Annotated in this window: 56 protein-coding genes and 1 tRNA gene (2 of these 57 only partly in view); 25 read left to right on the top strand and 32 right to left on the bottom strand. The window is 69.8% G+C overall.

Features of this window, described 5'->3' with window-relative positions:
- Positions 1–314 carry the 3' portion of a Dps family protein gene (locus BJ988_RS24755; protein WP_179660509.1) on the top strand. The gene continues 217 nt to the left of window position 1, outside the view, so 314 of the gene's 531 nt are visible here — the last part of the coding sequence; the start codon falls outside the window, past its left edge; its stop codon occupies positions 312–314.
- A gap of 111 nt (positions 315–425) precedes the next feature.
- Here the strand turns inward: BJ988_RS24755 and BJ988_RS30700 are convergent, their stop codons facing one another.
- The 3 genes from BJ988_RS30700 to BJ988_RS24740 all read right to left on the bottom strand — a co-directional run bounded on the left by BJ988_RS30700 (position 426) and on the right by BJ988_RS24740 (position 2,929).
- Positions 426–1,622: an FAD-dependent oxidoreductase gene (locus BJ988_RS30700; RefSeq protein WP_179660508.1), complete on the bottom strand. Its 1,197-nt coding sequence runs from the start codon at positions 1,620–1,622 to the stop codon at positions 426–428.
- On the bottom strand, positions 1,619–1,981 hold the full coding sequence (locus BJ988_RS24745) for a non-heme iron oxygenase ferredoxin subunit (protein ID WP_179660507.1): 363 nt from the start codon (positions 1,979–1,981) through the stop codon (positions 1,619–1,621). The genes BJ988_RS30700 and BJ988_RS24745 overlap by 4 nt, the downstream gene beginning before the upstream one ends.
- Positions 1,982–2,065: 84 nt before the next feature.
- Complete coding sequence (locus BJ988_RS24740) at positions 2,066–2,929, bottom strand: alpha/beta fold hydrolase (RefSeq protein ID WP_179660506.1); 864 nt, start codon at positions 2,927–2,929, stop codon at positions 2,066–2,068.
- Between the two features lie 234 nt (positions 2,930–3,163).
- Between BJ988_RS24740 and BJ988_RS24735 the strand changes: the two genes are divergently transcribed.
- A complete protein-coding gene (locus BJ988_RS24735; RefSeq protein ID WP_179660505.1) occupies positions 3,164–3,595 on the top strand; it encodes a hypothetical protein in 432 nt (143 codons plus the stop codon).
- Positions 3,592–5,205, top strand: a complete 1,614-nt coding sequence (locus BJ988_RS24730) for a multicopper oxidase family protein (RefSeq protein WP_179660504.1) — start codon at positions 3,592–3,594, stop codon at positions 5,203–5,205. Before BJ988_RS24735 ends, BJ988_RS24730 begins: the two co-directional genes overlap by 4 nt.
- Before the next feature lie 21 nt (positions 5,206–5,226).
- Here BJ988_RS24730 and BJ988_RS24725 read toward each other — a convergent pair whose 3' ends face one another.
- The 8 genes from BJ988_RS24725 to BJ988_RS24690 form a co-directional block, all read right to left on the bottom strand.
- Positions 5,227–5,613: a DoxX family protein gene (locus tag BJ988_RS24725; RefSeq protein WP_179660503.1), complete on the bottom strand. Its 387-nt coding sequence runs from the start codon at positions 5,611–5,613 to the stop codon at positions 5,227–5,229.
- An 88-nt stretch (positions 5,614–5,701) separates the two neighbouring features.
- Entirely contained in the window at positions 5,702–6,172 is a 471-nt protein-coding gene (locus BJ988_RS24720; protein ID WP_179660502.1) for a carboxymuconolactone decarboxylase family protein, read from the bottom strand.
- Between the two features lie 85 nt (positions 6,173–6,257).
- A complete protein-coding gene (locus BJ988_RS24715; protein ID WP_179660501.1) occupies positions 6,258–7,139 on the bottom strand; it encodes a sigma-70 family RNA polymerase sigma factor in 882 nt (293 codons plus the stop codon).
- Positions 7,140–7,224: 85 nt separating this feature from the next.
- The gene (locus tag BJ988_RS24710; protein WP_179660500.1) at positions 7,225–8,931 is read right to left on the bottom strand and encodes a cation:proton antiporter domain-containing protein; all 1,707 of its coding nucleotides are present in this window, start codon (positions 8,929–8,931) and stop codon (positions 7,225–7,227) included.
- 70 nt (positions 8,932–9,001) lie between these two features.
- The gene (locus BJ988_RS24705; RefSeq protein ID WP_179660499.1) at positions 9,002–9,361 is read right to left on the bottom strand and encodes a hypothetical protein; all 360 of its coding nucleotides are present in this window, start codon (positions 9,359–9,361) and stop codon (positions 9,002–9,004) included.
- 99 nt (positions 9,362–9,460) lie between these two features.
- Positions 9,461–11,728, bottom strand: a complete 2,268-nt coding sequence (locus BJ988_RS24700; RefSeq protein ID WP_179660498.1) for a heavy metal translocating P-type ATPase — start codon at positions 11,726–11,728, stop codon at positions 9,461–9,463.
- A 74-nt stretch (positions 11,729–11,802) separates the two neighbouring features.
- Positions 11,803–12,009, bottom strand: coding sequence for a heavy-metal-associated domain-containing protein (locus tag BJ988_RS24695; protein WP_179660497.1), 207 nt, complete (start codon positions 12,007–12,009; stop codon positions 11,803–11,805).
- A gap of 54 nt (positions 12,010–12,063) precedes the next feature.
- Positions 12,064–12,978, bottom strand: a complete 915-nt coding sequence (locus tag BJ988_RS24690; RefSeq protein WP_179660496.1) for a hypothetical protein — start codon at positions 12,976–12,978, stop codon at positions 12,064–12,066.
- Positions 12,979–13,122: 144 nt separating this feature from the next.
- Here BJ988_RS24690 and BJ988_RS24685 point away from each other — a divergent pair, with 144 nt between their 5' ends.
- The 3 genes from BJ988_RS24685 (at position 13,123) to BJ988_RS24675 (ending at position 17,980) form a co-directional block, all read left to right on the top strand.
- Positions 13,123–16,197, top strand: coding sequence for a BTAD domain-containing putative transcriptional regulator (locus tag BJ988_RS24685; RefSeq protein ID WP_179660495.1), 3,075 nt, complete (start codon positions 13,123–13,125; stop codon positions 16,195–16,197).
- 57 nt (positions 16,198–16,254) lie between these two features.
- Entirely contained in the window at positions 16,255–17,697 is a 1,443-nt protein-coding gene (locus BJ988_RS24680) for an MFS transporter (protein ID WP_179660494.1), read from the top strand.
- A 61-nt stretch (positions 17,698–17,758) separates the two neighbouring features.
- Positions 17,759–17,980 (top strand): heavy-metal-associated domain-containing protein, encoded by a 222-nt coding sequence (locus tag BJ988_RS24675; protein ID WP_179660493.1) that lies wholly within the window; start codon positions 17,759–17,761, stop codon positions 17,978–17,980.
- An 11-nt stretch (positions 17,981–17,991) separates the two neighbouring features.
- On the opposite strand, the gene BJ988_RS24670 is transcribed toward BJ988_RS24675, so the two are convergent.
- Positions 17,992–18,801, bottom strand: a complete 810-nt coding sequence (locus tag BJ988_RS24670) for an alpha/beta hydrolase (protein WP_179660492.1) — start codon at positions 18,799–18,801, stop codon at positions 17,992–17,994.
- A gap of 16 nt (positions 18,802–18,817) precedes the next feature.
- Here BJ988_RS24670 and BJ988_RS24665 point away from each other — a divergent pair, with 16 nt between their 5' ends.
- Positions 18,818–19,390: a PadR family transcriptional regulator gene (locus BJ988_RS24665; protein WP_179660491.1), complete on the top strand. Its 573-nt coding sequence runs from the start codon at positions 18,818–18,820 to the stop codon at positions 19,388–19,390.
- Here BJ988_RS24665 and BJ988_RS24660 read toward each other — a convergent pair whose 3' ends face one another.
- Genes BJ988_RS24660 through BJ988_RS24645 form a run of 4 tightly spaced genes read right to left on the bottom strand, consistent with a single transcriptional unit; the run spans position 19,391 to position 23,424 of the window.
- The gene (locus tag BJ988_RS24660) at positions 19,391–19,999 is read right to left on the bottom strand and encodes an MBL fold metallo-hydrolase (RefSeq protein ID WP_179660490.1); all 609 of its coding nucleotides are present in this window, start codon (positions 19,997–19,999) and stop codon (positions 19,391–19,393) included.
- Positions 19,999–21,099 carry an S-(hydroxymethyl)mycothiol dehydrogenase gene (locus BJ988_RS24655; protein ID WP_179660489.1) on the bottom strand — a complete coding sequence of 367 codons (1,101 nt, stop codon included), beginning with the start codon at positions 21,097–21,099 and terminating at the stop codon, positions 19,999–20,001. The genes BJ988_RS24660 and BJ988_RS24655 overlap by 1 nt, the downstream gene beginning before the upstream one ends.
- Before the next feature lie 36 nt (positions 21,100–21,135).
- Entirely contained in the window at positions 21,136–22,188 is a 1,053-nt protein-coding gene (locus BJ988_RS24650) for a 2Fe-2S iron-sulfur cluster-binding protein (RefSeq protein WP_179660488.1), read from the bottom strand.
- 3 nt (positions 22,189–22,191) lie between these two features.
- The gene (locus BJ988_RS24645; protein WP_179660487.1) at positions 22,192–23,424 is read right to left on the bottom strand and encodes a cytochrome P450; all 1,233 of its coding nucleotides are present in this window, start codon (positions 23,422–23,424) and stop codon (positions 22,192–22,194) included.
- A gap of 142 nt (positions 23,425–23,566) precedes the next feature.
- Between BJ988_RS24645 and BJ988_RS24640 the strand changes: the two genes are divergently transcribed.
- Positions 23,567–24,523 (top strand): AraC family transcriptional regulator, encoded by a 957-nt coding sequence (locus tag BJ988_RS24640; RefSeq protein WP_179660486.1) that lies wholly within the window; start codon positions 23,567–23,569, stop codon positions 24,521–24,523.
- Between the two features lie 35 nt (positions 24,524–24,558).
- On the opposite strand, the gene BJ988_RS24635 is transcribed toward BJ988_RS24640, so the two are convergent.
- From BJ988_RS24635 to BJ988_RS24615, 5 genes are all read right to left on the bottom strand, one after another.
- Positions 24,559–25,386 carry an SDR family oxidoreductase gene (locus BJ988_RS24635; protein WP_179660485.1) on the bottom strand — a complete coding sequence of 276 codons (828 nt, stop codon included), beginning with the start codon at positions 25,384–25,386 and terminating at the stop codon, positions 24,559–24,561.
- Positions 25,383–26,546, bottom strand: a complete 1,164-nt coding sequence (locus tag BJ988_RS24630) for an MBL fold metallo-hydrolase (RefSeq protein WP_179660484.1) — start codon at positions 26,544–26,546, stop codon at positions 25,383–25,385. Before BJ988_RS24630 ends, BJ988_RS24635 begins: the two co-directional genes overlap by 4 nt.
- A 66-nt stretch (positions 26,547–26,612) precedes the next feature.
- Positions 26,613–27,647, bottom strand: coding sequence for an AraC family transcriptional regulator (locus BJ988_RS24625; RefSeq protein WP_179660483.1), 1,035 nt, complete (start codon positions 27,645–27,647; stop codon positions 26,613–26,615).
- 150 nt (positions 27,648–27,797) lie between these two features.
- Positions 27,798–28,718: a diacylglycerol/lipid kinase family protein gene (locus BJ988_RS24620; protein WP_179660482.1), complete on the bottom strand. Its 921-nt coding sequence runs from the start codon at positions 28,716–28,718 to the stop codon at positions 27,798–27,800.
- Complete coding sequence (locus BJ988_RS24615; protein ID WP_246321565.1) at positions 28,715–30,283, bottom strand: FAD-binding oxidoreductase; 1,569 nt, start codon at positions 30,281–30,283, stop codon at positions 28,715–28,717. Before BJ988_RS24615 ends, BJ988_RS24620 begins: the two co-directional genes overlap by 4 nt.
- Before the next feature lie 17 nt (positions 30,284–30,300).
- On the opposite strand from BJ988_RS24615, the gene BJ988_RS24610 reads away from it, so the two are divergent.
- Genes BJ988_RS24610 through trhA form a run of 3 tightly spaced genes read left to right on the top strand, consistent with a single transcriptional unit; the run spans position 30,301 to position 33,127 of the window.
- A complete protein-coding gene (locus BJ988_RS24610) occupies positions 30,301–30,900 on the top strand; it encodes a TetR/AcrR family transcriptional regulator (RefSeq protein WP_179660481.1) in 600 nt (199 codons plus the stop codon).
- The gene (locus BJ988_RS24605; protein ID WP_179660480.1) at positions 30,897–32,414 is read left to right on the top strand and encodes a glycerol-3-phosphate dehydrogenase/oxidase; all 1,518 of its coding nucleotides are present in this window, start codon (positions 30,897–30,899) and stop codon (positions 32,412–32,414) included. The genes BJ988_RS24610 and BJ988_RS24605 overlap by 4 nt, the downstream gene beginning before the upstream one ends.
- Entirely contained in the window at positions 32,411–33,127 is a 717-nt protein-coding gene (trhA, locus tag BJ988_RS24600) for a PAQR family membrane homeostasis protein TrhA (RefSeq protein ID WP_343051778.1), read from the top strand. The genes BJ988_RS24605 and trhA overlap by 4 nt, the downstream gene beginning before the upstream one ends.
- Here the strand turns inward: trhA and BJ988_RS24595 are convergent.
- Positions 33,112–33,672, bottom strand: coding sequence for a TetR/AcrR family transcriptional regulator (locus tag BJ988_RS24595; RefSeq protein WP_179660479.1), 561 nt, complete (start codon positions 33,670–33,672; stop codon positions 33,112–33,114). The two genes, trhA and BJ988_RS24595, sit on opposite strands and share 16 nt — an antisense overlap.
- Positions 33,673–33,697: 25 nt before the next feature.
- Positions 33,698–34,891, bottom strand: a complete 1,194-nt coding sequence (locus BJ988_RS24590) for a cytochrome P450 (RefSeq protein ID WP_179660478.1) — start codon at positions 34,889–34,891, stop codon at positions 33,698–33,700.
- Between the two features lie 227 nt (positions 34,892–35,118).
- Between BJ988_RS24590 and BJ988_RS24585 the strand changes: the two genes are divergently transcribed.
- Entirely contained in the window at positions 35,119–36,672 is a 1,554-nt protein-coding gene (locus BJ988_RS24585; RefSeq protein ID WP_179660477.1) for a sodium-dependent transporter, read from the top strand.
- Positions 36,669–36,800: a methionine/alanine import family NSS transporter small subunit gene (locus BJ988_RS24580; protein WP_179660476.1), complete on the top strand. Its 132-nt coding sequence runs from the start codon at positions 36,669–36,671 to the stop codon at positions 36,798–36,800. The genes BJ988_RS24585 and BJ988_RS24580 overlap by 4 nt, the downstream gene beginning before the upstream one ends.
- A 100-nt stretch (positions 36,801–36,900) precedes the next feature.
- On the opposite strand, the gene BJ988_RS24575 is transcribed toward BJ988_RS24580, so the two are convergent.
- Positions 36,901–37,269, bottom strand: a complete 369-nt coding sequence (locus BJ988_RS24575) for a DoxX family protein (RefSeq protein WP_179660475.1) — start codon at positions 37,267–37,269, stop codon at positions 36,901–36,903.
- Between the two features lie 183 nt (positions 37,270–37,452).
- Here BJ988_RS24575 and BJ988_RS24570 point away from each other — a divergent pair, with 183 nt between their 5' ends.
- A complete protein-coding gene (locus BJ988_RS24570) occupies positions 37,453–38,700 on the top strand; it encodes an NAD(P)/FAD-dependent oxidoreductase (protein WP_179660474.1) in 1,248 nt (415 codons plus the stop codon).
- A 7-nt stretch (positions 38,701–38,707) separates the two neighbouring features.
- Here BJ988_RS24570 and BJ988_RS31460 read toward each other — a convergent pair whose 3' ends face one another.
- The 3 genes from BJ988_RS31460 to BJ988_RS24555 all read right to left on the bottom strand — a co-directional run bounded on the left by BJ988_RS31460 (position 38,708) and on the right by BJ988_RS24555 (position 41,712).
- Complete coding sequence (locus BJ988_RS31460) at positions 38,708–40,234, bottom strand: helix-turn-helix domain-containing protein (protein ID WP_179660473.1); 1,527 nt, start codon at positions 40,232–40,234, stop codon at positions 38,708–38,710.
- Positions 40,235–40,363: 129 nt separating this feature from the next.
- Complete coding sequence (locus tag BJ988_RS24560) at positions 40,364–41,014, bottom strand: NAD(P)H-binding protein (RefSeq protein ID WP_179660472.1); 651 nt, start codon at positions 41,012–41,014, stop codon at positions 40,364–40,366.
- Positions 41,011–41,712: a hemerythrin domain-containing protein gene (locus tag BJ988_RS24555; RefSeq protein ID WP_179660471.1), complete on the bottom strand. Its 702-nt coding sequence runs from the start codon at positions 41,710–41,712 to the stop codon at positions 41,011–41,013. The genes BJ988_RS24560 and BJ988_RS24555 overlap by 4 nt, the downstream gene beginning before the upstream one ends.
- 63 nt (positions 41,713–41,775) lie before the next feature.
- On the opposite strand from BJ988_RS24555, the gene BJ988_RS24550 reads away from it, so the two are divergent.
- The gene (locus BJ988_RS24550) at positions 41,776–42,681 is read left to right on the top strand and encodes a LysR family transcriptional regulator (RefSeq protein ID WP_179660470.1); all 906 of its coding nucleotides are present in this window, start codon (positions 41,776–41,778) and stop codon (positions 42,679–42,681) included.
- On the opposite strand, the gene BJ988_RS24545 is transcribed toward BJ988_RS24550, so the two are convergent.
- The gene (locus BJ988_RS24545; RefSeq protein ID WP_179660469.1) at positions 42,635–43,378 is read right to left on the bottom strand and encodes an SDR family oxidoreductase; all 744 of its coding nucleotides are present in this window, start codon (positions 43,376–43,378) and stop codon (positions 42,635–42,637) included. The genes BJ988_RS24550 and BJ988_RS24545 overlap by 47 nt on opposite strands.
- Before the next feature lie 83 nt (positions 43,379–43,461).
- Here BJ988_RS24545 and BJ988_RS24540 point away from each other — a divergent pair, with 83 nt between their 5' ends.
- Positions 43,462–43,941 carry an RrF2 family transcriptional regulator gene (locus tag BJ988_RS24540; RefSeq protein WP_179660468.1) on the top strand — a complete coding sequence of 160 codons (480 nt, stop codon included), beginning with the start codon at positions 43,462–43,464 and terminating at the stop codon, positions 43,939–43,941.
- A 22-nt stretch (positions 43,942–43,963) separates the two neighbouring features.
- Here BJ988_RS24540 and BJ988_RS24535 read toward each other — a convergent pair whose 3' ends face one another.
- Both BJ988_RS24535 and BJ988_RS24530 read right to left on the bottom strand, forming a co-directional pair.
- On the bottom strand, positions 43,964–45,151 hold the full coding sequence (locus BJ988_RS24535) for an MFS transporter (protein WP_179660467.1): 1,188 nt from the start codon (positions 45,149–45,151) through the stop codon (positions 43,964–43,966).
- Positions 45,148–45,279 carry an FAD-dependent oxidoreductase gene (locus tag BJ988_RS24530; protein ID WP_179660466.1) on the bottom strand — a complete coding sequence of 44 codons (132 nt, stop codon included), beginning with the start codon at positions 45,277–45,279 and terminating at the stop codon, positions 45,148–45,150. Before BJ988_RS24530 ends, BJ988_RS24535 begins: the two co-directional genes overlap by 4 nt.
- Positions 45,280–45,370: 91 nt before the next feature.
- Between BJ988_RS24530 and BJ988_RS24525 the strand changes: the two genes are divergently transcribed.
- On the top strand, positions 45,371–45,967 hold the full coding sequence (locus BJ988_RS24525; protein ID WP_179660465.1) for a helix-turn-helix domain-containing protein: 597 nt from the start codon (positions 45,371–45,373) through the stop codon (positions 45,965–45,967).
- A gap of 9 nt (positions 45,968–45,976) precedes the next feature.
- On the opposite strand, the gene BJ988_RS24520 is transcribed toward BJ988_RS24525, so the two are convergent.
- Positions 45,977–46,471: a DUF3995 domain-containing protein gene (locus tag BJ988_RS24520; RefSeq protein ID WP_179660464.1), complete on the bottom strand. Its 495-nt coding sequence runs from the start codon at positions 46,469–46,471 to the stop codon at positions 45,977–45,979.
- Positions 46,472–46,530: 59 nt separating this feature from the next.
- Between BJ988_RS24520 and BJ988_RS24515 the strand changes: the two genes are divergently transcribed.
- The gene (locus BJ988_RS24515; protein WP_179660463.1) at positions 46,531–47,166 is read left to right on the top strand and encodes a TetR/AcrR family transcriptional regulator; all 636 of its coding nucleotides are present in this window, start codon (positions 46,531–46,533) and stop codon (positions 47,164–47,166) included.
- 80 nt (positions 47,167–47,246) lie between these two features.
- Here BJ988_RS24515 and BJ988_RS24510 read toward each other — a convergent pair.
- Positions 47,247–47,330 (bottom strand) — tRNA-Leu (locus BJ988_RS24510).
- Positions 47,331–47,578: 248 nt separating this feature from the next.
- Between BJ988_RS24510 and BJ988_RS24505 the strand changes: the two genes are divergently transcribed.
- The 7 genes in view from BJ988_RS24505 to pknB are tightly spaced (each overlapping or abutting the next) and all read left to right on the top strand, a layout consistent with a single transcriptional unit that may run on beyond the window.
- Positions 47,579–48,286: an FhaA domain-containing protein gene (locus BJ988_RS24505; protein WP_179660462.1), complete on the top strand. Its 708-nt coding sequence runs from the start codon at positions 47,579–47,581 to the stop codon at positions 48,284–48,286.
- A complete protein-coding gene (locus tag BJ988_RS24500; protein WP_179660461.1) occupies positions 48,283–48,762 on the top strand; it encodes an FHA domain-containing protein FhaB/FipA in 480 nt (159 codons plus the stop codon). Before BJ988_RS24505 ends, BJ988_RS24500 begins: the two co-directional genes overlap by 4 nt.
- The gene (locus BJ988_RS24495; protein WP_179660460.1) at positions 48,759–50,093 is read left to right on the top strand and encodes a protein phosphatase 2C domain-containing protein; all 1,335 of its coding nucleotides are present in this window, start codon (positions 48,759–48,761) and stop codon (positions 50,091–50,093) included. Before BJ988_RS24500 ends, BJ988_RS24495 begins: the two co-directional genes overlap by 4 nt.
- Positions 50,090–51,520, top strand: a complete 1,431-nt coding sequence (locus BJ988_RS24490) for an FtsW/RodA/SpoVE family cell cycle protein (RefSeq protein ID WP_179660459.1) — start codon at positions 50,090–50,092, stop codon at positions 51,518–51,520. Before BJ988_RS24495 ends, BJ988_RS24490 begins: the two co-directional genes overlap by 4 nt.
- Positions 51,517–52,986, top strand: coding sequence for a peptidoglycan D,D-transpeptidase FtsI family protein (locus BJ988_RS24485; RefSeq protein WP_179660458.1), 1,470 nt, complete (start codon positions 51,517–51,519; stop codon positions 52,984–52,986). Before BJ988_RS24490 ends, BJ988_RS24485 begins: the two co-directional genes overlap by 4 nt.
- Positions 52,983–54,539: a serine/threonine-protein kinase gene (locus BJ988_RS24480; RefSeq protein ID WP_179660457.1), complete on the top strand. Its 1,557-nt coding sequence runs from the start codon at positions 52,983–52,985 to the stop codon at positions 54,537–54,539. Before BJ988_RS24485 ends, BJ988_RS24480 begins: the two co-directional genes overlap by 4 nt.
- On the top strand, positions 54,532–54,960 hold the 5' portion of the coding sequence (pknB, locus tag BJ988_RS24475) for a Stk1 family PASTA domain-containing Ser/Thr kinase (RefSeq protein WP_179660456.1). Its footprint extends 1,380 nt past the window's final position; the window shows 429 of its 1,809 coding nt (coding positions 1–429); it begins with the start codon at positions 54,532–54,534; the stop codon falls past the right edge of the window. The genes BJ988_RS24480 and pknB overlap by 8 nt, the downstream gene beginning before the upstream one ends.

Below are 54,960 nucleotides of genomic sequence, written 5' to 3'. Positions count from 1 at the left end.
ACGAGGTCGCCGAGCGGATGCGCGCGCTCTACATCCTCCCCGACGGCCGCACCGGCACCGTCTCCGAGGACACCACCCTCGCGCCCCTCCCGGCGGCCGAGGTCGACACCGCGACGGCCGCCGACCTCGCCGCCGCTGCGCTCTACGCCACCTCGAAGACGGCTCGTGAGATCCACGACGACATCGACTCCGAGGACCCGACCACGGCCGACCTGCTCCACGCGATCATCACGCGGGTCGAGCAGCTGGCCTGGTTCATCGACGCCGAGAACCGTGTCGCCAACCAGTCGAAGCCGGCTCAGCTGACCGTCTGACCCCGAGCAGACGCAACTGCCTCGCGGATTCCCACCGAGTCGGCGCATTTGTCCCGAGTTATCCACAGCACCCTGTGGATAACTCGGACATCTGCGCCGGCTCGGCGGCTTTTAGAGCAGCTTTCGGAGATTCTGGGCTGCGTCCGCCAGATCGGACGCCCGTACGCCGACCTGCCGGTCGATCAGCCGACGCGCTGCGCGCACGGCGTTGGGGTCGTCGACCGCCACCGCGCCGATGACGCGCTCGCCCCGCAGCGTGAACACAGAGAACGGCGGCTCGCCGAGCACACCGCGTACGACGTTCTCGTGCGCCGCGTCCGGTGAACGCATCTCACCGACCCCTTCGACGTGGAGGCCGTAGCGGTCCGACCACCACCAGGGCGCGGCGGCGGGCGGGGGCTCTGATCCGAGGATCGTGGCCGCCGCCCTGGCACCGTCCAGCCGGGCGGCCTCCCAGTGTTCGGCCCGATGGTGGTCCCGGAGCCGGGCACAGTCTCCGACCGCGAGCACCGACGGATGGCTGGTCACCTGGCCGGCGTCGACCAGGACGCCGCGAGACGTCTCCAAGCCGGCCGCATCGGCCAAACCGGTCTCGGGGACCAGGCCGACGGCCAAGAGCACTGCGTCGAACTCGCGTGAGTCCGGCTCGCCGCTCAGCTGCGCCGCGACCGCGGTCGGCGTCTCCAGCAACGTCTCGACCGTGGCAGTCACGGCCTCGACGCCGTGGTCGGCATGCAGGCCGTGCAACCACCGGGCCACCTCGATGCCGACCGCGGCGGCGAGAGGCGGATCGAGCGGATCGACCAGCACGACCTCAGCCCCCAGACCACGGGCGGTCGAGGCGACCTCCGCCCCGATCAGTCCTGCCCCGACGATCAGCAACCGCGCACCGGGCACGAGGGACGTACGCAGCCCGTCGGCGTCCGTGACGTCCCGCAGCACATGGCTCGGGGATCCGACCGCGGGCCGCGCTGCCCGACCACCTGTCGCGAGCACGATCTTGTCGGCAGTCAGCACGCGGCCGTCGTCGAGCTCGACCTCGCCGGTGTCCGGGCGGATCGCCACCGCGACGACTCCCCCGACCAGCGAGGTCTGTTGCTCGGCGTACCACTGCGACGGCTGCAGCGCGATCGACTCGAGGTCGCGGCTGCCGGCGAGATACTCCTTGGACAGCGGCGGGCGGTCGCAGGGAACAGCATCGGCCGAGACCAGCACCAGCTCACCGGCGTACCCAGCCTTCCGGAGCTCCGCGACCGTGGAGACACCGGCGATCCCGCCACCGACGACGACAACCGACGCGACCGTCACGGCCTCTCGCCGGGGAACAGGTAGACCTCTCCGTCACGCACCTCGACCCGGTGCGGCACGGTGTCCCGGGTGGCCGGGAGCCCGTCGACCTTGCCGGTCTTGAGGTTGAACCGTGATGAATGGAGGGGGCACTCGACGTCGCCGTCCTCGACCCAGCCCTCGGCCAGCGAGGCGGTCTCGTGGGTGCAGGTGTCGTTGAGGGCCCAGCAGGTGCCATCGTCGTCGCGCAGGATGGCGATGTCGTCCTCGGTCCCGGTGACGTCGGAGGAGATGGCGATCCCCTCGCCCTCCGGGATGTCGTCGACGGACGCGACGCGGATTCCTGGGCTGTTTCCGCCGTTTCCACTAATTCCGGTCATGCCCCCATCTTCCAACGTGGGGGTAGCAGAACCGGCCACCTCCCCCGAGGTGGCCGGTTCATTTCCTACGTCAGGACCGTCAGATCAGTCCGGGCAGGTGTTGCGGTAGTCGGACAGGTTGACCGACGTCGGCGCCGGGCAGAGGAACTGCGAGTAGCGCGTGTCGTCGTCGACGTACCTCTTCAGCCAGGTGACGAAGAGGCGTCCTTGCCAGTCGTCATCGGTGTTGGCGATGAAGTGGTCGCCGTTGTTGATCTCGCCGTACGCCTTCTCCGGGGCCCCGGTGGCCGAGTTGTAGAAGGGGATGGAGTGCGAGCTGACCGACGCGACGGAGTCGTTCTCCGCGCCGATGATCATGGTCGGGATCCGGATGCCGGGCCAGGTCTTGTCGGTGTGCCAGGGCTGCAGCGCGACCGCGGCCTTGATCGAGGAGTCCTGGTTGGCAGCGGCGAGGGTGCCACCGCCGCCCATGGAGTGGCCGGAGACCGCGATCCGGGACTCGTCCAGACGCGTGGCGACCGCGGAGGAGGCGCTGCTCTTCAGGTAGCTGACCGCGGCCAGGATCTGCGACCCGCGGCTGTTGGGCTGGTCGTAGCGGGAGTTCGTGTCGATGGCGAAGACCACGAAGCCGTGCGAGGCCACTCGGCGCGCGACGGCGGAGTAGGAGGACGAGGAGGCCGTGTAGCCGGGGGCGAGCACGACACCGCCGTACGTCCCTTGGGTGGTAGAGGTGGGGTAGTAGATCGTCCCGCCGCCGAAGCCGGTCACCAGCGAGGAGACCGAGGCCGTGGAGAGGGAGAACGTGCCGTTGTCGAGGACGCTGGCCGAGGTCGGGTTCGGCCCGCGCTCGTAGGGGCTCGCCGCATCGGATGGCGCGACCAGTCCGAAGAGGGGGAGAGTGACTGCCGCGGCGACCGCGGCGATTCGGAGTGAGAGTGATCTGAGCACCGAGCATGCTCCTTCGTCCGTCCGTCCCCGGGCTGTCCGGGGTTCCGGTTGCTACTCGACGGTAGGGGCGCGGCCGGGGATCGGACACCGGCACGGAGGCAGAACCTCATTGGGCGGATGTCACAAAACAGAAACATGGCGGCGTACGCAGGTCGTCCTCGACCCCGACAGCAGCCGGGCGATCTCAGGGGAAAGCCCGATGCCATACGTACCTCCGCTACCTATTGTCGAGGTGTGACCACCACAGAGACCCCCACCGATCGCCCATCACGCGAGCGTCGACCACGCATCAGCCTCTTCTGCTTCCGAGCCGTGGCTGTCGTGATTGCGCTCTTCGCGATCGGGCAACCGATCTTCATCGGCTCCTACTTCTCCGGAACCTTCGGGGCACTGGGCCTCCACGCCGCCGGTGCGGCAGCCCTGCAGGCCTTCGGCCTGCTGGTTCCCATCGCCGCGGTCGCCGTCGTCGCGATGGGCGGGCGCTGGTGGTTCCTCGTCTGGTCGGTCACGCTCTTCCTCCTCATCCACGTCCAGGCAGTTCTCGGCTACGTCCGAGCCCTCGAGCTCCACGTCCCGATCGGGGTGCTCACCGTCGGTGTGGCCGTCGGCCTGGCCATCGCCTCCCTGCGCCGCGGCGCCGGCCGCCCGCGGGAGACCCGGCGATGAGGCTCAACCGACGCACCCTCCTGGGCGCGAGCCTGGCCGCGCCGCTCGCTGGATCGCTGGCCGCCTGCGGCGAGGCTCCCGAGCAGACCGGACGGATCCTGCGCAGCGCGGCGAGACTGCCCGAGGCGTACGCGACGCCGTTGCCGTTGCCGCCGGTCAAGCGACCGTCCGGTGATCTCATCGAGATCGCGCAGCGCCCCGCGACGGTGGAGATCCTGCCCGGGCTGAAGACCGAGATGATGACGTACGACGGGGTCTTTCCCGGCCCCACGCTGGAGACCCGCCGGGGCCAGGCCGTGACCGTGCGCCACACCAACTCCCTCACGCTGCCGACCGCGACGCATCTCCACGGCGGACACACGCCCGCGGACAGCGACGGCTGGCCGACCGACCTGCTGTTGCCACCCGGGTTCGAGCAGCCCAGGCCCGCGCAGCCCGGTGCCGATCACTCCGGGCACGACGGCGGACACGGCGGGGATGGCGGCCACGGCGGCGGACACGAAGCCATGCACGACCCGAAAGCCCAGGTCACGACCGGAAGACGGGACTACCGCTATCCGCTCGAGCAGCCGGCCACGACGCTCTGGTACCACGACCACCGGATGGACTTCACCGCTCCGCAGGTGTGGCGTGGGCTGGCCGGATTCCACATCATCCGCGACGACGAGGAGGACGCGCTCTCGCTGCCGCGAGGGGAGCGGGAGATCCCGCTGATGATCGCCGACCGAGCCTTCGACGAGGACGGCGCGCTGCGCTACCCCGCCCTCGACCCGGAGCTGCTCGGTCAGCCCGGGGTCGAGGACCGCTACATGGCCGGTGTGCTCGGCGACGTCATCCTCGTCAACGGCGCCCCGTGGCCCGAGGCGGAGGTCGACGCGGCTCAGTACCGGCTGCGTCTGCTCAACGCCTCCAACGCCCGCCGCTATGCGCTGCGTCTGCGAACCGCCGACGGGAAGCCGGTGGCGTTCACCCAGATCGGCTCCGACGGTGGGTTGCTGGCCCGCCCTGTCGAGCACGACGTGGTCACGATGGCCTCGGGCGAACGGTTCGACGTCGTCGTCGACTTCCGTTCACTGGCGCCCGGGACGACCGTCGAGCTGCGCAACGACCTCGGCACCGGCCGCACCGCTCAGGTGATGCGGTTCCGCATCGCCCGCCGGGCGACCGACGATGTCCGGCTGGCCGATCGACTGGCCAAGAGGCTCGCGGACGTACCCGAGCCCGAGAAGCCCGACGGCGCGGTTGTCCGCAAGTGGCACTTCCGCCGCGAGGCCGTGCACGGCCGCATGGGCTGGGGGATCAACGGCAAGCCGTTCGAGCCTGCCGTGCCGCAGGCCAAGGTGCCACTCGACAACACCGAGATCTGGGAGTTCTTCACCGACGCCCACCACCCCGTCCACGTCCACCTCTCGCCCTTCCAGGTGCTCCGACGCGGCAACCGCGGCCCGGGGCCGATGGACCACGGCTGGAAGGACACCGTCGACGTACGTCCCTACGAGGCCGTCCGGGTGAGGGTGAGGTTCGAGAAGTACGCCGGCCGGTTCCTCATCCACTGCCACAACCTGGAGCACGAGGACATGGCGATGATGGCCGGCTTCGAGACGGTGTGACCCCGCCGGGAGTCGGCCTGATCACCCGGTGAAGGGGACCCATGCGAAGCGGCCGATCGCCACGAAAGCGGTCAAGGCGAGGTAGGTCGCGTCCACCAGCGCGGCTTTCGTCTCGCCACGGCGGATCCGCACGGTCACGGCACCGGCCATGATCAACGTCAGGCCGTATGCCGCCAGCGGCACCAGGATCGGCGCGATGTCGAGCAGCGCTGGCAGGATCAGGCCGATGACGCCGAGGATCTCGAGTGCGCCGATGATCTTGAGAGTGCTGGGCCGGAAGTCGAGAACCCAGCGCGAGGCGTCGCCCATCGCAGCCATCCTCTCTCTGGGGACGAACAGCTTCCCGAATCCGGAGAGCAGGTAGATGGCGGCCATCAGGCCGGCGACGATCCAAAGTGCGATGTTCATGAGTCTTCTCCTAGGCAGAATCGATGAGGTCTGTGGCCGCGGCGGACCCAGAGCCGGGTCCGCCGCGAGCCTGAAGCGAGTCGCGGTGTCAGGCGTACTGCCCGGGCTGGTACTCGCCGCCGGGAGTCCGCGTGATCACGTTGAGGCGGTTGAAGGCGTTGATCAGGCAGATCAGGCCGACCAGGGCCATCAGCTGGTCTTCGTCGAAGTGCTTCTCCGCGTTGGCCCACGCCTCATCGGTGACCCCGCTGGAGTCGGCGAGGCGAGTGCCCTGATCGGTGAGCTCCAGCGCCGCCCGCTCCGCTTCGGTGTAGACCGTCGTCTCCCGCCATGCTCCGACCAGGTTGATCCGCAGCGCGCTCTCACCGGCGGCTGCGGCGTCCTTGGTGTGCATGTCGAGGCAGCCGCCACAGCCGTTGATCTGGCTGGCGCGGATCTTCACCAGCTCCTGCACGGCCTTCGGCAGTGTCGAGCCGGCGATGATCTTGTTCGACGAGATGATGTGCTTCGCCCACGCGGCCCCGATCTCGTTGCCCATGGGGTTGATCCGGCTTTCCATCTTGATCTCCTTCGTCTTCGGATGCTTGCACCACTACGACGAAGCAGTTCTTCAAGAGGTAACAACCCAAGGCGACGAGGGCGCGCTACTCGGGTCGCGGGGGCAGACCCATGGCGTCGAGGCGCTTGCGGTCGCTCACGGTCAGCAGCTCGACGATCCGGCCTTCGACCACGGTGCACGCCGCCACGCCGAGCAACTTGCCGTTGGCGCCCCAGGCCACGAAACCGGGCTCGCCGTTGACCAGGACCGGGAGCACCGAGGTCATCGAGCGGGCGCCGCGCAGGACCGGTTCGGCCACCTCGGCCGCGCCGACCGTGGTCAGCACGCCCTTCGGGTGGTACGTCCGCCAGGTCACGTTCGGATCGAGCAGGGTGACGAGCCCTTCGAAGTCCCCGTTCCGTGCCGCGGCGAGAAATGCATCGACCACTGCGCGCTGGCGCCGCGGCTCCTCCTGCGGCTGCGGTGTGCCCTGCACCTTCCGGCGAGCCCGGCTGGCGAGCATCTTGGTCGCGTCGGTGGACCGGCCGATGATCTCGCCGATCTCGGCGAAGGGCACCGCGAACATGTCGTGCAGGACGAACGCCAGCCGTTCGTTGGGCGTGAGGGAGTCGAGCACCACGAGCAGTGCCAGCCCGACCGACTCGGCGAGCATCGCGTCGTCCTCGGGCTCCGCCCCGCCGTCGACGGCCACCACGAGCTCGGGCAGCCGGTCCTCGTACGACAGCTCCGGCCGGGTCTTACGCGAGCGGAGCACGTCGATGCAGACCCGCCCCACCACGGTGGTCAGCCAGCCGGCCAGGTTGTCGATCGAGGCCTCGTCCTGCCGGGCCAGCCGGATCCACGCCTCCTGCACCGCGTCCTCGGCGTCCGCCCTGGACCCGAGCATCCGGTAGGCGACCGCCGCCAGGCGCTCGCGCTGCTGCTCGAAGGCCTCCGCCGTTGCTTCGTGTGGCCCTGATCCGGTCATGTCGTCACCTTCCTCGCGCGCGCTCCGTCATGGTGATGACGGGCCCGCAGGCGCCAAGGTAACCGGCCGGCGCCCATTCACGGGCTCAGCTCGCGTCGAGCCGCTTCTCCATGTCGTCGAGCATCGCCTCGACCTTCCGGTAGGTGTGCGAGCTGTAGGCGCCGATGCCGCGCTCGGCGGAGAGCGCGTCGCGCATCGCCTCGAGGTAGCGCAGCTGCAGGATCACCGTCTGCTCCATCACGTCGGGCCTGATGCTGGGAGCGTCGCGTACGCCCGCGAGCACCCGCGGGAGGATCCGGTCCTTGAGCTTCGTCACCAGCTGGGGGTCGATCGGCTCTCCGTCGATGGTCTGCGACTCCAGCGGTCCGAGGTTGTCGATCGCATCCTCGCCGACCTGACGGAGCAGGGCCCGGAACGCGTCGTGCCGGTCCGCCGACGACTCACCCGGGAAGCGCATCCGGCGGATCACTGCCGGGAGCGTGAGGCCGAAGAGCACGAGCGTGATGAGCGCGACCAGGAAGGCGGCGAGCACCACCGTCGCGCGGTGGGAGGTGCCGACCGGGATGGTGTGGGCGGCGGCGACCGTGACGACGCCACGCATCCCGGCCCAGCCGATGATCAGGAAGCCACGCCTGGTGATCGGCTCGCGCTCCTCGAAGTCGATGTCCGCCCGGCCCCGCGCCAGCCGCCGCCGGGCCGAGGTGATCCGGGCGTCCTCCCGGTCGTCGGCGGGGGTCAGCGAGTCGAGCTTCTCCTCGAACTGGTCGAGGCGGGTGCGTACCTCTTCCTTGTTCTCCTCCCGGTCCCGCAGCGCGGGCCCGGCGAGCCCGATGAACCGCAGCAGGACCAGCAGGGCGAAGACGACGAGGACGAGGCCGGTCAGCTCGCCCGCAGTGGTCTCGCCGCGGGCGGCGTCGACGAGCGCGGGCAGCTGGTAGCCCATCGCCAGGAAGACGCCGCTCTCGAGGATGAAGTTGAAGGTCGTCCAGGTGGTGGCCTGGTTCTGCCGGTCGCGCGCGCTGAACCGGCGGCTGCCGAGCGCGCCCGTCACCAGACCGGCGACGACGACGGCGAGCACTCCGGACGCGTTCAGCTCCTCGGCCGGGAAGTAGGCGATGAACGGCACCGCGAAGGAGATCGTGGTGTTGAGCACCGGATCGTCCAGACGCTGGCGGAGCAGCACCGTGAGCCAACCGACGACACCGCCGATCACGAGCGCGCCGAGCACCGCCCACCCGAACTCCAGGGCTGTACGCCCCAGCGAGAACGAGCTGGTCGCGGCGATCCCAGCCACCGCCGTCCGGAGGACGACGAGCGCGGAGGCGTCGTTGACCAGGCTCTCCCCCTCCAGCACCGCCATCACCCGCGGCGGCAGCCCGACCCGGCGCCCGATCGCCGTCGCGGCCACCGCGTCGGTGGGACTGACGACCGCGCCGAGCGCGACCGCGAGCGGGAACGAGATCGCCGGGAACAGCCAGTGGACGACCGCGCCGATCACCACCGCGGAGACGATCACCATCACGACCGACAGCCAGCTGATCAGCCGGAAGTTCCGCCGGAAGTCGATCACCGGCAGGTTGACCGCGGAGGAGTAGAGCAACGGCGGCAGGACGCCGGCCAGGATCAGCTCCGGCCCGATCTCGATCTCCGGCGCCCCCGGCAGATAGCTCGCCCCGATCCCGAGGCCGACGAGCAGCAGCGGCGCCGCCACCCCGGTACGCCGCGAGAAGACCGAGGCCGCGATCATGATCGCCAGCGCCGCCCCGACGATCAGCAACACCTGATGCTCCACGTTCGGGAGTCTAGGTGTGCCCGGCTGTCAGATCGGGGAGCGGCGACCGGCGATCAGCCGATCATGGTCGTCACACGCACTTCGCCATGGCTTCCGTCAGCTTCTCGTCACCCATCAACGTGGAGACCGACGCAGGGTCGGTGATGGCGTCGAGGTCCACGTTGTCCATGAACGCCGCCGACATGCACGTCGCCTGGTCGTCGGTCATACCCGCCTTGACGTACATGTCGGTGAGGTAGTCCTCGAAGCCGTCGGGATCGTTCCTCGGGTCGGGGACGTCCCCAGCAGCCGGCACGGACGGCGCAGCCTCGGCACTGTTGGCGGCCTCGGCCTCCGCGACGGGCTTCGAGTCCGGCTCCTCGCTCTCAGAGCCGCCACAGGCGGTGGCCGTGGCCAGGAGCATCACAGGAACGGCAACGACAGACGCCATTCGGCGAACATTGATCTTCATGTTCGACATCATCGTCAGGCCGCTCGCCGACTGTCCACACAAGCGCGCAGAAGTGCGGAAACGTTGGGTTTCTCATCGTCAGCGAAAGCGACGCAGCCGAAGGCTGTTGCTCACCACGAACACCGATGAGAAGGCCATCGCGGCACCGGCGAGCATCGGGTTGAGCAGGCCGGCGACCGCGAGCGGGATGGCCGCGACGTTGTAGGCGAACGCCCAGAACAGGTTGCCCTTGATGGTCGCCAGCGTTCGCCGGGAGAGCCGGATCGCGTCGGCCGCGACCCGCAGGTCACCGCGTACCAGGGTCAGGTCGCTGGCCTGGATGGCGACGTCGGTGCCGGTGCCCATGGAGAGACCGAGATCGGCCTGGGCCAGCGCCGGGGCGTCGTTCACGCCGTCACCGACCATCGCGACGACCCGGCCCTCCTCCTGGAGTCGGCGGACCACGCCGACCTTGTCCTCGGGGAGCACCTCGGCGATGACGGTCTCAGAGGAGAGCGGGATGCCGACCTCGGCGGCGACCGTACGGGCCACCGTCTCGTTGTCCCCGGTGAGCAGGATCGGCGTCAGACCGAGACGCTGGAACTCCGCGATCGCCGCGGCCGAGGTCGGCTTGATGACGTCGTTGACGACCAGGACACCGCGCGCCGCGCCGTCCCACCCGACCGCGACAGCCGTACGGCCCTCGCTCTCGGCCTCGGCCATCGCCAGGGCGAGCTCACCGGGCAGGTACTGGCTCCACTCCTCGAGCAGGCGGACCCGGCCGACGAGGACGGCGTGACCGTCGACGATGCCCTGCACACCCAGGCCGGGGACGTTGGCGAAGTCCTCTGCCGTGGGCAAGGTGCCGACGCGGGTCTCGGCACCGGACGCGATCGCCCGGGCGATCGGGTGCTCGGAGGCGTACTCGAGGGCGCCGGCCAGCCGCGCGACCTCGTCGGCGTCCTCGCCGGGCGCGGCGATCACATCGGTCAGGGTCATGGTGCCGGTGGTGACCGTACCGGTCTTGTCGAGCACGATGGTGTCGATCGTGCGGGTGCTCTCGAGCACCTCCGGGCCCTTGATCAGGATGCCCAGCTGGGCGCCGCGGCCGGTCCCGACCATCAGCGCAGTCGGCGTCGCCAGGCCGAGCGCGCACGGGCACGCGATGATCAGCACCGCTACCGCCGCGGTGAAGGCGGTGGCGGCCCCGGCACCAGCGCCGAGCCAGAAGCCGAGGGTGATGGCGGAGAGGGCGATCACGATGGGTACGAAGACCCCGGAGATGCGGTCGGCGAGCCGTTGCGCCGCCGCCTTGCCGGTCTGGGCCTCCTCGACCAACCGTGCCATCTGGGCCAGCTGCGTGTCCGCACCCACCCGGGTCGCCCGGACGACGAGCCGACCACCGGCGTTGACGGTGGCACCGGTGACGGTGTCTCCCGGGCTCACCTCGACCGGCACCGACTCGCCGGTCAGCATCGCGGCGTCGATCGCCGAGGAGCCGTCCTCGACGACGCCGTCGGTGGCAATCTTCTCCCCGGGACGTACGACGAACAGGTCGCCGACGGCCAGGTCGTCGATCGGGATCCGGGTCTCGGTCCCGTCGCGGAGGACGGCGACCTCCTTCGCGCCGAGCTCGAGGAGCGCCGTGAGGGCGGCGCCGGCGCGGCGCTTCGAGCGGGCCTCGAAGTAGCGGCCGGCGAGGATGAACGTGGTGACGCCTGCTGCCGCCTCGAGGTAGATGTTGCCGAGCCCGTCGGTGCGTTCGATGGCGAAGCTGAACGGGTGGGTCATGCCGGGCTCGCCTGCGGTGCCGAGGAAGAGGGCGTACAGGGACCAGCCGAAGGCGGCCAGGGTGCCGATGGAGACCAGCGTGTCCATGGTCGCCGCGCCGTGACGCGCGTTGGTCCACGCCGCCCGGTGGAACGGCGCCGCGCCCCAGACGACCACCGGCGCGGCGAGGGTGAGCGAGAGCCACTGCCAGCTCTCGAGCTGCAGTGCCGGCACCATCGCCATGAGCACCACGGGGACGGTGAGCACGGCGCTGATCAGCAGCCGCCGCTTGAGGAGGGCGACCGGGTCCGCCGCCTCGGCATCGGAGGAGCCGCTCGACGGGCCCGCCTGAGGACGCGGCTCCTTCGCGCCGTACCCAGCGCTCTCGACGGTCGCGATCAGCACGCTCGTGTCGATGTCGGTCTGGTCCGCGGCGACGGAGATCTTGGCCTTCTCGGTCGCGTAGTTGACGGTGGCGGAGACACCGTCGAGCTTGTTGAGCTTGCGCTCGATCCGGTTCGCGCACGACGCGCAGGTCATGCCGTCGATCTCGAGCTCGAAGTCGGTCGTGGGCACAGAGGTTCCGGAGACGGTCATCACAGGTGTCCCTTCAGGTGGGTGGATCGAAGTTCGCGTCGGCTCCCCGCTCACGGGGAGCCGACGCCGGTGGCTCAGCCGGCCAGCTGGTAGCCGGCCTCCTCGACCGCGCGCTGAACCTGCACGGGGTCGAGCTCGTTCTCGGAGGTGACGGTCACCTGGCCGGTGGCCAGATCGACGTCGACGGAGGAGACGCCCGCGATCTGGGTGACCTCCTCCTTGACGGAGCCGACGCAGTGGCCGCAGGTCATCCCCGAAACGGTGTAGGTGGTGCTGCACATGGTGCTTTCCTTTCTCTGTGGTGGACCCTGCTCAGGCAGGGAGTCGATGGCTGGTCAGTGCGATTCGGCGACGGCGGTGAAGGCCGCGGTGCGCACCTGACCGGCGTGCTTGAAGTCGAGGAACAGGCGGTACGTCCCGGCCGAGGGCACCTCGGCGGAGAACGTGATCTCCGGGCCGGGCTCGGTGCGTCCGTCACCGGGCGCGCCTTCGGGATGGACGTGGAGGTAGGCCAGGTCACCGTCACGGAGCACGACCAGGTGTCCGTACGCCTCGAGGTACGGCTCGAGGTCGGTGACGGGCTCACCGTCCGTCGTCACCGTCAGGGTGAGGCGCGAGGTCTTCCCCGCGACCAGGTGACCGTCGAGGTCCACCTGGTAGGGGCTGACCGTGCTGGTGGCGGCGGCCGGCGGCAGCGGCTCGGGCTCGTAGGGGCCGGCTACGAAGAGGTCCTGACCGAGCGTGAGTCCCTCGGCCTCGGCTGCCGGCCGGAAGTCTGCGAAGACCCGGTATGTCCCGGCATCGGCCAGATCGGCGGTGACCGACCAGGTGCCGTCGGTCGCCATCACCGGGTGCAGGTGCTCGTAGGTCGCCAGGTCGCGGCGTACGACGATCAGGTGCAGCAACTTGCCGTGCGCGGTCTCGAACCGGGTGACGGGCTCGTGGTCGTCGCCGAGGATCCGGAACCGCAGCGTGGCGGAGGCCGAGCGCTGCCGGCGGTCCTCGACGAGGTCCAGCGTGTAACCGGCGTCGCTGACGTTGAGCCCGGTGGCCGCGGGCGCCTTTCCTGCCGCGCCGTGCCCGGCGTGACCGCCGTGGCCGGTGTTTCCGTCGCCGTTGGCTGCGTGCTCCTTGTGGGTCTGGCGTTCCGGTTCGCCGAGCGGGCCGACGGAGGCGCCCACGGCGGAACCCAGGCCGCCGAGGGCAACGACGGCTCCGGCGAACGCACCTACTTTGGCAATGGCGTTCATGTGATCTCTCCTGGCTCGAATCGATGACTTTCGATGACAGGACAGAGGCTGCTCGGCGGATCTGTCCGCGTACTGTCCCGGCGTTGTCGGGCCCAGGACAGGTGTCCGGGCGGCACCCGGCGCAGTTCTGACTACGATCTCGATGTGCTGCCGACCCCGACCTCGAGTGACATCCGATTCGGGCTGCTCGGCCCCTTCGAGGCGACGGTCGACGGCGACGCCCTCCGGATCCCCGGATCGGCGGAGCGGGCCCTGCTGGCCGTGCTGCTGCTGGCGCGCGGCCGGATCGTGCCGGCTTCGGCGCTGATCGACAGGCTGTGGGCCGACTCGTCGCTGCCTGCGGACCCCTTGAACGCCCTTCAGCTCCGCGTCTCCAAGCTGCGGCGCACGTTCAAGAACGCCGGGCTCGACCTGGTGCAACGCGACAGCGGCGGCTATCGGGCAGCCGTCGATCCGGCGACGATCGACGCCGAGGCCTTCGAGCGGCAGATCCGCCAGGTCCGGGCGTCGGTCGGAGGCGCCGGGACCCCGAGCGAGGCCGACCTCGGCGCCTACGACGCGGCGCTCGGACTCTGGCGCGGCGACGCGCTCGCCGACTTCGCCACCGAGTCCTGGGCGGTGCCGGAGTCCGTGCGACTGGAGGACCTCCGGCGGACGGCGTACGCCGAGCGTGCCCAGATCGCGCTGTCGCTGGGCCGGCACGCGGAGGTCGTCACCGACCTCGAGCCGCTCCTGCGGGCCGACCCGACCCATGAGGCCATGGCCGGCCTGCTGATGGTCGCGCTCTATCGCGCGGGCCGGCAGGTTGACGCACTCGAGGTCTTCACCCGCACCAGGACGACGTTGGACGTCGACCTCGGTCTCGAGCCGTCAGCCTCCCTGCGATCGCTCCACGAGCGCGTGCTGCGGCAGGACCCGTCGCTCGGCTCCTCCGGCGAGGTCACCCTGTCCACTCCAGCGATCAGGTCCAACCACCTCAGGTCCGGGCCACAGCTCTCCGGTCTTCCGACCGATCTGGCCCCGCTCGTCGGACGCGAAGATCTGCTCGTCTCGTTGAGCGACCGGGTCGGCGCGTCCAGGCTGACCACCCTCGTCGGCCCCGGCGGCTCCGGGAAGACCGCTCTCGGCCTGCATGCGGCCCAGCGTCTGGCCGACCGGTTCCCCGACGGCACCGTCCTCGTCCGTCTCGCCGCGATCCGGAGCAGGGAGCACATCGTGCCTGCGGTCGCCACCGCCGTCGGGATGCCGCAGGACGGCGCGGCGATCGACCTCCAGCAGCGCTTGGTCGACTTCCTCGCCGACAAGCACCTGTTCCTGGTCATCGACAACTGCGAGCACCTCGTCGACCCTGTCGCGACTCTCGTGGAGGAGCTGCTGACCCGCTGTCCGCGCCTCACCGTCATCGCGACCAGCCGCGAGCCCCTCGCCCTGCCGAGCGAGGTGCAGACTCTCGTCGGGCCGCTCCTGACACCGGTCGAGGACGATGGCGCCGAGGCGATCGCGGCGACCCCCTCCGTACAGCTTCTGATCCACCGGATCTCCACCGTCCTCCCCGGCTTCGAGGCCGACCAGCAGACGTACGCCGCCCTCGGCCGCATCGCCCGCGCCCTCGATGGCATGCCCCTGGCGCTGGAGCTGGCCGCCGCCCGCGCCGCCACGCTGTCCCCGAGCGATCTCGCCGACCGGCTCGATCAGCGGTTCACGCTCCTCACCTCGGGATCACGGACGGCGGAGGACCGGCAGCGCACGCTCCGCGCGACCGTGGACTGGAGCTACGACCTCCTCGACGACCTCGAGAAGCGCGTCTTCGTCGGTCTCGCCGTCTTCCACGGCGGCTGGACCCTGACCGCCGCCGAGCAGGTCCTCGCCGACGACGAGACCGATCCGAGCCAGGTCATCCATGCGGTGGGCCGGCTGGTCGAGCAGTCCCTGATCGTCGCCGAGCGGGGATCGGTCACGCGTTATCGCATGCTCGAGACCCTGCGTGAGTACGCCGCCGACCGGCTGTCCCAGTCGGGCCGGGCCGACACCTTGGCAGCCCGGCACGCGCACTACTTCGGCCAGGTCGCGGAGCGGTCGGCACAGGCGATGCGTGGTCAGGGGGACGCCCGGGCGAAGCACCTCCTGGTCGATGAGCAGGCCAACGTACGGTCGGCGATCGCCTGGCTCGAAGGACCGGCGGGCGACATCGACGCCGCCCTCCGGCTCGCCGGCCGGCTGGGCCTCTTCTGGCATCAGGGCCGTCATCTCGAGGGCCGCCGGATCCTGCGTCGCCTCCTCGAGCAGGACCGTGGGTCGGCCGCGGCACGGGCCGCCGCGCTTCAGGCGGTGTCGTTGGTCGAGCGTCCCCGGGCCTGCGTCGTCCACCCGCATCCACGATGCGCCGACGCGGCCCGCGAGAGCCTCGCGATCTTCCGTGAGTGCGGTGACGCCGACGGGACCGCGGTCTCGCAGGTGCTGCTCGCCGTCGAAGGCGTCAATGGGCAGGACCCGGAGTCGTCGGCGCTCCTGGACGCCGCCGAGAAGTCGTTCCGTGAGCGAGGCGATCGATGGGGGCTTGCCGTAGCCGACTTCGTCAGGCTGGAGACTGCGCTCAAGGCCAGGGACGAGCCGACGGCGATCCGCCTCGGGCGGGCCACCGCCGCCGCGTTCCGGCAGCTCGACGACCCGTGGGGTCACAGCGCGGTCCTGTACCACCTCGGCTACGGCCTCCGGCACTTCGGGCGCCTGCGGGAGTCGGCCCGGACTCTCGAGCAGGCGATCGACGTCGCGACGTCCGCCGGTATCCACAACACCGTGCAGTGGGCCCTCGCGGACCTCGGTATCACCCACCTCGGGCTGGGTGATGAGGAGTCGGCCCGGGACGCCTTCCGCCGGGCGGAGCTGGCCTCCCGTCATGTCGGGGACCGCGCCGGGTCGGTCCTCGCGGCGTACGGACGTGGCCGCCTCGCCGAACGTCAGCAGGACTGGTCGACAGCCATCTCGCTGTTGACGGAGTCCGTCCAGGGCTTCGATCTGCTCGAGACACCCGCGATGACGGCGCGGGCCACGCTCGCGCTGGCCCGCTGTCACGAGCAGGCGTACGAGCCGGAGGCGGCGGCAGAGCGCTATGCGGAGGCCCGCGCGCTCGGCCTCACCGCGGGTGAGCTCGCAGTGGCGGCGCAGGCGGAGGAGGCGCTGGCCCGGTTGGACGGTGGCCGGACAGACCAGGGACAGTGACCCGGGACAGGTTCTCTTCACGCGGCCGAACGGCCGTCCTGACGAAAAGAGAGAACCATGTCTTCCACAGCATCCCCGGCGGCGGGTGCCAACAGCCGCCGCTGGCTCGCCCTCGGCCTCATCGCCGCCGCCCAGTTCATGGTCATCATGGACACCTCCATCATCGGAGTCGCGCTCCCCGAGATCCAGCGCGATCTCGGGTTCGCTCCCCAGGACCTCAGCTGGGTGTTCAACGCCTACGTGGTGGCCTTCGGGGGCCTCCTTCTGCTGGGCGGGCGGCTCTCCGACCTGCTCGGCGCCCGACGGATCTTCGCCATCGGCTGGCTGGTCCTCGGAGTCGGCTCGCTCGTCGCCGGGCTCGCTGACGGCGTCGCCGTCGAGATCGCCGGCCGCGCCGTCCAGGGTGCGGGTTCAGCGCTCATCGCGCCCTCGGCGTTGACGCTCCTGTTCATGAACTTCGGGACGAACCCGAAGGAGCTGACGAAGGCGCTCGCGCTCTACGGTGCGGCCGCCCCGGCCGGCGGAACGGCCGGCGTGTTCCTCGGCGGCGTGCTGACCGAGTACCTGTCCTGGCCGTGGGTCTTCTTCATCAACATCCCGATCGCCATCGTCGTCCTCGCCCTGACGCCCGGCGTGATGCCGGCCGGAACGGCGCAGCGCGGTCGCATCGACCTGCTCGGCGCACTGACCGTCACCCTGGGACTCGCCGCGGTGGTGTTCGCGGTCGTACGCGTCCCCGAGGTGGGCTGGGGATCGTCCAGCACCCTCATCGCCGGTGGCATCGGCATCGCCCTGCTCGTTGCCTTCGTCGCCCTGCAGGCCGGCTCGTCGACGCCGCTCATGCGGCTGGGCATCTTCAAGGCGCCGAACCTGGCGGCCGCCAACGTCGCCCAGCTCCTGCTCGGCGCCGCCTGGATCCCGATGTTCTTCTTCATCAACCTCTACCTCCAGCAGGTCCTCGGACTCGGCGCCTTCGCGTCCGGCGCCGCCCTGCTCCCCATGACGGTGACGATCATGCTCGGCATGGTGGCCATCGCCCCGCGGCTGACGGCCGCGTTCGGACCGAAGGCGATGACCGTCGGCGGCCTCGTCGTCCTCGGCATCGGGCTGGTCTGGCTCTCCCGGATCGACGCCGACGGCAGCTTCGCGGTCGACGTGCTCCCGGCCACGCTGGTCACTGCGGCGGGCATGGCGCTGGCCTTCATCCCGTCGCTGAGCACGGCGCTCGGCGCGGCCGCCCCCGAAGAGGGCGGTCTCGCAGCCGGGATCGTCAACACCAGCTACCAGGTCGGCTCCGCACTCGGACTGGCGGCGATGACCGTCGTCGCCGCTGCGTACGGCTCCGACCAGCTCGGCGATCTGGCTGCCATGACCGACGGTTTCTCGGCCGGCTTCCTCGGCGCGGCCGGCATCGCCCTCGCCGGTGCCGTCATCACTGGGATCGGGTGGAGGTCGACGCACTCCGCGACCACCCCCGAGTCGGTCCCCGCCGGCAGGTAGCAGTCCATCCTCCTCGTGGCCCCGGATCCGTCCGGGGCCACGAATGCACCAGGAGACCGCCATGAAGACCATCCAGCTGTACGTCGAGGGCATGCGCTGCCCTCGATGCGTCCGTGAAGCCACGGCCCGGCTCCGGGACCTTCCCGGGGTCGCCACGCTCACCGCCGACCGGGCCACCGGCCGTATCAACGTCACCGGGGATGTCTCCGGCGCCGCGCTGCTCGACGCCCTGGCAGGCAGCAGCTTCACCGCCGAGATCCTCAGCGCGACCACGGACGCCTGACCGGGCCCAGATCACCTCACTGCGTACGCGACGACCTGCTGTCCGATCGTCGAGAGCCTGCCCTCCTCGACCACCAGGTCCCAACCGTGGCCTGCCTCGGCGGGCACGAACTTCGAGGACGTGGCCTCCGCCAGCGCGCGCGCCGCGGCGGCCTCCTCGGGCCCGTCGGTGTCCTCCGAGATGACGATCAGGCCAGGCGTCCGGACCCTGTCGGCGACTGCGGCCAGATCGACGCCGCCCCAGCGCGACGGTCCCGACAGGTCGACCCAGCCGTCGACGTCCAGCCCCGCGGCGACGGCTCGCACGGTCTGGCTACCGCCCATCGAGGCACCGACCAGCACGACCGGCTTGCCCGGCCACTCCTTCTCGACCTCGCTCAACGCGGCCCGCACCTGCGGCACCGGGTCGTCGACATCCTTGATCCCACACTCGGCGGCGCCATAGCCGCACAGGTCGAAGGAGAGCCCGGCGACGCCCTGGTGAGCCGCCAGGATCGCGAAATCACCCCAGCCGCAGCGGTCCCCGTCGGTCTGATGAAGCATCACCAGCACCGCCGACGTCTCCTGGTCAGCCGGAGGCGAGAAGCGGATGGCCGGCAGCTCGAGCGCCGCGCCGGACACCCGCATCGGCTCCACCCCGACGTCGGTCTCCGGGAGGAAGCAGCCGCCGAGCTCACCTTCGATGTACGGACCGTCCGACGGCAGCACCGGAACCGACGCGCTCGCTTCCACTGGATCCCCGGCACGGCCCTCCGCACCGCACCCGGTCACCAGCATGCCGACCACCGCCGCTCCGGCCGCTACGCCTTTCACGCTCCGCATATGTCAATATTGACATATGCCCGATCCAGTCGCACCCGTTTCCAACCTCGGCTTCGCGATCCTCGGTCTGCTCGCCCGGCGGGAGAGCACCGGCTACGAGGTCGCCCAGCGGATGCGCCAGCCGATCGGTTACTTCTGGACCGCCCGCCACTCGCAGATCTACCCGGAGCTGAACCGTCTCGACGGCGCCGGACTGGTCGAGCACGAGGTCATCGACGGGGCCGGGCCCCGGCCGACGAAGCGATACCGGATCACCACCGCCGGCCAGACCGCTCTGGCGGCCTGGGTCGTCGGAGACCTCGAGCCCCAGCCGGTCCGTGACCTGGAGGTCCTCCGGCTGTGGTCGATCTGGACAGTGGATCCCGACGCCGCCGACGATCTGATCGGGCGGCTCGAGGCCACCCACCAGCGCATCCTCGACCGCTACCTCGAGGAGCTGGCCCAGATCACCGACAGCCCGGGCGGCCGAGATCCCGCGAACCCGCTGTTCGCGAGCCGGATCACGCTCGAGGGAGGCATCCGGTCGCGGCGTACGGCACTGGAGTGGTGCGCCTGGATGCGTACGGAGCTCGCCGCCGCAGTGCGCTGATCAGCCCAGACCGGCGACCTCGGCGGCGATCGTGGTGTCGTCGCCGTGCCCGGTGTGGACGACCGTCTCGCCGGGAAGCGTGAACAGCTTGGCCCGGATCGACGACTCGATGGTCGACCGGTCGCTGAACGAGCGCCCGGTGGCCCCGGGGCCACCCTGGAACAGGGTGTCGCCGGTGAAGACACATCCCAGGTCGGGCGCCCACAGGCAGACCGCACCGGGCGCGTGACCCGGCGTGTGCAGGACGCGCAGCTCGGTGCCGCCGACCTCGATCACCTGACCGTCGGACAGGTCGGCGTCCCACAGCTCGTCCTGGTGGGTGAGCTCCCACAGCGGCCGGTCGTCGGGATGGAGCAGGATCGGCGCCCGGACGGCCTCACGCAATGCCGGCGCGACACGTACGTGGTCGTCGTGGGCGTGCGTGCACACGATCGCCTTCACGGTGCGGTCACCCACCGCCGCCAAGATGTCCTCCACCGAGTGCGGGGCGTCGATGACCACGCACTCCGTGTCGTCGCCGACCACCCAGAGGTTGTTGTCCACCTGATGCGTCTCACCGTCGAGGCTGAACGTGCCGCTCGTGATCGCGTGGTCGACCCGCGTGGCCATCAGAGCACCACCACCGAGCGCAGGACCTCGCCGCGATGCATCTTCTCGAAGGCAGCCTCGATGTCGCCGATGCCGATCTCCTCGCTCACGAACGCGTCCAGGTCGAGACGCCCCTGGCGGTAGAGGTCGACGAGCATCGGGAAGTCGCGGCTGGGAAGACAGTCGCCGTACCAGCTGGACTTGAGCGCGCCGCCGCGGCCGAAGACGTCGATGAGCGGGATCTCGGGCACGGTCATGTCGGGCGTGGGCACACCGACGAGCACGACGGTCCCGGCCAGGTCCCGGGCGTAGAAGGCCTGCTTCCAGGTCTCCGGTCGTCCGACCGCCTCGACGACGATGTCGGCGCCTTCGGCACCTTCGTACGTCTCCGAGCAGATCCGCCGGATCTCCTCGACCGGATCGGTCTGCGAGGAGTCCACGGTGTGCGTCGCGCCCATGGCCGCGGCGCGCTCGAGCTTCTTGGGGTCGATGTCGACGGCGATGACCGGGCTCGACCCGGCCAGCGCCGCACCGGCGATCGCCGCCACCCCGACACCACCGCAGCCGATGACCGCCACCGACGTGCCGCGGGTCGCGCCGCCGGTGTTGATGGCGGCACCGATACCGGCCATCACGCCACAGCCGAGCAGGCCGACAGCGGCGGGCCGCGCCTCCGGGTCGACCTTCGTGCACTGCCCCGCCGCGACCAGCGTCTTCTCCGCGAAGGCGCCGATGCCCAGCGCCGGCGACAGCTCCGTGCCGTCCTCGAGCGTCATCTTCTGGGTCGCGTTGGACGTGGCGAAGCAGTACTGCGGCTCACCACGCTTGCAGGCCCGGCAGCTGCCGCAGACCGCACGCCAGTTGAGCACCACGAAGTCGCCAGTCGCCACATCGGTCACGTCCGGCCCGACCGCCTCGACGACCCCGGCAGCCTCGTGGCCCAGCAGGAACGGGAACTCGTCGTTGATCCCACCCTCGCGGTAGTGCAGGTCGGTGTGGCACACCCCGCACGACTGGATCTTCACCACCGCCTCACCCGGCCCCGGTTGGGGCACATTGATCGTCACGAGCTCGACGGGCGCGCCCTTCGCACGGGCGATGACGGCCTTGACCTGCTGCATATCTCTCCTCTCGAGGCACCGGAGGCATCCGGTCGCTCATGATCCATCCTGGGGGTTCGTGATATATCTCGGCAAGGGCACGCGCCCGTCGGCCGGCTCGAACTTCTCCCGGTAGATCAGCCGAGGCGCCATCCGGCGCCGCTTGAACGCCTTGACCCCGGCGTCGACCAATGCCGGCGAGCCACACAGCCATCCGGACCAGCCCCGGGCGCTGGCGACGTCCTCGACGAAGGCGTCGGGCGCGTAGCCGCTGCGGTGACCTGGCAGCGACTCCCGGGACAGCACGGTGACGAAGCTGAAGCCCTGGTACGTCGTGGCCAGCTCGGCCAGACGGTCGGTGTCATAGAGGTCGGACTCCGTGCGGACGCCGTGGTAGAGCACCATCACCCGGTCGGGGTGGCGCTCGAGCGCCGTACGCGCGATGCCGAGCAGCGGCGCCAGCCCGGTGCCGCCACCGATCAGCACCATCGGCTCACCCTCGTCCTTGTCCTCCTCCGGGACATGGAAGTCGCCCAGCGGGCCGCGCACCTCGACCCGATCGCCGACCGCCACCGGACCGAAGAGCCAGTCGCTGGCCACGCCGCCGGGGACGCGGCGTACTTGGAGCTCCAGGACCTTGTCCTCCGCGGCGGTGTTGGCGAGCGAGTAGGGCCGGCGCTCGGACGTTCCGGGGACGAGCAGCTCGACGTACTGTCCCGGGGAGAACGCGAGCGGCTCCTCGAGCCCGAGGAGGATCCGCCGGGTGTCCCGGGCGATCTCCTCGACCTCGACGACGGTGGCGGTGAGGTCACGGAGCATGTGGGTCGTACGCCCCATCTCCGAGCCAGGCAGCGCGACCTCGGTCTCCGCGAGCGGCCGGGCCTGACAGGCAAGCGCCAGGCCGCCGGCACGCTCCTCCTCGGTCAACGTCTCGAGAGGCGAGTCGCGGTGTTCCACCTCGCCGCACAGGACCTGCACCTTGCAGGTGCCGCAAGTGCCCTGGTTGCAGGAGTTCGGCATCCACACGCCGGCACGGAGGAACGCCTCCAGGATCGACTGGTCCTCTGCGCACTCGACGCGGCGGCCGGCGACACTGATCGCGGCGGCCATGGCTCACACCTCCCAGGTGCAGTGCAGGCTCGTCGGGCCGCGGAATCCCCAGCCCCAGAACTCCACGCCCTCGCGGTCGTCGCGCTCCAGGTTGGGGATCGCCTCGAAGAGCTCCTCGAGCCCGATCCGCATCACCTGGTTGGCGTAGTAGATGCCGGCGCAGGCGTGGTTGCCGGCGCCGAAGGCGAGGTGGGGCAGCGGCGGCCGATGCAGGTCGTACGCCGTGGGCGCATCGTATTTCCCGGTGTCGTGGTTGGCGGACCCGTAGGAGAGGATCACCGGGGTTCCTGCGGGCAGATCGACCCCGGCGACGGTGACCGGCTTGGTGCTGATCCGGGCGGTCGCCGACCAGATCGGGGAGGTCCAGCGCATGCCCTCCGAGATGGCCCGCGGCAGCAGCGACGGGTCGTCGACGACATCCTCCAGCTGCTCGGGGCGGCTGAAGAGACCGACCAGCGTGGAGGCCATGCCGTGGCCCGGCTCCTGCATCGCACCGAGCAGGTAGACGTAGATGGTGGGGTAGATGTACTCGCGGTCACGGGTCTTTCCCGGCGGCATGCCGTCGTGGAGCCAGTGGGAGATCGCGGTGTTCTCCGGGTGCTCGATCCACCGGTCGATGAGCGGGTCGACGACCTCCTGGATCTCCGCCCTGGCCTCGTCACCCGGGGTGAACCCGTCAGGGTTGGTGAACTCCCCGTTCTCGTCGACCCCAGCGTTGGTGAAGGAGACGCTCAGCTTGTGGAACCACTCGCGGAGCTTGTCCGAGGAGACCGACTGCAGCCCGAGCAGGTCACCGAGCGAGCGGACGGAGACCGGCTCGCAGTACTCCGCGACGAGCTCGGCGTGACCGCGGTCCTCGAACTGCTCGACGTAGCGGCGGGCTATCGGGCGGACCAGATCGTCCACCCAGCTGTCGACCTCGGCCGGCTGGAGCTGCGGCTCGACCATGCCACGCAGGTCGGCGTGGATGTCGCCGTTGACGCCGATGATCGCGGGATGCCCGAACGTACGTCCGCCGGCGGGCGTGATCACCGCCTCGAAGTCAGGGCTGGTCGCGACCTCCCGACAGATCTCGGCGGTGGAGGCGACGTACGAGCCGAGCACCGGGACGAAGGCGAGCGGCGCCTCGCGGCGGAGCCGTTCGTAGGTCGGATAGGGGTTTCGCTCGAGCTCGGTCATCGTGACCTCGTCGAGCCAGGTGAGGTCCTGCTGATCGGGTCGCTGTGTGGTCGTCATGGGGTGCTCCTCGGGAAGGTGTCAGGTTCCGAACAGGACTCGAAAGTAGGTCCGTCCCGCCGCCCGGGCGACACGGATCGCGCGGGTTCGGCACCATGAACGCGGCCGATCTGTGACCCTCGTCTCAGGTACGCTCAGGTCTATGGCCGGTCGAATGCGAGCCGCTCCCAAGGACTGGGGGCAGGCCTCGCGCGTCGTGGCCCAGGCCTACTTTCCGCACGAGCTCCGACCGGTCGGCGGCGCGAACGAGCCGCGGCTGACGCTGCGTACGCTGGATCTCGGGCCGGTCCTGATCGGCCACGTCGGCTGGGGCGCGGATGTTGCCATCGAGTGCGACTATCCGGGTGCGTACGAGGTGAACCTGCCGATCACCGGCCATCTGGAGAGCCGAGGCCGGTTCGGCGCGCTCACCTCTGTGGTCGGCCAGGGCACCGTCTTCCGCGCGGACACCCCCTCGCTGATCAGCCACTGGGACGCGACCTGCACCGTGCTCGGGGTCAAGTTCGACAGCACCTGGCTCGAGGTCGAGACCGAGCGGATCCTGGGCACCGACCGCGTCAACGCCCGCACAGTCCTGCCGGAGCAGCTGTCGTTCGAGGACCGCCGGGGACGCGCCTGGCGCCAGCTGATCTCGAGCCTGGGCGCCAACCTGCACGACCCGGACCTCTTCGCCGACAGCGAGCTCGTGCGTCGTCAGCTCGCCGGCGCCGTCGCCGCGGGCCTCGTGGATCTCTGCTGCCCCGACGGCCGTGTCCCAGCTCCCGCGCAGCCTCGGACGATCCGTCGCGTGGTCGAGGCCCTCCATGACGACCCGGCGCGCGCCTGGACCGCCGCCGACATGGCCGCCCTCGCCGGCACCAGCGTCCGCCGATTGCAGGAGGGCTTCCAGCAGTGGGTGGGGAGCGCGCCGTCCCACTACCTCCTCGACATCCGGCTCCAGCGCGCCCACGCCGACCTGCTGACCAGCCCGACCCTGAGCGTCGCCGAAGTCGCGGCGACCTGGGGCTTCTCGTCCGCGAGCCGTTTCGCTGCCGCCCACCGGCGGAAGTACGGCAGCGCACCGTCGGACGTCCTACGGCAAGGTGGTCGGACCGTCTGAGACCCAGCGCGCCCGACCGCTCGCGGGCGCAGAGGTCACGACGGGATTCCGTTGCGCAGCAGCTTGCGCTGCGTACGCCGGCCCTGCGCGACCACCAGGGGCACGGCCGCGAGGCCGAACCCTGGGAAGGCGTCGCCGAGCCGGGCCACCAGCCCGCGCCATCCCGGGACGGCGGTCACCGGGCGTGGCCTGTCGAGGGCCTTCTCGACCGCGGCGACGACCTCCTCGGGCTGGAGGAGCTTGCCCGAGAACGACAGCGCCGAGGCCGGGTCGTCGAGCTTGTCGTGCAGCATCGGCGTCCAGATCCCGTCCGGGCAGATGCACGAGATGTCGATGTCCTTGCTGCCCACCATCCGCAGGTCCTGCAGCGTACTGAGGCTGAACCCGATGGCGGCATGCTTCGAGGCGGCGTACACGGCCTCGCCCGGCACCGCGGTCAGTCCCGCCAGGGACACGATGTTCACGATGTGGCCGCCACCGGCGCCACGCATCGCCTCGATCGCCGCGACCGTCCCGTTGATGGTGCCGACCGCGTTGACGTCGAGGATCAGGCTCCGCTGCTCCGGGGACTGCTCCCAGGCCGGGCCGGTGAACAGCACTCCGGCGTTGTTGACCCAGACGTCGAGCCGTCCAGCGGTGGCCACGACCGCGTCCCGGGCCGCCTCCACCTGGGTGACGTCGCGCACGTCGACGGCCATGGCGGTGGCTCCACGTCCGATCTCGTCAGCGGCCGCCTGAGCGCTCGCGGCGTCGACATCGGTGACCAGTACCTGGTGCCCACGGTCCGCGAGCAGCTCGGCGATCTGTCGGCCGAGTCCGCGACCGGCGCCGGTGACGACAGCACCGCCACGGTCCGCGCTCATCGCAGGCCCGCTCGTCGAAGGCCCGCCTTGATCGTGCCGTACTCGATGCCGCCGTGGACATGGGTCGGGACGACCGGCCAGAACCGCTTCCACGGCGCCAGCTCGGTGCTCGGCAGGATCTGCAGCCAGCGCGGGTCGTCCCGGCACGGGTCGGCCAGCGTCTTCTCCTTGACCATCGAGTCGTACTGGTCGAGGGAGTCCTCGAGGGTGTTGGCGTTCGGGCAGACCTCACGACCGAACTGCTCGTGGTACCTGCGCACTCCCGGGATCCTCGACAGCTCGGGCTGCCAGTTGTCCAGCGAGATGCCGTTCTCCGAGGAGACCCAGACGCCGTCGGGGGTGTTGATCACCAGCGAGTGGTTGCCGTCGGTGTGCCCGGGAGTCCACAGCAGCGCGATCCCCGGACCCAGCTCGATGTCGCCGTCGAAGGTCACGAACTTGTCCGGGTCGACGCCCTCGAGCCCGTCCTCGACGTACCACGCCCACTGCATCGGGTGCAGGGACTGCAAGGTGGCCAGCTCACGGGTGTGCACCAGCATCTTCGCGTCCCCGAAGAGGGGCTCGCGAGGCGCGGACTCGCCCGGGATCGTCGTGGTCGACCCGAGGATCATCCGCGGATCCTGGACGTGCAGGTGGTCGAACGTGCAGAAGTCGATGTCAGCGGGCGTCAGGCCGAGCTGGGCCAGCACCTCGTCGGGCTCGTTGTAGTACTCGAGCATCAGCTTTTCGATGAGCTTCGCGCCGGGCACCTTGTCCATCAGCGCCTGCAGGTTGCTGTAGAAGGGCGCCTCGGCCGACCCCTCGGGCATCGTCGGCTCGAACACGAGCGTACGCGGGGTGCCGTTCCAGTCGTCGTACTGGACCACGACCATCCGGTTGATCATCGAGATCAGCGGCAGGGTCGGCACCGAGACCGCGTCGTGGAAGGCGTACTTGACCGGGTACGGCGCAGCCGCGACGTCGACCGACTTCACCGCGCGGACGATGCCCTGCTCCTTGAACCTGGTCTTGTACGCCGCCGCCGCATCGCGCACGGCCGCAAGGCGTTCCCCGCGTGGCCAGACCTCGTTCACCCCGTCGAACTCGGGGATCGTCCGGGCGCCGATCGCGCTGAGGCGCGCCTCCGGCTTCGCGGCTGCTGTCTTGGTTCTGATGGCCATGTCCTGCTCCTTCGTGGATCCTGCCTCGAAGCCATGATCGTCTCTCGACAGCCATCGATACTTGTTTCAGTGCGACAAAGTGAGAGCGGTCCTGGTCGCCTCTCGTCGCAGCTCTCGCGGGCTGCAGCCGAACCAGCGCCGCGCGGCGTGGCTCAGGGTCGACTGCTCGGTGAAGCCGACCAGCGTGGCCACCTGGGCCAGGGGCAGCATCGTCGTGGTCAGGTGGCGACGGGTGGCGTCGCGGCGCACCTCGTCGAGAACCGCCTCGAAGCTGGTGCCCTCCGCGGCCAGCCGGCGCTGCAGCGTACGTGGGTGGAGGGCCAGCAGCCGCGCGACCGCCGCCACCGCCGGCGGGTTGGTCCCGAGCGCCTCGGCGAGTGCCCCGCGGACCTGGGTCGAGACCCGTTGCGCCGGGTCGTCGTATCGCTCTCGGAGATGGTCGAGGGCCAGCAGCCGGATCGACTCGTTGGCGGTGGCGAACGCCTCGTCGAGCACTCGACGGTCGACCCGGAGCACCGCGGTCGTACGTCCGAACCTCACGTCGACGCCGAAGTAGTCGGTGTAGCGGCGCACCGGGGAGAGAGGCTGGTGAGGCAGCTCGACCGAGCGCAGGCCCGACAGCCCACCGACGAGCGTGCTCGCGATCCGGAAGAAGAGCCCCAGGCCGAGCTCGGTCGCCTGCGGCGAGTAGGACGACTCGCGCAGGTCCTTGCGATAGCTCAGCCCCACGACGCCCTGCCGCCCGTGCGGATCGGGCTCGACCGCCACGCGGAGTGCGGGGCTGTGGGCGTACAGATAGCGCGATCCGGTCTCCAGCGCCTCGGCCGCCGTGGAGCACGCCTGGATGGCGACGGCCAGCGGTCCCAGGATCGACAGGTCCTGTGCTTCGGCCAGCCGCAGGCCCAGGTCCGGGCACCGCAGCTCGGCCGCCGCCGCGTCGAGCATGAGATCGTGCTCGGTGATCGGCACCCAGGCGTCCTCCGACCCGAGGGCGGAGGCCGGGATACCGAACCGGGCGAGCAACCGATCCGGCTCGCCGCCCAGCCGCTCCACCAGCGGGACGAACCCCCTCAGGCTCGACGCACGGATCGCGGGTCCCATGCCGTCACTGTGCCCGATCCGGCGGCGCTGGTGAAACACGCCTGCCGAGAGATCTCAGGCGCTGCGCGCGAAGGTTCAGCGATCGCGGGTGCACGGTCCGCGGACCCTGCACGTCCTGCTGGTCCGCGCCGCGCACCTCGACCCGGAGCTTCAGCTCGGCAGCAGGAGGTCCAGCGCGCCGGCCAGGATGTCCACGCGGGCCGCGCCATCCCGAGAGGCGGGGAGGTGACCCAGGGGCTCGCCGTCGCCACCCATCGGCGCGGACGGGGTGCCGCTGAGCGTCACCGAGCGTCCGCGCATGACGTGCACCTCGGTGCGGTCGACGTGCGCGCCGTCGTACACCGTCGGGAGCGACTGGAGCAGGCCTCGTCGGCTCGCGGCCTCGATGACGATCACGTCGAGGAGGCCATCGTCGACCTCGGCTCCGGGCGCGATCTTCATCCCGGAGCCGTAGTACTTCGAGTTGGCCACGACGACGGTCGCAGCGCGGAAGTCGTGGGCCTCTCCGTCGACGGTGACGTGGACCCCGATGGGCTTGTACGTCGCGAGCGAGTGCACCGCTGCGTACGGGTACTGCAGCTTGCGCGGCAGCCAGCGCACCTTGTCGACGATCTCCCCCGCGATGGCGTCCACGCCGCAGTAGACCGAGCCCGCGACCACCCGCGGCTCGGCCTCGCCCGTCCGCAGGGACAGCAGGTCGATCGGGCGGGCCGTGCCCTCGAGCAGGATCCTGGCGAGACCCTCGGGATCGGTGGGCAGACCGAGCATCCGGGCGAAGTCGTTGCCGCGGCCCGCGGGGACGATGCCGAGAGTGCCGCCGAGCGTCGAGACCTGACCGGCGATGGAGGACAGCATCCCGTCGCCACCGACCGAGACGACGACATCGCCACGCTCCACCGCCGCCTCGACGATGTCGAGCGTGGCGCGGGGTCCGGGGGAGTATGTCACCTCGACGCTCGCGCCCGCGTCCCTCATGATCCGCGCCACGGGCACGACGGCGGCCGGGGCCGCGCCGCCTCCCGAGAGCGGGTTGATCAGGAACGAGAACGAGCGAGCGCCTGGGTCACTCATGGGATCAGCACCCCGGGGTTGAGCACTCCGGCGGGATCGACGGCGCCCTTCAGACCCCGCAGCATCGCCACGCCGACCGGGCCGATCTCGCGCGCCAGCCACGGCTTGTGGTCGGTGCCGACCGCGTGGTGGTGGGTGATGGTCGCGCCGGACTCGATCATCGCGTCCGAGGCCGCGGCCTTCGCGGCGAGCCACTGCGGCAGCGGGTCCTCGGCCTGCTTGGCGGCCACGGTGAAGTAGAGCGAGCAGCCCGTCTCGTAGACGTGCGAGATGTGGCAGAGGACCAGGGTGCCCTCGCCCAGCGACGTCTCGAGCGCCTGCTTCACGGCCTGGTAGACCTGCTCGCGGTTGGACCAGAAGGTGGCGGTCTCGAGGGTTTCCACGAGAACGCCCGCGTCCAGCATGGAGTCGCGCAGGTATGGGGCGTGGAAGCGTCCCGCGGCCCAGGCCTGTCCGCGCTCCTCGCCCAGGTCGGTGCCGCCGAGCGACTCGAGCACGGTGGTGACCTCGGCCCGGCGGGCGGCGACCGAAGCGGCCTCGCCCTCGTACCCTGCGATCATCAGGCAGCCGGTCACGCCGTCGCCGCCGATGTCGCTCTGGCTGGCGAGGTTGACCATCGTCTCCGTCTCGTCGGAGAGCCTCAGCACGGTGGGCAGCCGACCCGACTGCGCAAGGGTCCGCATGGCCTCCGCACCTTCGGCGAAGGTCGCGAAGGACCATGCCTCATAGACCTTCTCGGCGGCCAGGGCGCGAACCCGAACAGTGACCTCGGTGATCACGCCGAGCGTGCCCTCGGAGCCGAGCACGGCCTCGCGCAGGTCGGGTCCGGCGGCGTTGGCCGGCGAGGAACCGAGCACCAGCTCACCCACGGGCGTCGCCACGCGAAGACCGACGACCATGTCGTCGAAACGGCCGAACCCGGCCGAGGACTGGCCGCTGGAGCGGGTGGCGGCGAAGCCGCCTATGGAGGCGAACTCGAAGGACTGCGGGAAGTGGCCGAGGGTCAGACCGTGCTCGGCGAGCGCTGCCTCCGCGGCAGGACCGCGCATGCCCGGCTGCAGGACCGCCGTCATCGACACCTTGTCGACCGAGAGCAGCTGGTCGAGACGGACCAGGTCCAGGCTGATCAGCCCGGCGTAGCCGTCCCGGCGCGCGGCGAGCCCACCGGTGACACAGGTGCCGCCGCCGAAGGGCACCACCGCGACGTGGTGGTCGACCGCCCAGGCCAGGACCGCGGCGACGTGCTCGGGCGAGCCCGGCCGGGCCACGGCGTCCGGCGCGTCGGCCAGGTCGCCGGTGCGTGCCCGGATCAGGTCGGGGGTCGACTTGCCCCGCGTACGGAGGCGGCGCGACTCGTCGTCGACGAGGACCGCGTCGTCGCCGATCTCTGCCCGCAGCGCGGCGAGCAGGTCGTCGCCGATGCCGGCGTCCGGAAGTCGAACGTCCTCCACGGCCGGGGTGTCACGGGTGCCCACGAAGGCGTCGACGAGACCTCTGACGGACTCCGGCAGGGGCGCGGCGTGGGCAGGATCCCCCCAGCGCTGAGGATGCATTTCGAGCGTCATGCGTTACAGTGTTACACATGACGTCAGAACGCAACAACGCCACGGAGGCGTCGACCGCCGATCGGCTGCTCACCGCGGCGCGCGCTTGCGTCCTCGACGTGGGGTGGAAGCGCACGACTCTCACCGACGTGGCCAACCGCGCGGGCGTCTCCCGGATGACCGTCTACCGCACGTACGTCGACATGGACTCGCTGTTCGGCGACCTGATGACCCGCGAATGGGCTGAGGTCGTCGCCTCCGTGGTGGCGACCGACGACCGAGATGCGTCATGGCCCGACCGGATCGCGACCGGCGTGGCCGGGAGCGTCGCGGCTCTTCGGGAGGACGCACTGCTGCGCCGGATGGTCGATGTCGATCCCGAGTGGCTGCTGCGCTATCTGCTCCACCGGCGCGGCCGGTCCCAGGACGCGGTCCTCGACATGCTCGCCGAGCAGATCACCCGGGGCCAGTCCGAGGGGAGCCTGCGAGCGGGGGACCCGGTGCTGCTGGCCCGGAGCATCGTGCTCACTGCTCACGGGTTCCTGTTCTCTTCCCACACGATGACGGACGAGACCGTCACCCACGCTGGTCTCGACCACGAGCTCGCCGAGCTCGTCCGGAGGTTCCTCACGCCATGACCGCAGACACCGCACGCATCCTGCCGGGCCTCCACGGAGCGCCGGAGCAGGTCGACCTGGTCGTCATCGGCCTCGGGGTCACCGGGGCCGGCGTCGCCCTCGACGCCGCTTCACGCGGGTTGAGGGTGTTGGCGATCGACGCTCATGACGTCGCGTTCGGCACCTCGCGCTGGTCCAGCAAGCTGATCCACGGCGGCCTGCGCTACCTCGCCTCGCTGCAGCTCGGGATCGCCTACGAGAGCGCCGTCGAGCGCGGCATCCTGATGGAGCGTACGGCGCCGCACCTGACCCGCCCGCTGCCCTGGCTGCTGCCCCTGAGCACCAGCGTCTCGCACACCCAGGCCACGCTCGCTGCCGCCGGGTTCCGCACCGGCGACCTGCTCCGGCTCGCGGCCCGGACCCGACGCGACACGCTTCCCCGGCCCCGGCGGGTCTCCCGCACCGAGGCGATGCGACTGGCGCCGGCGCTGCGCTCCGCCGGGCTTCGTGGCGGCCTGATCAACTGGGACGGCCAGCTCGAGGACGACGCCCGTCTGGTCACCTGCCTGGCCCGGACCGCGGCGGCGCACGGCGCCCACGTCCACACCCGGGTCCGCGTCCTGGAGGCGACCGGCACCGCCGTTCAGCTCCGCGACGAGCTCACCGGGGAGACCCGGACGGTCACGACTCGCGCGGTGGTCAACGCCGCAGGCGTGTGGGCCGGTGACCTGGTGGAGGAGATCCGCCTGCGTCCCAGCCGGGGCACCCACGTGGTGCTCCGGGCGGAGACGATCCCCGGGCTCAGGTCTGCGCTGACCGTGCCCATCCCGGGCAGCACCAGCAGGTACGTCTTCGCGCTTCCCCAGTCCGATGGCACGATCTTCGTCGGCCTCACCGACGAGCCCGTCGACGGGGAGATCCCCGACGTTCCCCAGCCGACGGAGGGCGAGATCGGCTTCCTACTCGACGTGCTCGCCGCGGCACTCGAGCGACCGGTCAAGCGCTCCGACGTCGTCGGCGCCTTCGCCGGCCTCCGCCCGCTGCTGGACGCGGACGGCTCCACCTCCGACCTGTCCCGCAAGCATGCAGTCCTCACCTCGCGCCGCGGCGTCGTGACCGTCGTCGGCGGCAAGCTGACGACCTACCGGCAGATGGCCGAGGACGCCGTGGACGCGACCGGACTCACCACCCGCAGGTGCCGCACCCGCGACCTGCCGCTGCTGGGTGCCGCGCCGCGCGACGTACTGGCCCGGATCGAGGAGCCCGCGCGCCTGGTCCGGCGGTTCGGCACCGAGGCACGGTTCGTCATCGACGAGGCCGCCAGGGCCACGGGTCTTCCCGAGGAGGAGCTGGTCGCACCCGGACCGGCGGGCATCACGCTGGCCGAGCTCGTCTTCGGCGTGACCCACGAAGGTGCCGTGGACGTCGACGACCTGCTCGACCGGCGTACGCGAGTCGGGCTCGTGCCCGAGGACCGCGAAGCGGCACTCCCCCTGGCCGAGCGTGCCCTCGCCCTCGCCGGAGCTCGCCTGTGAGCCGCCGCGACGATGCCCTGGACCGGGCCGCTGACGTGATGGCCGACAAGATCGCCGAGGTCAAACCGCACCTGCGCGGGTGGCTGCATGCCGGTTCGGTGCCCCTGCTCACCGCGGCGTTCGCGGTCCTGATCGTCCTCTCACCCACCACCCTCACCCGGGTCGGGGCATCGATCTACGCCGCCAGCGCAGTGCTGCTGTTCAGCGTCTCCGGCCTCTACCACCGCGGCAACTGGCGGCCACGGATCTGGGCGTTCTGGCGTCGCTTCGACCACGCCAACATCTACGTCTTCATCGCCGGCAGCTACACGCCGTTCGCGTTCCTCTACCTGTCGGGCGCGGCACGGGCGTGGATGCTGGGGATCGTCTGGGGCTGCGCGATCGCCGGTCTCCTGTTTCGGATCCTCTGGATCGACGCACCCCGCTGGTTCCTCACAACGCTCTACATCGCCCTCGGCTGGGTCGCGGTCCTCTTCGCCCCGCAGCTTCTCGACGGCGCTGATCGCTTCCCGACCTGGGTCAACGTCACGGCCGTGACCCTGGTCGCCGCCGGCGGGCTGCTCTACACGGCCGGCGGTCTCGTCTACGCGGCGAAGCGTCCGAACCCGTCACCCGACTGGTTCGGTTTCCACGAGGTCTTCCATCTCCTCACCGTGCTGGCCTTCGTGGCCCAGTACGTCGCCGTCTCCGTCACCACCTACTCGTTGCGCTGAGGAGCAGAAGCCGTCCCCGGGAGGAACCGCTCCAGCAAGCGGCGTTCGGCCTCTTCGTCGTCGCCGGGGTCGGTGAGGAACGACAGGATGATGCGCAGCACCCAGTCGACGAGATCCGGGTCGGACCCCTCCGCGTCGGGAGCCAGGTAGGTCTGCGCGGACCCACGGATGACGGAGGACTCGTGCAGCACCTCGCGGAGCAGCGTGCTGTCACCGGCGTACCACGCCTGGAGATGAGGTCGCTCGCGCACCGCAGCGAGGCAGACGAGGACGGCCTCGACCAAGCGACAGCGAGGGTCGGGCACGGCGGCCGTGGCCCGGGCGACCTGGGCGGTGATCAGCCGCGCCTCACGGTGGGCGAAGGCCTGGATCAGGACCTGTCGGTTCTCGAAGTAGCGGTACAGGGTCGCCCGCGAGCAGCCGGCCGCGCGGGCGACCTCGTCCATGCCCGGCTTGCCGACGCCGCGCTCGACGAAGAGTGCGCCCGCCGCGTCGAGGATCCGTTCGGCGGCGAGGTCCGTCTTCGCCTCGGCGAGCCAGCTCATGCGGTCCTCGCTCCCGGTCGCTCGATCATCGACCGACCTCGACGTGGAGGCTGACGGGCCTGCGTACGTAGCTCCCCGGCGCCCACGCCATGGAGTCGTGGTCGACGGTGAAGGAAGGCATCCGGCCGAGTATCTCCGTGAGCGTCACCCGACCCATCATCCTGGCTGCCGCGGCACCCAGGCAGTGATGGGCGCCGTGGGCGAAGGTCAGGATCTGCCGCGGCCTGCGGGTGACGTCGAGCTCCTCGGCGTCGGCACCGAAGGCGCGCGGATCCCGGTTGGCGGCGGCGTAGCAGAGCAGAACCTTCCTCCCCGCGGGGATGGTGACATCGTGGATCGTCACGTCGCGGGTGGTGGTCCGCGCGAGCCCCTGCACGGGCGAGGTGAGCCGCAGCAGCTCCTCGACGGCGGCCGGGACGTCGTCCCGAGCCAGCTCGCGCTGGTCGGGCCGGTCCGCCAGCAGCGGCAGGCCGCCGCCCAGCAGCCCGGTGGTCGTGTCGTTGCCACCGGCGACCATCGTGAAGGCGAACGCGAGCACCCGGAGCAGGCCGGCGTCGTCGTCGGCCTCCCCGGCGGCGACGAGATGGGAGACGGTGTCGTCGCCGGGCTCGCGTCGGCGGCGCTCGATGAGCTCTGCGAAATAGCCCATGAGCTCGGCGGCGGCTCCGGCTCCGATGGTCTCGTCCTGGGCCGCGTTGGCCGTGACGATCGCGTCGGTCCACACGTCGAAGCGGCCCCAGTCGGCCTCGGGAACGCCGAGATAGTGGGCCACGACCATGCTCGGCAGAGGCTTGAACAGCTCCTCGACGATGTCACCACCCCCGGCCGCCCTGATCTGTTCCACCCGCTCGACGACGAACCGGGTGACCCGAGGCGTCACGTCCTCGACCTGCTTCGGCGTGAACCCGCGGTTCACCAGCTTGCGAAATGCCGTGTGAGCCGGTGGATCGGTCATCACCATCGGCGGGTTGTCTACCAGGCCGATTCGCTCGAGCTCGTCCTGAGCCGTCGTCAACCCGCCGGTCGAGCTGAACGTCTCGTGATCGAGCACTGCCGTGTGGACGTCGTCGTGCCTGGTCAGGACCCAGTAGTCGCCTCGGGCGACGTGGTGGACCGGGTCGTGCTCCCGCAGTGCGGCGTACATCGGCCACGGGTCGGCCCAGGTCGCCCCGGTCGGCGGGAGGTACTCGATCAGTCCGTGAGACATATCGTTCGACATGTCTCATAGACTCAACAGAACTCACCATCCTGTCAAGCAACCGCCGAGATATCGTGACACCGACCACGCCCATGACGGGCGTAGTTACCGCCACAGCACCCGGAGCCCGGAAGTCTTTGTGTGTAGCCTCTGCGGCGGCCGTCGCGAACCCCGCGTCAACCAAAGACAGTCTGACCACTATTGTTATGTGATCGGCGTCACAAGAAGTATCGAGCAAGGAGGCGGATATGGGCACGACACCTGAGGGCGTGCAGGACGGTGCGGAGGCAAAACGCGGAGCGTTCTCTTCGAGACAGGTTTTCATCCTCGCGGCGATCGGCTCCGCGGTGGGCCTGGGCAACATCTGGCGGTTCCCCTACGTCGCCTACGACAACGGCGGTGGCGCGTTCGTCATCCCCTACATCGTGGCGCTGCTGACGGCGGGCATCCCGTTCCTCTTCCTCGACTACGCGCTCGGTCACCGTTTCCGCGGCTCGGCGCCGCTCTCCTTCGCGCGGCTCCGCCGCGGCACCGAGGGCCTCGGCTGGTGGCAGGTCGGCATCTGCTTCATGATCGCCATCTACTACGCAGCGGTCATGGCTTGGGCGGTCCGCTACACGATCTTCAGCGTGAACAAGGCTTGGGGCGACGACCCGGAGGGGTTCTTCTTCGGTGAGTTCCTCAAGGCGGGCGACCCGGGCGTGGACGCCACCCCGGTGTGGGGCGTGCTGATCCCGCTGCTGCTGGTGTGGGTCGCGATCCTGGCCGTGATGCTGCTCGGTGTCCAGAAGGGCGTCGGCGCGACCTCGGTCATCTTCATCCCGATCCTCGTGGTCGCCTTCGGCATCCTCGTGGTGCGCTCGCTCTTCCTGCCGGGCGCGGCCGAAGGGTTGGACGCGCTCTTCACCCCGAACTGGGCGGCGCTGACCGACGCAACGGTGTGGGCCGCGGCGTACGGTCAGATCTTCTTCTCGCTGTCCATCGGCTTCGGCATCATGATCACCTACTCCTCCTACGTGCACCGGCACACCGACATGCCGGGCTCGGGTCTGGTCGTCGGTTTCGCCAACTCCGGCTTCGAGCTGCTCGCCGGTATCGGCGTCTTCGCCGCGCTCGGCTTCATGGCGCAGGCCAACGGGGTCGCTGTCGACGAGGTCGCCACCTCCGGCATCGGTCTGGCGTTCGTCGCCTTCCCCGCGATCATCAGCGAGGCCCCAGCAGGTGCCTTGATCGGTGTGCTCTTCTTCCTCTCGCTGGTCATCGCCGGCTTCACCTCGATGGTCTCCATCGTCGAGGTCGTGATCTCGGGTGTGCGTGACAAGTTCGAGATGACGCGCAAGGGCGCCACCATCGCGGTCACCGTGCCGATGGCCCTGCTCAGCCTGGTGCTCTTCTCCACGACGAGCGGGATCTACGTGCTCGACATCGTCGACCACTTCATCAACCAGTTCGGCATCCTGCTGGTCGCCGTGATCTCGATGCTGGTCCTGAGCTGGGGGCTGCGCGTGCTGCCGACCTTCAGCGACCACCTGTCCGACGGCAGCTCGATCGTCGTCGGTGCGTGGTGGCGGGTCCTGGTCAGCATCGTCGCCCCGATCGGCCTGGTCCTGGTTCTCGGTCTCTCCTTCTGGGAGGACGTGAAGACGCCGTACGAGGGCTACCCGGCCTGGATGCTCGGCGTCTTCGGCTGGGGCGCTGCCGGCGCCGTCATCGTCTTCGGCTTCCTGGCCGCTCAGGCCAAGTGGCGGGACCCGGAGACCCTGTCCGAGGTTCACTTCAACAAGAAGGGAGCAGAGTCATGAGTGGTGGAGCCATCGTCATGATGCTCGTCGCGATGCTGATCATCTGGGGTGGCCTGGCACTGGCCATCGTCAACCTGCGACGCAGCCCCGATGTTCCGCGACCGGACGAGGTCAAGCGCGACCTCTGACGGTTCACCGACCGGACCCAGATACAAGGGCCTGTCCCGGAGCATGGCGCGAAGCCAGCTCCCGGACAGGCCCTTGGTGCGTCATCGGACCGGCTCGTCGCTAGAACGGTTCGAGCCCGAAACGCCCCCATGCGACGAAGAGCATCGCGGCCAGGAAGAGCAGGTCCACGACGAGCTCCTTTTCACCGCGCCGCAGCCGTTCGGTGGTCGCTCCCGCCATGTAGAGCGCCAAACCCGACGCCGCGATCGGTACGAGGATCGGCGCCACGCCGACCAGTGCAGGCACCACCAGCCCGATGCCACCCAGTACCTCGAGCATGCCCATGAACCGCACGTTGCCGGGCGTGAAGTCCTCGGGCCAGTGCAGCTTGGCTGCGTACTTCTCGTAGGGCATCGTCAGCTTGATGATGCCGCCGGTGGTGTAGGCGACGCCGAATACGCCGGCAACGACCCAGAGGGCGATGTTCATGATGTCTCCAAAGTTTCGGACAGTGAGCGGATACCTTCAGACCTTGTGACGGTGCACCTGCCGAAGCTGTGACATCGATGGTTCGGCCGGGCGTCGTCCGTTGGGCTCTGGACACAATCGACGGGCTTCGAGTTGTCGCGAACGGGCAGCGGCCTCGCCGGCCCGGGCGGCGACGATGAACCCATGAACTCAGCCGCTCGCACCTCTTCGCCGCGCCGAGTCGCCGTCGTCGGCGCCGGCATGGTCGGTCTGTCCACCGCGTGGTACCTCCAGGAGTCCGGCGTCGACGTCACCGTCGTCGATCGCGACGGCGTCGCTGCCGGGTCGAGCTGGGGCAACGCCGGCTGGCTGACGCCGAGCATCGCGGTGCCCCTTCCCGAGCCATCGGTCCTGCAGTACGGCCTGCGCGCAGTCCTCAGCCCGTCGTCACCGGTCTACGTGCCGCCCACCGCAAACCCCCGGCTCCTGCGGTTCCTCGCCCAGTTCGCCCGCAACTGCACCCCCGCGCGCTGGCAGCAGGCGATGCGGGCACTGATCCCGCTCAACAACGACGCGCTGGCTGCGTACGAAGAGCTCGAGCGAGGTGGGGTCGAGGCGCGGACCCAGGCGGCGAGCCCGTTCACCGCCGCGTTCCGGAGCGTCGAGGACAGCCGCGCGCTGCTGGACGAGTTCGAGCACATCGAAGCGTGCGGTCAGCGGGTGGACTTCGAGGTGGTCGACGGTGACCGGGCACGGGCCGAGGAGCCCGCCCTCGCCGGGAGCATCGCGACCGCCATCCGGATCCACGGCGAGCGGTTCATCGATCCCGCCGCGTACGTGCACGCGATCGCGGACTCGGTCCAGAAGCGGGGTGGACGGCTGGTGACCGGGACCCCGGTCGAGGGGATCCGGTCGAGCGATCGCGAGGTCGTCATCGCCGGCGAGCCCTACGACGCGGTCGTCGTCGCGACCGGCGCCTGGATCGGAGCCCACGGACGGCAGTTCGGTGTCCGGCGCATCGTCCAGGCCGGCCGCGGCTACTCCTTCACGGTGAAGGTCGACGACGTCCCGCGCGGCCCGGTGTACTTCCCGACCCAGCGGCTGGCCTGCACTCCCGTCGGCGACCGGCTGCGGATCGCCGGCATGATGGAGTTCCGCGACGCCGACGCACCGCGCGACCCTCGCCGGATCGACGCTCTCGTGGGGGCGGCCCGGACCCTGCTCGAGGGGGCACATCTGGACCAGCGCGAGGACGAGTGGGTCGGCGCGCGGCCCTGCACCTCGGACGGCCTGCCGCTGATCGGCGCCTCCCGGGACCCGCGGGTCTTCATCGCCGGAGGTCACGGGATGTGGGGCGTCACCCTCGGCCCGGTGACCGGACGGTTGCTGGCCGAGCAGATCGTCTCAGGCGTACGCCCCGAGCAGCTCCGCGCCGTCGACCCGTTGCGCTGAACGCGATTCATCCTTCACGGCCGTCTCGCGCTCGGAGTCGGGCGATCTCCAGACGGAGCGCGAGCCGCTGCTCGGGGTCCTCGAGGTCGATCGGGCACAGCTCGACGATGCGGGCCGCCCGGTTCCTGACGGTGTTCGGATGCACCGCGAGCGACCGGGCGGCCCGCTTCGGCTCGCCCCAGAAGTCGATCATCGCCTCGAGCGTGTCGATCAGGAAGGTCGTGCTGTCGTCGTCGAGCAGCTCCGTGAGCGGCGAGACGAGCGGACGGCTCTCCTGTCCCTGAACTGCCCGCGCCAGCACGACCGCCGGCCACCCCTCGGCGACGGTGACGACGGTAGCGCCGCCGCGTCCGGAAGCGGCGATCTCCGCGGCGGTCGACCGCGAGTCCTCGAGCTCGCGTGGAGCGGCGACGGCGGTGCCCACGTACATCCGCACCGCGGCGTTCGTCCGACCCTCGCCACGGACCAGGTCGGCGAGCCAGCCGTCCGCTCCAGGACCTGAGGCTCCGACGCGGAGCACGGCGTATACGTGGTCATCGAGATCGGCGACCACCGGCCTACGCCAGCCACGCCGACGGCAGAGCGCCTGCCACAGCTGGCAGCGGGCCTCCGCCTGCAGGTCTGCCGGGCCGGCCAGGACGGCCACCCGCCACGGACCGTCCTCGAGCCACTCCGGCTGCTCGGTCGCCGCCCCGCGCACCAGGGACCGGACCTGGTCGAGCTGGACCTGCTGGTGGAGCTCGGCCTGAGCGCGCAGCCGGAGCAGAGAGAGGGCGACGAGCTCGGTGGCCGCGTCCAGCTCACGTTCGTGCCCGGGGGAGAGCGGGTTCGCGGCGATCGCCCAGATCGATCCCAGCCACTCGCCGCCGGCACGGACCGGGACGACGTAGCGCGCCTTGACGCCGCCGGCGCCTGCGGGCACGAAGAAGGGGGCGTCGGACCGGGCCATCCGCCGGAAGACGCCCAGCGAGCGGAAGTGGTCGCGCACCTCGCGAGGCACCCGGCGGCCGACGATGGTCGCCGTCCGGGCATCGTCGATGTCGGACTGACCACGGGAGTAGGCCAGTACGTGCGAGCTCGCGTCCTCGATCGTCACCGGAGCGTCCAGCAGCGAGCTGATCCGGTCGGCGACGTCGAAGAGATCGTCGTGGAGGTGGTCGGCCGATCCCCGGGCGGGCGCCGAGGAGGCTTCGATGGCCGAGCGGACGACGGCGACCACCGAGCTCAGCGACGCCCCTTCGACCATCCCGAGCAACGGCAGGCCGGCCTCGGCGCAGCGCCGGGCGACGTCTGCGTCGTCAGCCAGCGAGCGGCGCAGGAGCAGGCCCGAGGCCTCGGCGCAGGCCGAGATGATCGCCAGCACCTGGCTCGCCTCCGTGGCCCCGACCACCGTCACCAGCTCGCCACGTCCGGCCGCAGCCTGCTCACCGACCTCGGTGATCTCCAGTCCGAACACCGGTCGCGCCTCACCCGCCACCACGACCTCGACAAAGCCCTGCGGCAGGACGTCGGCCAAGCCGGCAGCAGTGATCACAGCGCCAACTGTGCCACGGCGCGGCGACGTCTAGCTGCAGACGGATGGGCGTTTGCGGCGGCACTGGTCGCAGGTCTTCTAGCGCCCCGGCCAGCATTGCTCGACCCGGACCGACACGATCGCCCGGCGCTACGAGGCGACCCCCACGACGCGGCGGATCGTCTCCGGCTCTTCCAGCATGTCGAGCATCGCGGTCGCGAGATCGCTTCGAGTGATCGACGACCCTCCACCGATGTTGTCGCCGATGGCCGCGCGGTATCGGCCGGCGCCGGGCGCGTCTGTCAGCATCGGCGGTCGGATCACGGTCCACGCCAGGTCGCTGGTGCTGAGCAGGTCCTCCATCGCGCGGAGGTCGGCGTACGAGTGACGGTAGGCGAATCGCACCAACGGCAGCACCACCGTGCGGGTGAGGCGACTTTCCTCTTCGGCGGGAGGACCGACGGGCGCTGCGCTGAGCGCGATCAGCCTGGTGGTGCCCGTCACTCTCATTGCCGCGGTGATCGCACTCGTCGCCGGCCCGGCCACCGGCGTCGTCCTCGCTTGGCGCTGCGTTCGGGCACCGAGCGTGGAGAGGACCGCGTCATGTCCCGAGACGTGTGCAGCAACGGCCTCGACATCGGTCAGATCCGCGAGGGTCGTGACGGTCAGTCGGGCCTGCGGTGCGACGTCGAGGCGAGCCGGGTCGCGGACGATCGCGGTGATCTCGTGCCCACGCTGCAGCGCCTGCGCGACCAGCCGGTGGCCGGTCGCTCCGGTCGCTCCGAACACGACGAGCCTCACCGTACGAGCCCGTAGTCATCGGCCACGAGCGGGCCCACGGCTGCGGCGGCGGTGCGTCGCCATGGACTCCCGAAGACCGCTCGGCCGAGGTCGCACAGAGGCTTGACGGCGAGCGCATACGCCAGCCACGGCAGCCCGAGCCGGCGTACCTGGTCAGGCGTCCAGTCGGCTCGGTCGACCAGCCAGGCGATGAAGCGTGCCGCTTGGGGGAGGGTGTTCCCGCGGATCCATGCCCGCTGCTGGAAGTCGTCCCACTCGTGTTGCGTCATCAGGCGCGTCACCTGCGGCAGGAGCTGCTCCTCCTCGTGGCGCAGATGTTCGAGGAGCGGCCCCTCGAGATCGTCCAGCGCTGCGATGACGGCACCGCCGTCGCCCCAGCCCGTGACAAGGCCACGAGCTGCGCTCTCGAGCGCCGCGAGCGGTCGGTCGATGGCCTCGTGCTCGGACTGCATCTCACCCAGCGCCTGACGGAGCTGGGGGTCGCGCTGGCCGAGGAACGGCCACAGCTCGATGTCCTCGCCCTCGTGGTGCCAACGAAGCTGCTCGATCATCCAGAGAAGGTGCCGGCCCAGCCTCGCCTTGCGGGCACGGGACACGTCGGTCTCGAGGATCAGGCGCGTACGCCGCAGGTCGCGACGGAGCGCGGAGTGGAACGCCACCATGGCGATCGGGTCTGCCGGATCGGTCTTCTTGGTCATGCATCCGTTGTATCCATCAATGCGGTGTATCGATAGCCGACATTCGTACTATCGTTGTACCCGATGGATGCAGCCAAGCTCTCCGCTTTCGTGGCCGTCGCCGAACGACTCTCCTTCAGCTCGGCGTCCGCGGACCTCGAGCTCTCCCAGTCGACGGTGAGCACGCGCGTACGCGAGCTGGAGCGGGAGCTCGGTCAGACGCTCTTCGTCCGCACCAGCCGGCGGGTGACGCTCACCGCCGCCGGATCGGCCGCCCTGCCGGTGGCCCGGGCCGCACTCGCACACATGCGGTCACTGCCTCAGGTGGTCGACGAGGTCGCCGGCCTCCACCGCGGCACGGTGCGGCTCGGCATCATCGCCGGTGCCGCACACGAGGATCTGCCGGAGTTCCTCGCCCGGTTCAGCACGCGCTATCCGGATATCGAGCTGACCATCACCTCGGCGCCGTCATCCGACCTCGAGCGTGCCCTCGAGCATGGCGAGCTGGACGTCGGCTATCTCGTCACCGCTGAGCCGTCCCCGCTGTTCAGGCACTGGACGCGGGACCCCCTCTGCGCGGTCGCGCTGCCCCCGGACAACCGTGGGCAGGTCTCGATCAGCGCCCTCATCGGCAAGCGCCTCATCGTCCTCGACTCGGGCGCCTCCGCGCGCAGCAAGCTCGAACGTGTCGCGCGTAGCGCCGGCATCCGGCTGACGATCGGAGCGCAGGTCGCAGACCCGGCGCTCGCCCTCGACCTCAGCGCCCACGATCTCGGCCACCCGATCATGCCCAAGGCCGTGTCACCGCCCGGCAGCCCGATCCTCGTCGATAGCCAGGGGTCGCCGGTCACGGTCAGCGCCGGCCTGGCCGCCCAGGCCGTGCACCAGTCACCGGCCGCCGGGCTGCTGCTCGAGGCGCTGAAGCCGATGGTGCCTGCCGATGTCACTGTTCCTCAGCGAGCCACTCGTCGAAGGATGTCGGGGCGATGAGGGCGTCCGCTCCGGGCAGCAGTACGTCGCCGGCCATGGCCGAGCTGAAGATCCCCGACCAGGTTGGCACCAGCCGAACGTCTTGGCCGCGCGCCTGGTGCGTACGGCGGGCCATGTCAACCAGGTCGTGCGGGTCGGGCCCGGCGACGTCGAGGTGGCGTCCCTGGGGTTCTCCGGCAACGACCTGCGCGAGCAGATCGGCCACGTCGGCGGGCGCAACTGGCTGCACGAGCAGCGGCGCGATGGTGGCCACACCGTCGCGCTCGGTCCAGCCGGCCACCATCGCGGCAAAGTCATGGAACTGAGTGGCCGGCACGATGGTCCAGGGCACCGCGCCCGCGGAGACCAGCCGCTCCTGCGCCCTCTTGCCTGCGTAGTGAGCGTTTCCCTCGACCCGGTCGATGCCGACGATCGAGAGCAGCACGTGGTGCCGAACGCCGTGTCGCTGCTCGGCGGCCAGCAGATTGCTGGTCGTCGTGGTGAAGAACGACACGGTCTCGGCCTCGTCCGCAGCCGGCGCGTTGGTGACGTCGAGGACCGCCTCGACCCCGACCAGCGCCTCATCGAGCCCTTCACCGGTCGACAGGTCGACCCCCGACGAACGGCTCATCCGCGTGACCTCGTGACCGCCACGCTCGAGCGCCGTCACCGCCAGTGACCCGATGTTCCCCGTCGCTCCAGCAACCGCAATGCGCATGACAACTCCCTCTTCGATGGATGGATCTCTGCGACGCTATCATCGACATCAAAGGTCCACAATATCGATGATACGATGAAGGCATGAAGCTGCCGTTGAGCACCGAGTGGGTCCTGCACTGCGCCACGAGCCTGGCGCAGCTCGACCCCGGCACCAGCGTCTCGACCGCGCAACTGGCCGAATACTTCGATCTTCCCGCGCCCTATCTGGCCAAGCAGCTCAAGGCGCTGGTGAAGAGCGGCGTGCTGGCCGCCACCACCGGCCCACGCGGGGGGTATCGACTCGCGCGGCCTGCCACGCAGATCACACTGCTGGAGATCGTCGAGGCAGTCGACGGCGAGTCCGTGCCGTACGAGTGTCGCGAGATCCGCCAGCAAGGACGAGGAGCGCTCCCGTCCGAAGACTGTCGAAGCACCTGCATCCTCGCCGAGAAGATGGCCGACGCCCACGAGGCCTGGCGACGCAGCCTCGCCCAGGTGACTCTCGACGACGTCCTCTCCACGCTCCCGACGACGGCGCCGGCGCGCACCCGACGACTGATGATCGGATCGTCAGGTCGATAGCGAGGTCGTTGTTCGCGGCCCGTCATCCCGCCCGTGTCGCGCTGCGTTCGATGAGGACGAGCGGGACTGTGATGGCAGCGAGCGCGGCGCCGATCCAGGCCACGGTCGTGATGGACGCACCAGCGTTGAGTACGACGCCGGCCATGAGGGGAACGAAGCTGATTCCGAGCTGGAACGCGGACACGGTGGTGGCTCCGGCCAGGGTCGGAGCGCTGGCGGCGAGAGCGAAGACGCGTCCGTAGAGGGCTGGGTTGATCACGAAGCCGGCTACTCCGAGCAGGAACACGAGCGGGACGACGGCGAGCGCCTGCGTGGCAAGGGATGCGATGAGCACGGAACAGATGACTATCCCTGTGGATCCGACGATCATCGTGAAGTGGGGGCGCCGATCGGAGATCCGGCCCCCGACAGCGAGTCCGATGTAGGCGCCGACACCGAAGAGGACGAGCACGGCGGCGATCCAGGCATCGGGGATTCGGGTGACGTTGATCAGGATTTCGGCCAGGTAGTTGAAGGTGACCATGTAGGCCGCGGTGGTGAGCAGAGTGACCGCGTAGACGAGCCAGAGGCGCGGTCGCCGCAACGTACGGAGCTCTCGCCTCACCGAGGGTCGCTCCACTGCAGCGGTACGAGGCATCGCTGCGACCACGGCGGCTGCGCCGACGAGTGTCAGCACTACGACCAGCCAGAACCCACCCTGCCAGCGGGTGTTGTATGCGATCAGCGTTCCGGCGGGACCGCCGAGGATCATCGCCAGACTGAGTCCGCTGACGACCACACCAGACGCACGGGCCGCGCGCTCCGGCGGGACCATGCTGACGGCGGTGACTGCCGCGACGGCGAAGAAACCTGCGTAGGCGAGTCCGGCGAGGAACCGCGTGACGAGCAGCGCGGGGTAGGTGCCGACGATCAGTCCGACGGCGATGCAGGCGGCGAATACGATCTGGGTCAGCACGAGAGCGGTCCGGCGGGGCCAGCGCAGGCTGATGACCGCGAAGGGTGGGCCGCCGATGACCACTCCGATGGCGAATGCGGTGATGAGCCAGCCGACCGTGGCGATGCTGACGTCGATATCGGCAGCGACGGCGGGGAGCACCCCGGCGAGGAGGAACTCGGCACTGCCCATGGCGAAGAGGCTGAACGCGAGCAGATACACACCCAGCGGCAGCACACTCGCCCGAGCAGGGGCCGGGGCAGAAACGGCACTCATGAGCAGCCCTCGCTCCGGGTCGCGTCCTCGATCACCAGCACGTCGGCCCGCGCACGCGTCAACACGAGCGCCTCCGACAGACCGGCCGCGCCGGCACCGACGATCACAACATCTCGATGGTTCTCCATAGCCATCACCTCCGAGATCGAAGATCACCAACCCACGTCCGAATCAGCAACTTTCGTTGCCGAAAGTGGAACGAACTGATGGGATGGAGTCATGGCCACTCATCCCGCCATCGATGCCACCCTCAGCCAGGTCGGCGTCCGGTTGCGTCAGCTCAGAGAGAAGAAGAGCCTTTCCCTAGGGGATCTCAGCCACACCACGGGTATCTCCAAGAGCACCCTGTCCCGACTGGAGAACGGACAACGCAAACCAAGCCTGGAGCTGTTGCTGCCCATCGCTGCAGCCATGGGCGTACCGCTCGACGAGATCGTCGCCGCGCCGCGCATCGTCGATCCGAGGATGCCCCAGAAAGCCCAGCGAACCGGCGGTCGAGTCATCGTCCCGTTGTCCAGAAACCAGGGCGAACCGAAGGCCTACAAGCTCACCATTCCCGCCAGCGAGTCCGCCCCTTCCACCCGCACCCACCCCGGCTACGAATGGCTCTACGTGCTGACCGGCCGGCTCCGCCTGATCCTCGGCGACTACGACCTCACTCTCGGCCCAGGAGAGGTCGCCGAATTCGACACTCAACAACCACACTGGTTCGGATCGACCGGCAAGGGAGACGTCGAGATCCTGAGTCTCTTCGGCGGGCAGGGCGAACGCGCACACCTCAGAGCCCGAACCGCGCACCTCCCCCGCCAGGAATAGGCCGGCCTTTCAGTCCCCCTTGGTCACTGCCCGGCGGGTGGATCGTCGCAGGCTCGTCGCGATGCAGATGCCCAGCGTCGCCGACAGAGGCGCATACACGGTCAGGTCGAGCTTGTCGAAGATCCCTGGATCGCCTGCGAGGTCCTGCGGCAGGAAGTAGAGGGCGCGGCCGATGAGGGCCGCCGACCCGCCCCAGGCCGCAAACCGGACCAGGCGGCGCACCAGAGGTGGCCGCAGAGTGTCCGAGCTCGAGGCCGCCACCACGCCGGATCCGCCGATGAGGACCAGAGCCATCATCCAGGTCTCGGCGTCGGTCGGCATCTCGGTAGTGCCGCCGAGCCGCTCCGCCCAGGCTTCGTCGGAGCCGCCCGGCCATCGCCACCCGAGTGCCCATGCCGCGTGCAGCAGCCCCAGCCCGCCCAGGCCGACCGGACCCACGATCTCGACCGCGCTCAGCCTCCTTCGTGCCGCAGTTCTCCGGTTCTTGGTGCTTGCTTCGGGCATCTTCGGGCTCCTATACGAGACGAATAGTTCCGATACTGACCGTACCGTATAGTGGTGGAATGGCAACCGCAGCACAGATGGGCCGACCCCGCGAGCACCGAGTCGACCGCGCGATCGCGAAAGCCGTTCGAGAACTGCTGTCCGAACGCGACTACCCATCGCTGACCGTCGACGCGGTGGCGACTCGAGCCGGCGTGGGCAAAGCCGCCATCTACCGGCGATACGCGACGAAGCAGGAGATGACGTTCAGCGTCCTTCTGCACGACGCTCGCGACCAGGCTGCTGCGGACACCGGCTCACTCAAGGGTGATCTCCTGGCACTGACGACGCAGATCGCGGACCAGCTCGCCGAGTCCTCGGCCGGCGTCATGGCCGGCCTGCTCGCGGACGTGTATGCCGACCCCGCCCTCGCCGAACGGTTCGAGCGGACGTTCCTCGCCGTCGAGCGCTCCAACGTCGCCGCGCTCATCGACCGTGCCGTCGTCCGCGGCGAGCTGACGCATCGACCGGATCCCGTGGTGCTCCACGTGCTGCTGCTCGGACCGATGTTCGCCTGGCTGATCATGCTCGACGAGGATCCTGCCCGCGCCTCCGAGCTGGCCGCCGTCGTCGTCGAAGTGATCCATAAGGCGCTCGCCTCGGGCACTTTGTCGACCGACCCACGGGAAGAGCGTGCTGACGACGATCCGGCGTGACGCGTCCCACCGCAGAGGGATGCGTTCGGACTACCTTCAGAAATGAGTAGAGCCCCAGGTCATCCCTGGGGCTACTCACGTGCGCGAGGGGGGAGTTGAACCCCCACGTCCTTTCGGACACACGGACCTGAACCGTGCGCGTCTGCCTATTCCGCCACTCGCGCGTGCAGCAGAGGAAACGTTAGCCCACGCGCGCCCACCGCCCCAAAACGACGGCACCCCGCCCGCCTTGACGCTGGCGGTCACCGGATCGTGGGAGGATCGAAACCGCGCAGAATGCGGGAAGTGGCAGATCCCCTAGGGTGCACCGATACGATCGGGCCGAATCCGGGGGCACCGCTGTGCCCGTACGCGACTGACCACCCCACCCGACCCGACCGGCCCAACCGGCACCTGAGAGGAGAGCATCGACGTGAGCGGCCTGCAGAAGTTCGAGCAGAAGCTGGAGCAGTTCATCTCGGGTGCTTTCGCCAAGGCGTTCCGGTCCGAGGTGAAGTCGGTGGAGATCGTCGCCGCGCTCCAGCGCGAGATCGACAACAACGCCCAGGTGCTCAGCCGCCAGCGTCGCCTGGTCCCCAATGACTTCTTCGTGGAGCTGTCCGCCAGCGACCTGGGCAAGCTGGAGTCCTACGGGCCCCATCTCAAGGAAGAGCTGAAGCGCCAGCTGATGGACCACGCCGAGGCGCAGGGGTTCGTCTTCCCGGGCCGGGTGAGCATCGAGTTCGGCGAGGCGAAGGACCTGACCATCGGCCGGTTCCGGGTGCGCAGCCGCGCCCAGGCCGCCGTCTCCGGCGCCGACATGAGCGACACCCAGGTCAGCCGCGCGCAGGCCTACCTGGAGATCAACGGCACCCGGCACCCGCTTCACGGCAACCTCGTCGTGGGCCGAGGCACCGACGCCGATCTGCGCATCAACGACCCTGGCATCAGCCGCCGCCACATCGAGTTCCGCTCGAACCCGGCCGGCGACCGCGTACGTGTCGAGGTCTATGACCTCGGCTCGACCAACGGCATGCTGGTCAACGGGCAGAAGATGGCGAGTGCCACCTTGGACGACGGCTCTCAGGTGCGCATCGGCACCACCGTCATCACCAGCCACATCGTGGAGGAACGCCGTTGAGCGAGCTGACTCTGTTTCTGATCCGGGTCGCTTATCTGGCGATCCTGTGGATCTTCGTGCTGGCCGCGCTGTCGGTGATCCGCTCCGACATGTTCGGGGCGCGGGTCACCAACGCCTCCGCCGGCCAGCCGACAGCACCGCCGGCTCGCGGCAAGGCCCCTGCGGCGAGAGCGCCGAGGCGCGGCGTACCCACGCATGTCGCCGTCACCACGGGCTCCAACGCCGGTGTGACCGTGCCGCTCTCGCAGGCCCCCATCGTCATCGGCCGCGGCAGCGATGCCGCGATCATCCTCGACGACGACTACGCCTCCACCCGCCACGCCAGGATCGCCGTCTCCGGCGACCAGTGGTTCGTGGAGGATCTCGGATCGACCAACGGCACCTACATCGGGTCCGTCCGGATCAATCAGCCGACAGCCATCTCTCTCGGGACCCAGGTGCGCATCGGTAAGACAATCCTGGAGTTGCGCAAGTGACCGCTGCGACCGATCCAACCCCTGACCCCGCGCCGAACCCCGGCCCTGCCGATGGCCGACCCTTCCGCCTCGAGTTCGCGGCGGTCTCCGACGTCGGCCGGGTGCGCAAGGACAACCAGGACAGCGGGTACGCCGGCCCCTGGCTGTTGACCGTCTGCGACGGTGTCGGCGGCGCTGCCCGCGGCGACATCGCCTCCAGCACCGCCGTCCAGCAGCTGCGCAAGCTCGACGAGGAGCCGGCCCTCGGGCTGGTCGACGACGACCTGATCGGTCTGGTCTCCCACGCGCTGCACATGGCCCACGACGAGATCGGCCACCTGGTCGACCACGACCCGACGCTCAACGGCACGAGCACGACCTCGACCGTCGGCTTCTTCGACGGCGCCAAGCTGACCGTCGGCCACGTTGGCGACAGCCGCGCCTACCTCCTCCGCAACGGCGCGATCCACCAGGTCACCCACGACCACACCTTCGTGCAGACGCTTCTCGACGAGGGGCGGATCACCGAGGACGAGGCCAAGACCCATCCCCACCGCAACCTGATCCTCAAGGCCCTCGACGGGACCCGGGAGCTCGAGCCCGACCTGTTCATCGTCGACCTCGCCGCGGGCGACCGGCTGATGTTCTGCAGCGACGGTGTCTGCGGTTACGTCGACGATCCGCGGATCGCCGACATCCTGGCCACCGGAACGCCCGAGTTCGCAGCAGTCGAGCTTGTCCGGGTCTCTCTCGACTCCGGCAGCACCGACAACGTGACCTGCGTGGTCGCCGATGTCGTGCCCAGCGACACCATGCCTTCCGCGGGCCTCGAAGCCCAGATGGTGGGTGCGGCGGCTGAGCTCAAGCGGAGGACCACCAAGACCGGCCAGATGACCGCCCTGTTCCGCGGTCACCGGATGGGTGACACCGGCGAGCTGGACCCGATCGACGAGGAGATCCCCGACGGCGCGATCGCCGCCGACCCGGAGGAGATGCGCTACGCCCTCCAGCCGCCGACCAAGCACCTGAAGCTGCGGTGGGCCTTCGGACTGATGACGTTTCTCGGCGTCGTCTGGATCGCGGTCGCGACCGGGTTCGTCTGGTCGCAGAACCAGTGGTACATCGGAGAGCAGGAGGGCAACGTCACGATCTTCCGTGGCGTACCCACCACGATGATCGGCTTCGATCTGTCCGAGCCCTACCAGACCTCTGACCTGGAGGTCGCCGACCTGGCCGAGACCTACCAGAACCAGCTCGAGGACGGCATCCACAGCAAGGACCTGGCCGGCGCCCAGGAGAAGGTGCAGTCGCTGGCCGACCAGAGTGCCGCCGACTCGGGCAGTGGGTCATGAGCGGTTTTACGCCGGCCAGCTCGACGCCTGTGTTCGTCCATCGGTCACGCCGAGGGGCCGAGCTGGTTCTACTGATCATCGCCCTGGCGGTCGGGATCGGAGCTTACGTCGCGGTCGGCCTCGGGGTCGAGGGGAAGATCCCGGTCGACATCGTCGGCTACGGTACGTGGCTGGTCCTGCTCCTGGTGGCGGCCCACATCGGCGTACGCCTGATGGCTCCGTACGCCGACCCGGTGCTGCTTCCACTGGTGGCGATGCTCAACGGCGTCGGTCTGGCGGTCATCCACCGGCTCGACCTGAGCCGCCCGGCCGCTGAGAACGCTGACTTCGCCGGCCAGCAGCTCACCTGGATGACGCTGGGCGTGGTGCTGTTCCTCGTCACGCTCTTCCTGGTCCCCGACCACCGCATGCTGCAGCGGTTCACCTACACCGCGGGTTTCGCCGCGGTCGTGATGCTGATCCTGCCGATGCTCCCGTTCATCGGCAATGAGATCAACGGCGCTCGAATCTGGATCAGGCTCGGCCCGGTGAGCTTCCAGCCCGGCGAGGTCGCCAAGGTGCTGCTGGTGATCTGCTTCGCCGGCTATCTGGCGGTCCACCGCGACGCCCTCGCGCTGGCCGGACGCCGGTTCGCCGGCATCGACCTGCCGCGCGCACGCGACCTCGGTCCGCTGCTGATGATGTGGGCGATCAGCCTCGCGATCCTGGTGCTCCAGCGCGACCTCGGCTCCAGCCTGCTCTTCTACGGCCTCTTCGTGGTGACGTTGTATGTCGCGACCGAGCGAAAGGGCTGGATCGTCGTCGGCGGCCTGCTCTTTGCCGGCGGCGTCTTCGCCGCGATCAGCCTCTTCAGCCACGTCCGGGTCCGTGTGCTGACCTGGCTGAACCCGTTCGACTACTACCCGGAGGCCGTCAACGGCACCTCCTCCGAACAACTGGTCCAGGGGCTGTTCGGGATGGCTTGGGGCGGCATGATCGGGCGCGGCTTCGGCTCCGGCGAGCCCTGGCGGATCCCCTACGCCAACTCCGACTTCATCATCCCGGCGATCGGTGAGGAGCTCGGTCTGACCGCGATCCTCGCGCTGCTGCTGTGCTACGGCCTGATCGTCGAGCGCGGCCTCCGCACTGCGATCGTGGCCCGCGACGACTTCGGCAAGCTGCTCTCCGTCGGCCTGGCCACCTCGATCGCCCTGCAGACCTTCGTGGTCGTCGGTGGCGTGACCGGGCTGATCCCGCTGACTGGTCTGACCACACCGTTCCTCTCGTATGGTGGATCTTCGCTGGTCGCCAACTGGGTGATCGTGGCCCTGCTGTTGCGCGTCTCGGACCAGTCCCGCCGTCCACTGCCGACAGCACCGTCCGATGAAGACCTCGCCGCTGAGGAGACCCAGATCGTCAAGCTCGACAAAGGGGCGCTGAACAGATGAACCGCCCTATCCGCACGCTGAGCGTCGGCTGCCTGATCCTGTTCGTGGCACTGATGCTGAACGTGACGTACGTCCAGTTCTTCAAGGCCAACTGGTACAACGACCGCGCCGACAACCGACGAGTCACCGAGGAGGCCTACTCGCAGCAGCGCGGCGACATCCTGGTCGGCAAGAAGGCGGTCGCCACCAGCGTGCCGAGCGACACCAAGTTCGAGTGGCAGCGCACCTACCCCGGCGGCAAGAAGTACGCCCCGATCACGGGTTTCATGTCCTACTCCTACGGCCAGACCGGCATCGAGCGCACCCAGGACTCGGTGCTGTCGGGCAAGGACAACAAGCTCTTCACCAACCGTCTCGTCGACCTCGTCACCAACTCCGAGCCGGCCGGTGGCAACGTCGAGCTCACCATCGACCCGAAGGTCCAGGACGCTGCGTACGAGGGCCTGACCGCCCTCGGCGAGGACGTCCAGGCGGCCGCGGTGGCGATCGAGCCGAGTACCGGCAAGGTCCTGGCGATGGCCTCCACGCCGACCTACAACCCGGACCGGCTGGCGAACAACGACATCACCGCAGCGCAGAAGTCGTACAACCAGCTCTCGAAGGACGAGGACGAGCCGCTGCTCAACCGCTCGATCCAGACCGCGCTGCCGCCAGGCTCGACCTTCAAGCTGGTCACCGCCGCCGCGGCGATCGAGGACCTCGGCATGGACGGCGACAGCATGGTCTACGGCGGCGCCTCGCTCGACCTCCCCGGCACCGACGTCAACCTGCCCAACCTCAACGGCAGCAGCTGCGGCGGAGAGCAGATCACCCTGACCCGGGCGCTCGAGGTCTCGTGCAACACCGCCTTCGGCCAGCTCGGGATGGAGCTCACCGACGAGCAGATGCAGGACCAGGCCGAGGGGTTCGGCTTCGGCCAGGACTACCTCGACGACCTCGGTCCTCTGGCCGTCAGCAAGTACCCCGACAACGGTGGCGACAAGGCCAAGCAGGCCCGTGCCGCCATCGGTCAGCAGGACGTGATCGCGACCCCGCTCCAGATGGCGATGGTCTCGGCGGGCATCGCCAACGGTGGCGAGGTCATGAAGCCCTACCTCGTCGACCGGGTCACCTCCTCCTCGCTCGACGTCATCGACCAGGGCAACCCGACGGCGATCGACAACCAGCCCGCGGTCTCGCAGGACACCGCCGAGATCCTGACCGACATGATGGTCAGCACCGTCGAGAACGGCACCGCCACGGCGGCTGCGATCGATGGCGTGAGCGTCGCCGGCAAGACCGGCACCGCGCAGACCACCCCGGACCGACCTCCGTACGCCTGGTTCACCTCGTTCGCCCCGGCGGAGAACCCGTCCATCGCGGTCGCCGTGATGGTCCAGAAGAGCGGCACCGAACGCAGCGAGATCGCCGGCGGACGGCTGGGCGGACCAATCGCGAAGGCCATGATGGAGGCAGCGATCTCATGAGTCGTTACGTATTCCACGAGCTCATCGGGACCGGCGGGATGGGCGAGGTGTGGCGGGCGACCGACACGACCCTCAACCGCGAGGTCGCGATCAAGCTCCTCAAGCCCGAGCACGCCGAGGACCCGATCGGCCGCTCCCGCTTCGAGTCCGAGGCGAAGCACGCCGCCGCGCTCCACCACCCCAACGTGGTGGCCGTCTACGACGTCGGCGAGATGCCGACCGCGTCCGGTCTGATGCGGCCTTTCCTGGTGATGGAGCTGGTCGACCACAAGCCGCTCTCCGAGCTGCTCCGAGACGGTCGTCCCCTGGCCCCCGAGGTCGTACGCGACCTGCTCGGTCAGGCCGGCGACGCCCTGGCCGCGGCGCACCGGGCCGGCATCGTGCACCGCGACGTGAAGCCCGCCAACCTGCTGGTCACCCCGGCACGGAAGGTGAAGGTCACCGACTTCGGCATCGCCCGCGCCCAGGCGTCGACCGGGATCACCGGCACCGGCCAGGTGATGGGCACCCCGCAATACCTGAGCCCCGAGCAGGCCCGTGGCGAGAAGGCCACCCCGGCCTCCGACGTCTACTCCCTCGGCGTGGTCGCCTTCGAATGCCTGGCCGGCTACCGGCCGTTCCAGAAGGAGACCCCGGTCGCGACCGCGATCGCCCATCTGCACGACCCGGTCCCCCCGCTGCCCGACCACGTCCCCGCCGAGCTGGCCGCGATCGTGATGCGAAGCCTGCAGAAGGATCCTGCTCTCCGCTACGCCGACGCCGCCGCGTTCACCACCGCGATCGTCGGCCAAGGTGCCGCTGCCGACCCGGACGCCGATGCCACCACCGTCGTAGCCGCCGCGCCCGGTGACGCGACCGCGACGTCGGTCATGGACCCGGTGCCCTCGCCCACTCAGAACTTCGTCGGCATGCAGGGCGGCCCGGGCGGTCCCGGTCCCGACGGTCCCCCGCCCCGCTACCAGGACCCCTACGACCGTTACGACGAGGACGAAGACCAGAGGCCCTGGTACAAGAAGCCGTTCAACATCGTCGTGATCGTGATGCTGGTCGCTGTGATCATCGCGATCATCTGGATCGTCTCCACCCTCGCGGCCGACCCGGACACCACGTCGGCGAGCGACCCGTCCACCACCCCGTCGGTCACTGCCAAGCCGACCCCGTCGGAGGAGCCCGAGGAGGAGCCGAAGCCCGTCGAGATCAACGAGGACGACTACATCGGCCGCAACGTGGACGACGTGCGCCGTGAGCTCCAGGACATGGGCCTCAAGGTCGACCCGACCGTCCAGGACAACGACGGCAGCCACGAGCCCGACACGGTCTCCGGACTCGACCCGACGCGCAACCTCTACGAGGGCGACCCGATCACGATTCGCTACTACGGCGAGCGTCCGGAGGTCGAGCCCCCGCCCGCCCAGGAGGAGCCTGACGAGGAGGAGAGCGACGAGGAGGAACCGTCCGGGGAGGAGCCGACCGACGATTGGGGCATCCCGGAGCTTCCCGGTGGCGAGAACGGCAACGGCAATGGCGACGGCAACGGGGGCGGCAATGGCTGAGGGAGCTCTCCTCGCAGGTCGCTACGAGGTCGGTGAGCTGCTCGGCCGAGGTGGGATGGCGGAGGTCCGCAAGGGCACCGACCACCGACTCGGCCGGGTGGTCGCGATCAAGCGCCTGCGGATGGACCTCGCCAGCGATCCGACCTTCCAGGCCCGCTTCCACCGTGAGGCGCAGTCCTCGGCCAAGCTCAACCACCCCTCGATCGTGTCGGTCTACGACACCGGCGAGGAGAAGGCGGTCGACGGCGTCGCCCAGCCCTACATCGTGATGGAGTACGTCGCCGGCCGCACGCTGCGCGACGTACTCCGCGAGGGTCGCAAGATCCTGCCCGAGCGGGCGCTGGAGATCAGCTCCGACGTGCTCAACGCGCTCGACTACAGCCACCGCAACGGGATCATCCACCGCGACATCAAGCCGGGC

It is taken from the genome of Nocardioides panzhihuensis, from assembly GCF_013408335.1.
GTDB lineage: Bacteria > Actinomycetota > Actinomycetes > Propionibacteriales > Nocardioidaceae > Nocardioides > Nocardioides panzhihuensis.
Note: the sequence above shows the minus strand (reverse complement) of the source record. Positions and strands in the feature narration are given on the sequence as shown.

Bases quoted from the DNA above. Each gene is read 5' to 3' on its own strand.
- BJ988_RS24745 (WP_179660507.1), bottom strand. From the start codon at position 1,981: ATGACCGGAATTAGTGGAAACGGCGGAAACAGCCCAGGAATCCGCGTC.
- BJ988_RS24730 (WP_179660504.1), top strand. From the start codon at position 3,592: ATGAGGCTCAACCGACGCACCCTCCTGGGCGCGAGCCTGGCCGCGCCG.
- BJ988_RS24725 (WP_179660503.1), bottom strand. From the start codon at position 5,613: ATGAACATCGCACTTTGGATCGTCGCCGGCCTGATGGCCGCCATCTAC.
- BJ988_RS24720 (WP_179660502.1), bottom strand. From the start codon at position 6,172: ATGGAAAGCCGGATCAACCCCATGGGCAACGAGATCGGGGCCGCGTGG.
- BJ988_RS24715 (WP_179660501.1), bottom strand. From the start codon at position 7,139: ATGACCGGATCAGGGCCACACGAAGCAACGGCGGAGGCCTTCGAGCAG.
- BJ988_RS24705 (WP_179660499.1), bottom strand. From the start codon at position 9,361: ATGGCGTCTGTCGTTGCCGTTCCTGTGATGCTCCTGGCCACGGCCACC.
- BJ988_RS24700 (WP_179660498.1), bottom strand. From the start codon at position 11,728: ATGACCGTCTCCGGAACCTCTGTGCCCACGACCGACTTCGAGCTCGAG.
- BJ988_RS24695 (WP_179660497.1), bottom strand. From the start codon at position 12,009: ATGTGCAGCACCACCTACACCGTTTCGGGGATGACCTGCGGCCACTGC.
- BJ988_RS24690 (WP_179660496.1), bottom strand. From the start codon at position 12,978: ATGAACGCCATTGCCAAAGTAGGTGCGTTCGCCGGAGCCGTCGTTGCC.
- BJ988_RS24680 (WP_179660494.1), top strand. From the start codon at position 16,255: ATGTCTTCCACAGCATCCCCGGCGGCGGGTGCCAACAGCCGCCGCTGG.
- BJ988_RS24675 (WP_179660493.1), top strand. From the start codon at position 17,759: ATGAAGACCATCCAGCTGTACGTCGAGGGCATGCGCTGCCCTCGATGC.
- BJ988_RS24670 (WP_179660492.1), bottom strand. From the start codon at position 18,801: ATGCGGAGCGTGAAAGGCGTAGCGGCCGGAGCGGCGGTGGTCGGCATG.
- BJ988_RS24665 (WP_179660491.1), top strand. From the start codon at position 18,818: ATGCCCGATCCAGTCGCACCCGTTTCCAACCTCGGCTTCGCGATCCTC.
- BJ988_RS24660 (WP_179660490.1), bottom strand. From the start codon at position 19,999: ATGGCCACGCGGGTCGACCACGCGATCACGAGCGGCACGTTCAGCCTC.
- BJ988_RS24655 (WP_179660489.1), bottom strand. From the start codon at position 21,099: ATGCAGCAGGTCAAGGCCGTCATCGCCCGTGCGAAGGGCGCGCCCGTC.
- BJ988_RS24650 (WP_179660488.1), bottom strand. From the start codon at position 22,188: ATGGCCGCCGCGATCAGTGTCGCCGGCCGCCGCGTCGAGTGCGCAGAG.
- BJ988_RS24645 (WP_179660487.1), bottom strand. From the start codon at position 23,424: ATGACGACCACACAGCGACCCGATCAGCAGGACCTCACCTGGCTCGAC.
- BJ988_RS24640 (WP_179660486.1), top strand. From the start codon at position 23,567: ATGGCCGGTCGAATGCGAGCCGCTCCCAAGGACTGGGGGCAGGCCTCG.
- BJ988_RS24635 (WP_179660485.1), bottom strand. From the start codon at position 25,386: ATGAGCGCGGACCGTGGCGGTGCTGTCGTCACCGGCGCCGGTCGCGGA.
- BJ988_RS24630 (WP_179660484.1), bottom strand. From the start codon at position 26,546: ATGGCCATCAGAACCAAGACAGCAGCCGCGAAGCCGGAGGCGCGCCTC.
- BJ988_RS24625 (WP_179660483.1), bottom strand. From the start codon at position 27,647: ATGGGACCCGCGATCCGTGCGTCGAGCCTGAGGGGGTTCGTCCCGCTG.
- BJ988_RS24620 (WP_179660482.1), bottom strand. From the start codon at position 28,718: ATGAGTGACCCAGGCGCTCGCTCGTTCTCGTTCCTGATCAACCCGCTC.
- BJ988_RS24615 (WP_246321565.1), bottom strand. From the start codon at position 30,283: ATGACGCTCGAAATGCATCCTCAGCGCTGGGGGGATCCTGCCCACGCC.
- BJ988_RS24610 (WP_179660481.1), top strand. From the start codon at position 30,301: ATGACGTCAGAACGCAACAACGCCACGGAGGCGTCGACCGCCGATCGG.
- BJ988_RS24605 (WP_179660480.1), top strand. From the start codon at position 30,897: ATGACCGCAGACACCGCACGCATCCTGCCGGGCCTCCACGGAGCGCCG.
- BJ988_RS24595 (WP_179660479.1), bottom strand. From the start codon at position 33,672: ATGAGCTGGCTCGCCGAGGCGAAGACGGACCTCGCCGCCGAACGGATC.
- BJ988_RS24590 (WP_179660478.1), bottom strand. From the start codon at position 34,891: ATGTCGAACGATATGTCTCACGGACTGATCGAGTACCTCCCGCCGACC.
- BJ988_RS24585 (WP_179660477.1), top strand. From the start codon at position 35,119: ATGGGCACGACACCTGAGGGCGTGCAGGACGGTGCGGAGGCAAAACGC.
- BJ988_RS24580 (WP_179660476.1), top strand. From the start codon at position 36,669: ATGAGTGGTGGAGCCATCGTCATGATGCTCGTCGCGATGCTGATCATC.
- BJ988_RS24575 (WP_179660475.1), bottom strand. From the start codon at position 37,269: ATGAACATCGCCCTCTGGGTCGTTGCCGGCGTATTCGGCGTCGCCTAC.
- BJ988_RS24570 (WP_179660474.1), top strand. From the start codon at position 37,453: ATGAACTCAGCCGCTCGCACCTCTTCGCCGCGCCGAGTCGCCGTCGTC.
- BJ988_RS24555 (WP_179660471.1), bottom strand. From the start codon at position 41,712: ATGACCAAGAAGACCGATCCGGCAGACCCGATCGCCATGGTGGCGTTC.
- BJ988_RS24550 (WP_179660470.1), top strand. From the start codon at position 41,776: ATGGATGCAGCCAAGCTCTCCGCTTTCGTGGCCGTCGCCGAACGACTC.
- BJ988_RS24545 (WP_179660469.1), bottom strand. From the start codon at position 43,378: ATGCGCATTGCGGTTGCTGGAGCGACGGGGAACATCGGGTCACTGGCG.
- BJ988_RS24540 (WP_179660468.1), top strand. From the start codon at position 43,462: ATGAAGCTGCCGTTGAGCACCGAGTGGGTCCTGCACTGCGCCACGAGC.
- BJ988_RS24535 (WP_179660467.1), bottom strand. From the start codon at position 45,151: ATGAGTGCCGTTTCTGCCCCGGCCCCTGCTCGGGCGAGTGTGCTGCCG.
- BJ988_RS24530 (WP_179660466.1), bottom strand. From the start codon at position 45,279: ATGGAGAACCATCGAGATGTTGTGATCGTCGGTGCCGGCGCGGCCGGT.
- BJ988_RS24525 (WP_179660465.1), top strand. From the start codon at position 45,371: ATGGCCACTCATCCCGCCATCGATGCCACCCTCAGCCAGGTCGGCGTC.
- BJ988_RS24520 (WP_179660464.1), bottom strand. From the start codon at position 46,471: ATGCCCGAAGCAAGCACCAAGAACCGGAGAACTGCGGCACGAAGGAGG.
- BJ988_RS24515 (WP_179660463.1), top strand. From the start codon at position 46,531: ATGGCAACCGCAGCACAGATGGGCCGACCCCGCGAGCACCGAGTCGAC.
- BJ988_RS24490 (WP_179660459.1), top strand. From the start codon at position 50,090: ATGAGCGGTTTTACGCCGGCCAGCTCGACGCCTGTGTTCGTCCATCGG.
- BJ988_RS24485 (WP_179660458.1), top strand. From the start codon at position 51,517: ATGAACCGCCCTATCCGCACGCTGAGCGTCGGCTGCCTGATCCTGTTC.
- BJ988_RS24480 (WP_179660457.1), top strand. From the start codon at position 52,983: ATGAGTCGTTACGTATTCCACGAGCTCATCGGGACCGGCGGGATGGGC.